Origin of the sequence: Shewanella ulleungensis (assembly GCF_014648315.1) — a bacterium.
Taxonomy (GTDB): Bacteria; Pseudomonadota; Gammaproteobacteria; order Enterobacterales; family Shewanellaceae; genus Shewanella; species Shewanella ulleungensis.
In genome coordinates this window covers 403,701-461,371 of the sequence record NZ_BMQW01000003.1, presented here as the reverse complement: position 1 = coordinate 461,371, position 57,671 = coordinate 403,701, and the positions used below count along the sequence as shown (strand labels likewise).

Sequence of the window (57,671 nt, the reverse complement as noted above, 5' to 3'; positions counted from 1 at the left end):
AAGTTTATATAGGGAAGTTCTTTATATGGAAATTCACGAACACTACAGTGACGAGGCGCGCATCCAACTCAGCTTCTTTTCATTTATGGCCATCGCACTTTGGATTTGTTTTGGCGCTGCCTTATCCTTTTCCATCGCATTTCACTTGGTCGTTTCAACACAAATCCATATTGAAGGCTCTGAAGGTGACGTTTTTTGGTTCGCTAGCTTAATGTATGCTTTTTTAGGTTTTGTGTTTTCGGTCATTGGCGCTGCACTCATTTACCCTATCTATAGTTTTTGGTGCGAACGTTCACGCGGCCAACGAGTAACAGGGAAATTTGCGCTAGTAAAACGTGAGTAACTTACCTTCACCTTCTGAGTTAGCGTGTCACTTCTTGCAAGCATGACAATACCATCTTGCCATTCTCGCTCTGAATACGTATGCAGATCTTTGCGGTAAAATCTAAAAGCGTCATATATTACTTGTTGATAACGATATAATAATAAACAACAAGGATACCGTATGACACCCTCATACTTACAGCCAGCGGCTTTGTGCGCTGGTGTTGATACTCGAGCTCAATTTAACAAACCAATCATTGGTTTAACCTACGCTTTAGCACTCTGTGGCTTGACCTTGTCGAGCATGGTGAATGCGAAAACTGTGCAGGTGAGCTCGCCAGACACCCACATCTATATCAGCTTAACAGACGACAGTGGCCACCCTGAATACCACATTCAATTTAACGGTAAAACCGTCATTAATCCGAGTAAACTAGGTTTAGTTTTTGCACAGCTAGGTGAACTTGGCAGTGAATTTACCATTAAGAATGTCACCCGTAACAGTGTTGACCAAACCTGGCAACAACCTTGGGGCGAACGTGAAAACGTACGCGATCATTACAATAGGATCGTCGCGACTTTATCTAACGGTAAGCTCGATTTTGATATTGAATTTAAAGCCTTTAACGACGGTATTGGCTTTCGTTATGTGGTACCAAAACAAGCAGGCTTGACGAGCACACCCAAACTGGATATTACAGACGAACTCACCGAGTTTGTTATCCCCAATCCACAGCAGACCACTGCATGGTGGATCCCCGGACGTGGTTGGAACCGGTATGAGTATTTATATCGCACCACTACACTCGATAAAATCGACCGCGCCCATACCCCGATGACATTTAGAACGGCTGATGGCGTGCACATGAGCATCCATGAAGCGGCACTAACTGATTATGCCGCCATGGTATTAAATCAAGGCCGAGACGGCACATTACGCGCAGATTTAACCCCGTGGTCAGATGGCATACGGGTAAAAACACAACCGGGATTTTCATCACCTTGGCGCACTATTCAAATCGCTAATGATGCTCCAGGGTTATTGAATTCAGATCTCATTCTTAATCTTAACGAACCTAACAAACTGGGTGATGTGTCTTGGGTACAACCGGGTAAATACGTGGGTATTTGGTGGGGTATGCACCTCAACGAAAACACCTGGGGTAGTGGGCCTAAACACGGCGCAACCACCAGCGAAACCAAACGCTACATGGACTTTGCTGCGCAATATGGCTTTGATGGCGTATTAGTTGAAGGTTGGAATGAAGGCTGGGACGGCAGCTGGTTTCACAATGGCGATGTATTTAGTTTTACCCAAGCTTATCCTGACTTTGATATGGAAGCGATAAGCCAATACGGCAAGAGTAAAAACGTTCGCTTAATTGGCCATCACGAAACCTCAGGCTCTGTGACGAACTACCGCAATCAAATGAGCGACGCTTATGACTTGTATAAAAAGCATGGCGTCACTCAAATAAAAACCGGTTATGTGGCAGACGGCGGCGACATAAAGCGCATTGATGAAAACGGCATAACCAGACACGAATGGCACGACGGCCAGTTTATGGTAAACGAATATCTACACAGCGTGACTGAAGCGGCAAAACGTGGCATTAGCATTAATACCCATGAACCAATTAAAGACACGGGCTTACGCCGCACTTACCCTAACTGGATTGCGCGCGAAGGCGCAAGAGGTCAAGAGTTTAATGCATGGGGCAGCCCGCCAAATACACCCGAACATACCGCTATATTACCGTACACTCGAATGCTGGCAGGACCAATGGACTTTACCCCAGGCATTTTCAATTTAGCACCTGAAGGTCTTGAGGCGATTAATCGGGTTAATACGACCTTAACCAAACAACTCGCACTGTATGTTGTGTTGTATAGCCCTATCCAAATGGCAGCAGACTTACCGCGTAATTATGTACAACGGCTCGATGCGTTTCAATTTATTCAAGATGTGCCTACCGACTGGAATGACAGCATCGCCCTCGCAGGTGACATTGGCGACTATGTGGCTTTTGCACGTAAACAACGTGACGCAGAAGATTGGTATTTGGGAGCGCTTACTGACGAAAAACCACGTAAAATTTCAATAAAACTGGATTTTTTAACACCAGGTAAACAATACCAGGCACAGATTTATCGCGATGGGGAAAAGGCTGACTGGCTCAGTAATCCTTATGACTATGTAATAGAAACCCAAACCGTCACAGCCACTGATTCACTTACGTTGTCACTCGCGCCTAGTGGCGGTACAGCAATTCGCTTTAAAGCCTTGTAATATGTTGCATAAGTGTGTGCTTTTCGTTGCTCAAATGCCATGAATACGTATGTAGTAAGTTGAACCCACAATATGCTCGAGGCTACTATAAAACCTGCTATTTCGTTCTCAAATTGCAGGATGAGAGGGCTAGGTCGTTTCTGGTGTGTCACGTGTTAAGTCCACCAGCTTTAAGTACCTCCGCTGTGTTTGTCGATGGTTTATTTGGACAATAGCCATAGTCAATGCTTAGGTCTTGGCGAATACTTGTCTTAGGGAGAGACGTATTCGCCGTTTTTTATATTTCTACATATCCATGACCTCAAGCTTGTGTCTGACACACTTGAAGGCTAAATAGCATCATTAAAATAAATAATAAAAAGTCAGCATCGCGACTGATAAAAGGGATAGAACATGTCTGCAGAAAATCATCATAAAGTGATTCAACAACCACAGCTTAGCTTTTGGCAAATCTTTAATATGTGCTTTGGTTTTTTGGGGATTCAATTTGGTTTTGCTCTGCAAAACGCCAACGTCAGTCGTATTTTTCAAACTTTAGGTGCAGCCATCGATGACATTCCTATTTTATGGATTGCCGCGCCGCTCACAGGGTTAATTGTACAACCTATTATTGGTTACATGAGTGACAACACCTGGAATGCCCTTGGACGTCGTCGTCCCTACTTCTTAGTTGGTGCAGTGCTAACCACATTGTCACTCTTTATAATGCCTCATTCTCCTACCTTGTGGATTGCAGCAGGGATGTTGTGGATTATGGATGCGTCGATCAACATCGCCATGGAACCATTTCGCGCCTTTGTTGGCGACAACTTACCTAAAAGCCAGCGTACCCAAGGGTACGCAATGCAAAGCTTCTTTATTGGCATTGGTGCTGTTGTCGCCTCTGCCATGCCTTATATGTTAACCAATGTATTTGACGTGGCAAATACCGCTGCTGCAGGTGAAATTGCTGATTCAGTTCGCTACTCATTCTATTTTGGTGGTACTGTGTTATTTGTTGCGGTAGGTTGGACCATTATCTCAAGTAAAGAATATTCGCCAGAAGAGTTAGCCTCGTTTGAGCAACACGCTAATCGTGTTGACGCAACAGAAAACACCAATAGCCGTACCAGTAAACAGTACCAAACCGGTGGCATCATTTGGATGGTCATTGGTGCCGTATTTACTTCAGCAATTTTAATACAAGCCCTCGATAAGCAGCTTTATATTCTTAGTATTGGTATTTTCGCATTTGGCCCGCTGCAACTATTTTGTGCCCGCAAACTGTCTCAAACAAGCAATACAAGCGTGCAACGCGAAAAGTTTGGCATGTTATTTAATGTGGTCGATGATTTATTTCATATGCCAAAAGCCATGCAACAATTAGCTGTAGTACAGTTTTTTGCTTGGTTTGCCCTCTTTGCCATGTGGATATACACCACCGCTGCGGTGACGTCACACCATTACGCCACCAGTGATGTATTAAGCCAAGCTTATAACGACGGAGCAGATTGGGTGGGGATGTTATTTGCTTCATATAACGGTTTTGCCGCCCTCGCCGCTATCATCATTCCGTTTTTAGCCAAAGCTGTCGGCATTAAGTTCACTCATACCATTAATATGTTTTTAGGCGGCATGGGGTTAATAAGCTTTATGTTTATTGAAGACCCGAACCAGTTATGGATCCCAATGATTGGTGTCGGCTTTGCCTGGGCCTCTATTTTGTCTGTGCCCTACGCCATGCTGTCTTCAGCTTTACCCGCTAAAAAAATGGGGGTGTATCTAGGGATTTTTAACTTTTTTATTGTTATTCCGCAGTTACTTGCAGCCAGTATTTTAGGGTTACTGTTAAAAGTATTTTTTGACGGCCAGCCAATTTATGCATTGGTATTAGGTGGTGTATTTATGATGGTGTCGGGTATTGCGGTGCTATTTGTAAAACAAGAACAATAAATCCATTAAAGAATAAATAAGAATAATACAGCAACAACAATATCAGTGCTCTGTCATCGTCACAGACAATATTTTGGGGAAGTTTATGTTAAAGCCACACTCACAGCACAGTGTCATTTCGAATGCCATCGCCGCAAGCTTATTAGGCCTAGTATTAACTGGCTGCTCACCTGCAGACACAGCAACAAACGTTAACACTTTAGCTGAAGTATCGCAGTTAAATAAGGTTGCACCTGGTTCTCCGGGCACAGAGCCAACGTGGGCATTCTCTGGCAAAACAGGCATCGGCACATCTTACGAGCCTTACATCAATGGTCAATACCAAGACCAGGCCGCAAATCCTGTAAGTAAAGTGTGGTTTTCTGTTGCCCAGGGCATACTCACCGAAACCATGTTTGGTCTTATTCATAATGCGCAATTAAAAGAGCTGCAATTTATTATCAGCGGCAATGGCTTTGTTGATACTGAAAAAGATAACACTATTAGCACTATAGAATATCTCGATACGGACGACCAAGGCCGTCCACAATCATTGGCTTATAAAATCATCAACAAAGATATTGAGGGGAAATACCAAATCGAAAAGCATATTTTTACCGATCCTGATAGAAATAGCTTGATGATGAACGTGACCTTTAGTGCTTTTGAAGCTGGAATTACTCCTCATTTGTACGTAAACCCACATATCGACAATAGTGGTGCTAATGATATTGCAGCGATTGAGGGTAAAGCACTTGTCGCACATACCAGTGATACAAACTCAACGGTTATGACCATTAAAAGCGATGTTGACTTTGTTCACGCGAGCGCAGGCTTTGTAGGCTCATCTGACGGGATTATCGATTTACAAGACAATGGTAAGCTTGACTCACTCTACCAAACGACTAGCAATACTAATCAAGGTGGCAATGTTGCCTTAACTGCACAGTACCCCACCCTGACAAAAGCAAATGACAGCCTAAGCTTTAACTTAGCCATCGGATTCGCTCAAGACAAAGCCAGCAGTTTAGCAACAGCACAGGCCACATTAGATGCCGGTTACGATGCGGTAAAGCAGGCTTATTTAGGCGATGAACAACATATTGGTTGGAAAGACTACCTCGCCTCACTCACACCATTGCCCAGCATGAGTGCTAACACTACAGATAACGGCAAACTGCTTTATGCCAGTGCATTAGTATTAAAAGCACAAGAAGATAAAACCCATGCGGGTGCGTTAATCGCATCATTGTCTAATCCTTGGGGCGACACGGTATCAGCTAAGGTTGGAAGTACAGGTTATAAAGCAGTATGGCCGCGTGACTTTTATCAATGTGCAATGGCATTTTTAGCCATGGGCGATACACAAACACCTAAAGTGGCGTTTGAGTATTTAAAGAAAGTTCAGGTTAGTCAGCAAACCCCAGGTTTTGCAGGTACACCTGGATGGTTTTTACAAAAAACTCATGTTGATGGCGAAATAGAATGGGTTGGCGTACAACTTGATCAAACCGCGATGCCAATCATGCTAGGCTGGAAATTGTGGCAAGCTGGTGTGTTAACAGACGCTGAGATTATCTCTTGGTATCAAGACATGCTTAAGCCTGCCGCTGACTTTTTAGTTACAGGTGGTAAGGTAAAGCTTGACTGGAATGAGACTAACATTAGCCCACCAAGTACCCAACAAGAGCGCTGGGAAGAACAAGCAGGGTTTTCACCGTCTACCACCGCGGCAATTATTGCAGGTTTAGTGGCTGCCAATGACATTGGCGTACTCGCACAAGACCGTGATGCCAAGACATACCTAGCGCTAGCCAAGCAACTGCAAAACCAACTAGCAACGACAATGGTCACCACCGCAGGTTTATTAGGTGAAACCAATAATCAAGGTCAAGTCGCCCCCTATTATGTGCGTATTAGCCCAAACGGCAATCCTAATACAGAAGAGAAACTACTCGATAACAATGGTAAGCCAGGCTTAGATCAACGGCTTATTTTAGACGGAGGCTTTTTAGAGTTAGTGCGTTATGGCGTAGTGGATGCGCAAGACCCTGTCATTAAAAACAGCGTAATGCTAATCGATAATCAGCAACTTGAAGATAACCTACGGGTTAAGTACGAGTTTACCGCTAAAGATGGCAGTAAAGTACCGGGGTATCGCCGCTATGGTAACGATGGTTACGGAGAAGATACGGTCACAGGTTTTAGCTATGCTGAAAATGGCAATACTGAAGATCAACGCGGCCGAGTATGGCCCTTTTTTACCGGCGAGCGTGGCCATTACGAGTTAGCACTTGCCACAGCTGAAGGCAATTTAACCCCAGACCGCAAAAAAGCATTAATTAACACCTACGTTCAAGGCATGGAAACTTTTGCCAACAAGGGATTAATGCTGCCAGAACAAGCGTGGGACGGTGTCGGTAACCCAACACGTTATGATTATAAAATGGGTGATGGTACCAACTCTGCAACGCCATTGGCGTGGACTCATGCTGAATATGTTAAATTGGTACGTTCAATGACCGATGAGCAAGTGTGGGACTTTTATCCTGTGGTGAAACAACTAGCTCAATAATGTTTTGAGACAATGAATAATAGCTAAACGCTTATTTTAAAATGATTAATATGCGCCTCCTTACTAAAAAGCTGTTGCTAAATGCAATGGCTTATTTTTGACAAAATCAAAATATAATATTGATAATTAAATACTATTTTGTAAAAATGATTAAGATTAATAAAAATTAACGTTAAGGACTAACGAATGGATTGGTATTTAAAGGTTTTAAAACAATATTTTGATTTTAAAGGGCGAGCGCGTCGTAAAGAATATTGGATGTTTGTATTAATTAACACCATTTTCAGTGTGTTACTGACGTTAGTTGATATGGGTACTGGCCTGTACAGTGACATCTACGGCACAGGTTTATTGAGCTCACTTTATTCGTTAGCAGTATTAATTCCAAGTATTGCGGTCAGTGTGCGCCGCTTACACGATACTGATCATTCGGGTTGGTGGTTATTTTATTGCTTATCCCGCTGATCGGCGCGCTGATTATTTTGGTTGTGCTGTGCTTTAACAGTAAAGATGACAACGAATACGGCCCAAATCAAAAAGCTGAGCCAAACTTTACTGATAACGACAATTTAACCGCTTAAGCTATCTTTAGCGTTAAAATAAAAAGAGCAGGGTCAATGACCTTGCTCTTTTTTTACATCATTTATTTACGGCCTAACAATACAACATGCTTTACGAGTGAAACGCTAAAGACTTAGGTTTTTGACGGCATTAATTTCATCATGCCATTCATCAGTAATACCGCTAAACCGCCCGCGATCACACCAAATAATGCATTTAGTAAACTGGGCGTTAACATTCCTAAAAAGCCACCAACAACACTCAACTGCTCAACTACCACTTGAGCATGCTCTATCCATTCAAATACCACATGAATGCCGTGAGTTAAAATACCACCACCTACCATAAACATAGCAATGGTGCCGACAACAGTTAGTATTTTCATTAAATAGGGCGCGGCAGAGACTAACATTAAGCCAATATTGTGCCCTACCCCTTCCAATTTACGTTTGGCAAGGTATAAGCCTAAATCGTCAATTTTAACGATACCCGCCACTAAGCCATACACACCAACCGTCATGATGATTGCAATCACCGACAAGGTTAAAAATTGGCCCATTAAATCCATATGAGCAGCAACACCTAAACTAATAGCGATAATTTCAGCGGACAACACAAAATCGGTACGGATGGCGCCTTTAATTTTGTCTTTTTCAAACGCAGCTAAATCATCAATGTCAGCTTTGCCTTTAGCAACAATGGTTTCATCGTCAGTTAGCGCGGCCTTTTTATGCGTCATCGAGTGATAGACTTTCTCGAAGCCTTCATAACATAAAAACAAGCCACCAAACATCAACAGCGGCGTAATGGCCCAGGGAATAAAAGCACTGATTAATAACGCCAACGGCACCAGAATCAATTTATTACGAAATGAGCCTTTGGCAACCGCGTATACCACAGGTAACTCACGCTCTGACGCGACGCCAGACACTTGTTGGGCATTTAAGGCTAAATCATCGCCCAGCACTCCTGCTGTTTTACGCGCCGCCACTTTACTCATTGCAGCTACGTCATCCAAAATCGTCGCAATGTCATCTAACAAGGTTAATAAACTGGCGCCTGCCATAATTGCTTGTATCCTTTATCAATCAAAAATTGTGTGTGTATTATGATGCTTTCTATTTATTGTGATTCTTTCTAGCTATTATCAATCGGTAACGACGGACGGCTTGGTGTTATTCGTCAACGTTAGCACCGCATGAACTACGAACGACTAAACTGGTTGGAATTAACCGCTGGCTGACTTCTTCGCCGCGAATTAATTTCAGCACACTTTCAACTAAAATTTCACCAGCATATTGGGTATCTTGTTTTATCGTAGTTAATGCTGGATTAGCAAAACTGGCAACAGGAATATCGTCATATCCCACCACAGCAACGTGCTCAGGCACTAACACTCCACGTTTTTTTAACGCCCGAATGGCACCAATAGCTATGAGATCGCTAGCAGTAAAAATGGCTTCAAATTGCACGCCACTATCAAGTAAGGTCATTGCGGCCTCATACCCTGAAGCCTCGGTATTAATCGCATGATGTTGTAATTGTTTATCGGTATTAATTCCCGCCGTGGTCAACGCATCAACATGGCCTAAATATCGGTCGCGAAATTCTGGGCTGTGCCCTGATGCATCACCTAAAAACGCAATATGTCGATGGCCGAGACTGAGTAAATGTTCAGTGGCAATAACGCCACCTTGGTGATTGTCACAACCAATAGATAACACGGCTTTATTATGCTGCTCGGCGCCCCAAATCACAAAATGGGTATTTTTTTCAATCAAGGTTTCAAGTTTATGGGCGTAGTCCATGTAGTCGCCATAGCCGAGTAAAATAATACCGTCTGCTTTGTTACTGTCTTCGTAATCGGCATGCCAATCTGTCGACAATTGTTGAAACGACACCAATAAATCATAACCTTGCCGTGCAGTAGCACGAGTAATTGAACCTAGCATGGATAAAAAGAATGGGTTAATCATTGAGTCGTCGTTTGTGGGGTCTTCACAAATCAACAAAGCTAATGTCAGGCTGTTTTGGGTGCGTAAATTACTGGCGTTTTTATCGACTTTATAATTAAGCTCTTTGGCAATAGCTTGAATACGTTGGCGAGTTTCTAGATTTACCAACGGACTATTTCGTAAAGCTCTAGACACAGTCGATTGCGACACGCCAGCCTTGTATGCGATATCAATTGAGGTCGCTTTTGAGGTCATTGTTATCTATCACCTTTTATTATTTTCATAGCCTTAACTTACTTATAAACCAAGCTCACTGAGTAAATCATCAGCATCATCTACCACAATGCCTTTTACATTTGGATCGCTTAGCATGTCTTTGGATTGGTTAGAATCGCTAGGATGTGTCTTTCGGTGCGCTTCGATTAGCGAATCAGGATCAAACTCTTCGTCCATTTCAAAATCTGCAGAACGAATAAACTCAGTTTGGTCCATGGCAAATTCAAGATAAAAAATATGGTTATTTTCAGTCTTAAAGGACACGCGTCTTGCCACTGCATTATCAAGATTTGTATCTACCGATATTGTTAACTCTTTATTAATAGTTAACATTTTAGGCTGACTTTGAGTGATAGAAGTCTGTAACTCTTTCGAGATTTTACCAATAAAATCACCCAAAATTTGGTTCATCAATTCGCCCATCACATTACTGACATCATCTGATGTGTGTGAAAAAGCCAATTCAGACTCTGGCATACCCATATTAATCATGTATCGGCGATATACCTCAATGGCGGCATTGGCTGAAAAATTGATAACAACAAGACCAGAAAACCCGCCATCGAAAATTGAAAAGCAACCTAAATCAGGCTTTAAACGTGTACGAGAAATGCTTTGTACCATGCCTGCATGGCTCACTCGGCTTGCGCTAGCGCTCGACAATACATGAGAAACTGAGTGGCAGAGTTTTAAAAGAATGTCGTCGTTATTAACTATGTTAGAAGAATTCATGGCTTTAGGTACCTTTTCATTATTTAGACTAATCTTGCGGGTAAAACGTAAAAAAATCAAAATTAAAACAATCGATTAGCATGTTTAATAATCAAACATATCATAAATGTGATTAACCGCATGATATACAAATACTTTTCGAAATCTATTTATGTACACCACACAATTGTAAATAAGCTTTGTTTGTTCACAAAAATACACATTAAAAGTTAATTTTTACTGCAACCCGATTATAATTCGAACACTCTATATGGATATGTACTTTAGGACTATAAATGATTGAATTATTAAGACGTTTAACCATTTTAAAACGACTTTTCATTATGCTCATTCTCGCAGCGATTGGCACTGTGGTCTTTGGCACTTTTTCCGTTAAAGAACAATACAATCATTTGGTAGAACAAAAGCAAAAGCAAATAACAGCTCAAGTGTCATTGCTCAGCAGTAGCCTAGAGGCGATGCAGCAGCGTCAGCCATTATCAGATCCGGATTTATTAGCGCTCATTCGCGAAATTAACTTAAATGACCATGTGGGCTTATGGGTAGTCGATGAACAACAGAAAGTGATAATTGACAGTATAAACGCTACGAATGTTGGCAGGTCAGTTAATGCGTTATCAAGCAGCGGCAATGGTAGTATTTTTAATCAATTGTTAAACGATGCTAAGCAAACCGTTACTCAAACACAATTGACCATTAGTGCCGCAGATAATACAGATCAAACGGTATTAACCGCTGCAACTTATTTCCCAAGCCATCGTTGGACCTTAATCACCCGTGCTAGTTTAAATGATGTGAATCAAAGCATGACTGGAATTATTATTGATTATTTAATTATCATGATGATTATTTCGGTGCCTATTTTTGCCTTCTTTTTATTATTGAATCACTCGATTACTCAACCATTAAAAGCGGCAATTAGCGCAATGGAAAAAATAGCAAAAGGCGAAGGCGATCTTACCCAGCGCCTATCGACCGAAGGCAACGATGAAGTAGCCCAAATGGCCCATGAATTTAATCAGTTTGTGATAAAAATTGCAGACATGGTCGCTCATTTACAACCGTTGGGTGCCAACTTACAAGTTGAGGCACTTCATTTATTGAGTACGGTTACCGAGTCGAATCAAAGCGCAAACCAAGTCAACAATGAAACCCAAAACGTCGCCACAGCCATTAATCAAATGCTATCCACCAGTCATGAAATGGCTCGAAATACACAAGATGCCGCACAAGGCGCCAATAATGTTAAACATCAGGCTTTGCAAAATCAGCAGCTAATGCGCCAAACGGTTGAGCATACAGATAGCTTAGTGAGTGAATTAAAACAGTCTGAAAAAGTGACTTTAAGTTTAAGCCAATCATCAGCAGAAATTGGCAGTATCTTAGATGTTATCGGCAGTATTGCCGACCAAACCAATTTATTAGCTCTTAATGCGGCAATTGAAGCTGCGCGAGCAGGTGAGCATGGACGTGGGTTTGCTGTGGTTGCAGATGAAGTTCGCGCACTGGCTAATCGCACTCAATCATCGACCAATGAAATCAATAAAATTATTAGTCAGATCCAGCACGGTATTCAATCAGTGATTGACAGCAATACCCATACTCAACAACAGTCATCACAATTACAAACTAAAGCGATTCAATCTAGCGACGCCATCGTGGAGATTTTAGCGCTTATCGACAATATCAGTAATATGACAGCGCAATTAGCCAGCGCAACTGAAGAGCAAGCTCTGGTCACTGAAGATATCAATCGTAATGTCACTACAATTTCAGAACTGACTGAGTTGTCCCTTAGCGCCAACGAAACTCATGCTCACGCGGCACAATCATTACAAACGGTGAGTAAAGACATGAGCCACACCTTGGGTCAGTTCAAAATCTAATCATGTAAATCGTTATGCCTGTCATTCACTTTGCAGGCATAACGATTTATCACCTACACCGCACTGCAGCAGACTTTGCGCGTAGCATCACTTTTAGCTCTCCATACTTTAGGGTATATTAAGCGCTTCAGATTGAATACCTTGGTATTTCAGCCTTATTTGACACTGAGCACATCAATACAACAACAGGTTAAATAACTGAAATATAGCGTTAAATGAGTATTTAGTTGTCATTCATTAATGAGTATTTTCTCTATGTATCAAAAAACGGTTACGATTGTCGCACCTCATGGCATACATACTCGCCCTGCTGCGTTATTAGTAAAAGAAGCAAAAACATTCGCATGCGACGTTATGGTAGAGTGCAATGGCAAGCAAGCCAGTGCGAAAAGTTTATTTAAATTACAGACATTAGGCTTATATCAAGGGGTGTCTGTAACTGTATTTGCAACTGGAGAACAAGCGCAAGCGGCAGTCGATAAAATTGCCACTTTGCTGATTACCCTCAGTTAAAGGATTGTTTATGTCATTCAATGGAATTGTGGTTTCTGCTGGTATTGCATTTGGTAAGGCATTAACCATGACCTCGCACATGCCGCCATTGGACTTTAAACTGCTCAGTAACGAACAAATAAGCCAACAACAGCAACAATTAACTCATGCCATTGAACTGCTAATCCACCATTTACAACACTGCCAACGTCATTTATGCCAAGAGTGTGAGAATTTTCAACTTATCGATGCCGATATCATGTTGCTCGAAGATGAAGAGTTACAACAAGAGCTATTGCAACATATTAAGCAGTTTAAAGTATGTGCCGCTGTGGCGATTGATAGAATATTCAACCAACAAGCAGCTGAACTAGCTGAATTTGATGATCCATATCTGGCGAATCGCAGTAACGATATTTTGTGTTTGGCTAAACGGTTAACAAGTGCAATACATGGTCATTTACAGTGGGATTTATCTGCTCTTACCGAAGATACCATTTTATTAGCCGACGATTTAACTCCTGCCGAGTTTGCCATTTTGCCACTTAAACACATTACTGGCATTGTGTTAGAAACAGGCGGACTCACTAGCCATACCGCCATCTTAGCTCGTGCTGCGGGTATTCCGGCTTTGCTAAATTACCAGTTTTCTCAACGTCCCGTAAAAATTAAAGATGGTGAACAACTGGTATTAGACGGCATGTCTGGCGAATTGCATATTGCGCCTACAATTACTGTATTTGAACAATTGCAACAAAAACAGCAACAAGAACGACAACGTCGTCAAGCATTAACAGCATATAAAGACAAACCCAGTATTACCCTTGATGGCCACGCGATTAGCTTGCTCGCAAACGTAGGTAATTTAAGTGAAATACCTCATGTTACAGATGTAGGCGCTCAGGGCATTGGTTTGTTTAGAACTGAGTTTTTGCTAATGAATGCAAAAGCTCTACCGGATGAACAACAGCAGTACAAACTGTATTGTGATGCCCTGCACAGCTTGCAAGGGCAAGTATTGTCAATTCGAACTTTCGATATAGGTGCCGATAAAGAAATTCCTTATTTACACCAAACTCAAGAAGATAATCCAGCATTGGGCATCCGTGGGATCCGTTATAGTCTGGCGCATCCTGACACCTTTATTACGCAAGTTAAAGCCGTACTGCGCGCCGCTAATCATGGGCAAATAAGATTAATGTTCCCAATGGTGAGTCAAATTGAAGAACTTGAAGGCGCGTTAGCATTAATTGAACAAGCTAAAGCACAATTAATTGAGCAAGAGAAAGGCTTTGGTGAACTCAGTTTAGGTATTGTAGTTGAAACCCCAGCAGCAGTATTAAACCTGCCTAGTATGTTACCACTGCTTGATTTTGTTAGTATTGGTACTAACGATTTAACTCAATACACCTTAGCCGCAGACCGTACTAATCCGCATTTAGCCAAACAGTATCCAGCATTATCACCGGCTGTGATCCAGTTAATCTCGATGGTCATTAAATTTTGTAAACCCGCCAACGTTAAGGTGTCATTATGCGGAGAACTTGGCAGCGATCCGCAGGTCTTACCATTATTGGTCGGCCTAGGCTTAGATGAAATCAGTATCAATCCAACCAATTTGTTAGAAGTAAAAGCCATATTGATAAAAGGCCGGTATCAAGATTTTGTTAAACATGCGCAAACTGTATCTGCATTAACGCGAATAGATGATATTCGCACAGCCATCAACACTATTAATTACAATTAAAACTGGTAAAGTAATCAGAGAAGTTTACAATTAAACACATAAAAATATTAATAAAAGGGGCTTTTTCATATGGGATTTTTAAGCCGTATTAGGCGACTTATTTCAGGCCAGCCGCAATTAACTGGCGGCATTGCTATTTTGGCCCCGGTGTCGGGCGAGATTGTGCCAATTGAAAGAGTACCAGATGTTGTTTTTGCTGAAAAAATTGTAGGCGACGGCATTGCCATCGATCCTAAGGGTGAGTTTATTGTTGCCCCTATTGACGGTACCATAGGCAAAATATTTGAAACCAACCATGCCTTTAGTATTGAGTCCCCACAAGGTCTTGAGCTATTTGTCCACTTTGGAGTAGGCACCGTTGAACTAAGAGGTAATGGTTTTAAACGATTAGCTGAAGAAGGCCAGCAAGTAAAAGCTGGCCAACCTATATTATCATTTGATTTAGCCTTTTTACGCGACAATGTTGAAAGTTTACTCACCCCAGTAGTACTAGCAAACATGGAAGATGTAACCAAATTAGACAAAGCCCAGGGCAGTGTTATTGCCGGTAAAGACGTGATTTTTACTGTTCAAATGTAACCTAATTTTATGATCACGTTTACGTTTTATTGCCTCCGTAATTGAACAAGATGCAAGCACCCTCAGCTTGCATTTTATGAAATATATTCAAATGCCTGCATTACCCTTGTCCAACCTGCGACTCGATGCCACAATGTTGTCATTAGTTTTTACACCAATGATTCATGTTCACTCATGATCTGGAGTATTGCTTAAAGATTGCATGCTTTTGCTTGCATGGTTTAATCGGCAAACTCTGCACATAAAATTTAACCGATAAAAGGGAGCCCACCTTTGACTTTATACGGCATTAAAAATTGCGATACAGTACGTAAAGCACGCAAATGGCTAGAAGTAGAAAATATTGATTACACCTTTCATGATTTTCGTGATGATGGGTTAACGACTGAAACAGTCAGTCAATGGGCTAATATTGTTGGCTGGGAAACATTATTTAATAAGCGCAGTACTAGTTTTCGTGGTTTAAGCGATGCAGATAAAATAGACATCACTCAAGACAAAGCCATCGCGCTTATGGTGCAACACCCTACTCTCATCAAACGCCCAGTATTGGTTAATCAAAGTAACATTTTGGTTGGTTTTAAGGCTGAGCAATACCAAGCGTGGTTCGCATAATGAATAATGATGTTGTTGAATTAACAAAAGAGTTAATTTCTCGTCCATCGGTTACACCGCTCGACGAAGGCTGTCAAACATTAATGGCTAATCGTTTAGCCGCCATTGGTTTTGACATTGAACCTATGGTTTTTGAAGATACTACCAATATGTGGGCTAGGCGTGGTAAAGGCAATCCGGTATTTTGCTTTGCAGGCCACACCGACGTGGTACCTACCGGTGACTTAAACCGATGGCATACCCCACCTTTTGAGCCCACAATTATTGACGATTACATCCATGGGCGCGGCGCAGCCGATATGAAAGGCTCATTAGCCGCCATGATTGTGGCCACTGAGCGTTTTGTCGCAAAACATCCAGACCATAATGGTTCGATTACCTATTTGATCACCAGTGACGAAGAAGGCCCATTTATTAATGGTACTACCCGCGTTATTGATACCTTAGAAGCACGAAACGAAAAGATCACTTGGGCACTCGTAGGTGAACCATCATCGACCCATAAGCTTGGTGATATTGTCAAAAATGGTCGTCGTGGCAGTTTAACCGGCAATTTAACCGTAAATGGTATTCAAGGTCATGTGGCCTACCCTCACCTTGCCGACAACCCTATTCACAAAGCTGCGCCAGCATTAGCTGAGTTGGCGCAAATGCATTGGGACAATGGCAATGAATTTTTCCCTCCGACCAGTTTTCAAATCGCTAATATTAATGGCGGCACTGGCGCATCTAATGTGATCCCAGGCGATCTTAAGGTAATGTTTAACTTCCGCTATTCAACTGAGGTTACCGCAGAAGAACTGATAAAGCGTGTGGTTAACATTCTTGATGCTCATGGCTTAGATTATGATATTGATTGGGTCTTTAATGGTTTACCATTTTTAACCGGTGATGGTCCACTGCTTGAAGCCACTCGTGATGCCATCCGTGAAGTTACAGGCTATGAAACCGACCCACAAACCACTGGCGGCACTTCAGATGGACGTTTTATTGCACCAACGGGTGCTCAGGTCATTGAGCTCGGCCCGGTTAATGCCACCATTCATAAAGTGAATGAGTGTGTAAAAGTGTCTGATTTAGAGGTGTTAGCTAATTGTTATGAGCGCATTTTGGAAAAGTTATTGTGCAACTAACACCATCGCTCAACATAGATGTGCCTCAACAACAACTCAAACTGTATGGCTTAGACGGTCAGCATATGGTGTCCGTTGGGGAATATTTACTTGAGCAGAACACCGCTGCAGCGTTTTGCAAAATGCAGATCGCTGCGAATCAAAGTGGCTTAGATTTGCAATTGTGTTCGGCTTACCGACCTTTTGAACGACAAGTTCATATTTGGAATGCGAAAGCTTCTGGCACCCGTCCTTTGCTCGATAAAGCATCGCAGCCAATTGATTATGCATCTTTGTCAGATCAACAACTTATCGACACTATTTTGATTTGGTCAGCTTTACCTGGCGCATCAAGGCATCACTGGGGAACAGATATAGATGTATTTGATGCCAAGCAAATCAGCAAACAGTCTCTGCAATTAGTTAGCACAGAATACCAAGAAACAGGCCCGTGCTTTGCTTTACATCAATGGCTTATAGAACATGCGGTTGATTATGGCTTTTATTTCCCTTATCAAGCACACCAAAGTGGCGTAAGCCCAGAGCCTTGGCATTTAAGTTATTTTCCTGTCGCCAAAGACTACGTAAGCCAGTTTCGGGCAGCTGAACTAGCAAAGGTGTTGTCTCACGCTGAAATATCATTACAATCGCCGCTAATTGAACGATTAACCGAATTGGTTAATCATTATGTATTTTATGTCGCGCCCTCTCCGGCTTAACGCCTGCTTGCCGCCTAAATAAATGAGTCTACTGCTATGCCGACCTTATTACCCCATATCATTATCGATGAACAACCACTGCATTATATTGACAAAGGCCACGGCCCTGTTGTGGTTTTTTGTCATGGCTTATTAGCCAATTGCAGCATGTGGCAAGCTCAAATTGATGCGTTATCGGCGCAGTACCGTTGTATTGCCATTGATTTTTGGGGACACGGCCAAAGCCAAACTTTGCCCGTGGGATGCGATAATTTACAAGATGTTGCCAAACACGTTTTACGCTTAATTGATGCTCTCGAAATTAACGATATTGCAGTCGTTGGCCATGGGAGCGGTGGAGCTATCGCTGCAGAAATGGTACTCATAGCTCCTGCGCGTATACACGCTTTAGTGATGCTAAACAGTTTTGTTGGCTTTGAGCCGCAAGTAAACTGTATAAAATACCAAAACTTTATAGCACAAGTGGCTAATGCTCAGGCGATCCCAGCAGAGTTAGCAGTAAGCTTAACTGAATTATTTTTCAGTAAAGATGCTTATGAACTTAGTCAGCACAATATAACACTAGCTCAAGCCATCAAAGCATTTGAAAAACAGTTAACTGACATACACACTCAACAAATCGCGCCATTACTTAAGTTTGCCAATATGGCGATTTATAAACGCGATACACTCGAGTCTGTTGAAGCACTCACCTTACCCACATTGGTGGCTGTCGGCCTCAATGGTTACCTTCGTACCGCATTAGAAAGCTACTTAATGCACGACAGTATTGATGGCAGCCAATTACTGCATATTGAGCATGCTGGCCATTTAGCTAATATTGAAAAAGCCGATTTATTTAATCAGCATCTTATTGATTTTTTGGCTAAAGTGAATTTTAATTAATCCACTTAATGGATAGACCAGATCTACAAACATTGCTGATATACTCGTAACTTAATGACATATTGTCTGTAAATCCTGACAGACAAAATACTGAATAATCCGAGCACCAATGAAACTTCTTAAACCATTATTTGATAATAATCGCCGTTGGGCAGAGCGGATCAATAAAGAAGATCCTACTTTTTTTGAACAACTTGCGAAGCAACAAAATCCTGAATATTTATGGATTGGTTGCTCAGATAGCCGAGTACCTTCAAACCAAATTATTGATCTACTCCCGGGCGAAGTATTTGTTCACCGAAATATTGCCAATATGGTTATTCACACCGATTTAAATTGTTTATCTGTATTACAATACGCGGTTGATGTACTCAAAGTTAAGCATATTATGGTTGTTGGCCATTATGGCTGTGGTGGTGTGCGCGCCGCTATGGGTAATGAGCGATTAGGCTTAATCGATAATTGGCTAGGCCATTTGCGCGATGTTCATCGTATACACCAAGCCGATCTTGAACCCATGACTCAGCAACAACGGTTTGACCGTTTGTGTGAACTCAACGTAATGGAGCAAGTGTCCAATGTTGTATCAACCAATATTGTTCAAGAAGCATGGGATCGCGGCCAAGATGTAGCCATTCATGGCTGGATTTACGGTATTAACAATGGTTTATTAACCGATTTAGATGTCACAATAGACCGTGTTCATGGTCGTAATATTCCATAAAACAGTCACACAAATCGCAACAATAAAGGCCTGCATGACCATCAGCTATTCGACGGTTATTTGCAGGCCTTTGTTTTTATAAATAATGCGCTCAAAAGTGTTAAGATGTTTATTACTCAAGGTATTATTATTGTCACACGACTGTTTTTTAAGCATGTAAACTATCAATTGACCATGGCTAAGAGAAAGATACAGATTAAAATATTTCCTTGTATATAATTAACTATATCGCTTAATCAAACACTTAAATCAGTGCGATTATCGTACAACATATTCAGTTATTGAGGATAATTCTAAGTCCTCAATAGGTATTGTCTACAACAGTAGGGCTAATTTAATGAACGTGACTCTCATCATCCCAGCACGATATGGCTCAAGCCGTTTCCCGGGTAAACCACTTGCACTTATTGCAGGTAAACCTATGATCCAACGAGTGTACGAGCGCGCAGCACAGGCCAAAGGAATCGACAATATTTACGTTGCAACCGATGACGACAGAATTAAAAGTACCGTCGAAGGATTTGGTGGTAAGGCAGTAATGACCGACCCTGATGCTGCATCGGGCACAGACCGTATCAATGATGCCATTGAACGTCTAGGTTTAGGTGAAGACGATTTAGTCATTAACCTGCAAGGTGACCAACCGTTAATCGACCCAAGCTCTATTGAGCAAATGGTAAGTTTATTTCAACAACATCCCGGCGAATTTGAAATGGCGACTTTAGGCTTTCAAATTACCGAAGAGAAGGAATTAGACGACCCAATGCACGTTAAAGTGGTGTTTGATAACGATTACAACGCCCTGTACTTTTCACGTGCTCGTATTCCGTTTGGTCGCGACATTAAAGACTATCCTGTTTATAAGCACATTGGCGTTTATGCCTATACCAAACGTTTCATTAATGCATTTGCTAAGTTGCCAGTTGGCAGACTAGAAGACATTGAAAAGCTAGAGCAATTACGCGCATTAGAAAATGGCCATAAAATTAAAGTCGTTATCAGTAAATACAACGCACCTGAAGTTGACGTGCCGGGCGATATTGAAAAATGTGAGCGCATTTTAGCGGCAAATTGAAGACTATCGACGCACACCATTACCAAAGGAGTAGCACATGAGTTTAGAAGGCTATGAAGTCTGGCTGATTATCATCCTAGTGCTTGGTGTTATTGCCAGTAATATTGCAGTGTTAAAGTATTCAGCAAAATTTAAAATGCCACAATTTGGTGAGCCCAAAGATAACAAGACGACAGCAGAACAGGATAAAACTGACATAGAGCAAGGGTCAGCTGACACAAAAGATGATAACAGTAAGCCTAATGGCTAATATTGACTCTCTAACCTGATGCTTATTAAACAAAAAAAGCTAGCTTCTTCACAGTGGCTAGCTTTTTTTATCTCAGTATTCTTGAAATTACAGTGCTAAGTGTCATTGTAATTACTTCTTAGTAATTGCTAAGAAGTAAGCAAATTAACACTAAACGTAACATTCAGCAGAAACGATATAGTCTATTCGTAATCAAAGGATTCTTTAGGTGCGACATTATTAGGCCAAGCATTAATCACGGCTTTAACCAGGGAGGCTAATGGAATCGCAAAGAAAACCCCCCATACGCCCCACAGTCCACCAAACACAAGCACCGCAGCGATAATCACCACAGGGTGTAAATCAACAGCATCTGAAAACAATAAAGGCACTAATACATTACCGTCTAACGCCTGAATAATACCGTAACCAAGCATTAAGTAACCAAACTCAGGGCTAAATCCCCACTGGAAAAAAGCCACAAGTGCAATCGGTAATGTCACTAACGTCGCACCAACATAAGGGATTAATACCGACAGGCCAGTGAGCACACCCAACAATGCAGAGTAACGTAGCCCCATAATGGCAAAGAAGATATAGCTCGCAATGCCAACAATCACAATTTCAATGACTTTACCGCGAATATAATTAAATATTTGCTGATCCATTTCAAACCACACATTTCGCGCTAAATCACGATTGGTTGGGAAAAAACGCTTACTGCCTTTCATTAATTGATCTTTATCTTTTAAGAAGAAAAATACCAACAATGGCACTAAGATCGCGTATACCATCAACACTAATAATGACGCAGAATAACCTAACAACTGCTTACCTAAGTCTAACAAGTGCTGAGTATCAAGCATCTTATTAACTTCTTCCATCATAGAGTCTATCTGAGATGCACTGACAAACTGAGGGTAATCAGCACTAAACTCTCTTACAATTAACATGCCTTTATCAATCATTGAGGGTAAATCGGTAACCAATGACACTCCCTGACGCCAAATGCTGGGAGCTAATCCCAACATTAGGATCAGCATTAAGCCTAAAAATACCACTAATACGATAGATGCTGCTGCAGTTCGACTAATACCTAAACGCGACATTTGTGCTACAGGCCATTCAAGTAAAAATGCTAACACTAATGCGACTAATAACGGCGCAAGTAAGCCGGCACCAAAGTACAACGCAAGACCGATACCAATAATAATAAACATTAAGGTGATGGCTTGTGGATCGCTAAAACGGGTTTTGTACCACTCAGTTAAAAATGCCAGCATTGAACAACCTTTATATAAAAAACACTAATTTAATTTGTTTTGGTAATAATTACCGACAAACAATGCAACTCATCGGCAACGATTTCAATACCAAAACCCATTTTTTTTATTAACAAGGGAACATCTCGACGTGAACCGTGGTCAGATAGAAGAACATGTAAGGTTTCACCCACTTGTAATTGCTTTAGTAAAAGTTTTACTTTAACTAAAGGATAAGGACAAGAATACGGCGTTAAATCAATAAAAATCATTATGAACTTGCTTTAATCATTCTAGGGCTATTATCCTAGCTTGAACAACAAACCACAAGCGATGTTGCAAAACCAACTTGTGCGTTAAGCCAAGAACTTACGACTCATTTAGCATTATAGGTTTCGCTTGCGTAAATTATCATTATCGACCTTTTCAAAAGCATTAACAGCCACTGCCATTAGCATTGTATTTGCTGGCAGTATTGCCCACAGTTTTGCCAACAATGATCTTCCCGATCTTGGCACTGCAGCTGTGAACACCTTCAGTTTAGAAAAAGAAACTGTGTACGGTGACGCATATATGCGGGTCATACGCTCATCGGCCCCGGTACTAGGCGATCCGGTACTCACACAATACTTATCTGAGTTAGGTAATAAATTGGTCGCCAATGCCACAGGCGTTAAAACCCCTTTTTACTTTTTCTTACTGCGTAATGATGAAATCAACGCCTTTGCTTTTTTTGGTGGTCATGTTGGCGTACATACAGGTTTGTTTTTAAATGCTGAAAACGAAAGCGAATTAGCATCAGTGCTCGCACACGAAATTACCCACGTTACTCAGCGACATTTAGCCCGTTCGCTCGAGGCACAACAAAAAAGTTCGACTGCGACTATTGCTGGTATGTTAGGTGCTATTTTATTAACGATTGCCGCACCACAAGTGGGAATGGCCGCATTAGCGACAACACAAGCGATGGCAACTCAATCTAAAATAAACTACACCCGCCTTCATGAAAAAGAAGCAGACCGAATAGGGATGCAAATATTGGTTGATGCAGGCTTTGATCCAAATGCCGCTTCTACTTTTTTTGGTCAACTTGCAGTACGTTACCGCTTTTCAACAACCCCGCCACAAATGTTGCTCACTCACCCGTTACCTGAGTCTCGTATAACTGAAGCGCGAAACCGTGCGGCACAATACCCTAAACGCTTTGTGCCTGACAGCTTAAATTACCAATTAGCCAAAGCTCGTATTCAAGTGCGTTTTTCAAATTTCAGTGACGACGGCGCTTTATCGTTATTTGAACAACAGCTTAAGAAAAACAACTACACATTTAAAGATGCTGCGCTATACGGTAAAGCATTAGCATTATTTCGTTTAGAGAAATTTGATCAAGCAGAAACCATCATCGATACGCTATTAAAAAAAGATGATAATAATTTGTTTTACCTAGACACTAAAACGGATCTATTAGCCCAGAAAAAAGATTATGCGGCAGCCATCGCATTGCTTGAAGCGCAGCGTAAAATTAAACCCACATCGCAAGTCGTCAATACTAACCTTGCCAATATATACGTTGAAGCAGATCAACCACTAAAGGCCATTCCACTGCTTGAAGAGTTAATTTTTTTCGACAAACAAAACATGTTGCCATACCAGATTATGGCAGACGCTTACCGTAAGCTTGATAATAAAGCGTTGGAGTATTACAGCAATGCAGAAATTATGGCATTAACCGCCAATTATCAAGGTGCAATAGACCAATTAAACTATGCATACCGTTATTCTGAAGGGCAAACCTTACAGCTTGCCCGAATTGAAGCCAGGATCCGCCAGTTTAGACAAGCCGACAGAGACCTTGAGCAGTTTAAGTAATACCATTTCGCGATAATAAGTGATGACTCTGCGAGAGTTTAAAAGGGCTTAAACAAGGCACATGACTGAATGAATAGGTTCTCTTTCGAAGTCATGCAACGCCGTGTAAGCCCTTTTAAAATTCGCCTGAAAGGAATGTAACAGCCGCTTTTGCTCTGCGTTCTCGTTATTTGAAAGGGAACAACCATGACGACATAGCGATGCCTTAATCAAAACCGTTGGACACATTCAGAATGGTCACTGATTAATGCAGATTGTTATAATATAACGGTGTAACTTTAGCGGTCTTTTTTTGATAGAATAATGGCAAACTGAAGGTTTGCCATTTTTTATGACGGATAATAAACATGACAAAAGCTAAAACCACTATTTTACATAACCCTCGCTGCTCAAAAAGCCGTGAGACGTTAGCGTTACTTGAAGCACAAGGTGTTGACATTACCGTAGTCGAGTACCTAAAACAGCCTCCGAATGAGACAGAAATCAGTAATATATTAACCCTTTTAGGATTAACAGCACGTCAAATGATGCGCACCAAAGAAGATGAATATAAAGCCCAAAATTTAGCCAACCCTGCACTCACTGAAGCACAATTGATTAGCGCAATGGTTGCTACACCAAAATTAATTGAACGTCCTATCGTATTGGCTAATAACCAAGCCGCCATTGGTCGTCCACCTGAAAATGTTTTATCTATTCTGTAACGAGCAACATAATGACCACACAAACCTTGTTCCAACTCAGCCGTATTGGTTACCTTGCATTACTCTTGCTGCTTAGCGGCTGGTTTATTCAACAGGGCTTAAATGGCACCTATTCGCTTGGTTTTAGTTTAATTTGGATTGTGCCTTTATTATTTCCCCTTAAAGGCATCATTACCGGTAATCCATACACCTATGCTTGGGCTAGCTTTATTTTGTGCGTGTATTTACTGCATGGATTAACTCTAGCTTATGTCACCAATGACGCGTTTGTCTTTGCCCTCATTGAATCAATATTGATTTGTGTCTTATTAGTGACCTTCCCTTTTTATGCCCGCAAACGTGGCCGCGAATTAGGCTTAGGATTAAAGAAAAAATCTGAACAACAGTAGAATTATGCCTGTTATATTTATTTTGCAAAAAGCGCCTTTGGGCGCTTTTTTGTTTATTGCATTTAATAAACAATGCGTGCTAGGTTAATACGTTAACAAGATGTTATATAAGTGTATTTTATAATTCTAAAAAATAAACATGGAGTCGTTTAATGAAAGCATCGCGTAATGTAGGCTTTTACAGTCTTATAGCCAGTGCCATATTAGTCAGTGCATGTGGAGGAGACTCTTCTGATGATAACTCAGGCGTACCATTCTCTTCAGCTTTTGAGATCTGCAGTGAAGATTCAAGCACAAGCTTAATATCCACCGATTCTGAACTGGTTTTTATTATTGAACAGGATTATGCCGCCAATAAACCTGGCAGTATTACCGCGTCAATAGCCGATCAAGACAGTGCCGGTCGTACGTTTCTATGGCAACAAGTCTCAGGCCCTAGCCTTGAGTTAGCCTCAGTGAATAGCCCAGTATTAGCCTTTACACCCAATAGTAACGATAACTACAGTTTTAAAGTGACGGTAACAGGCGGTTCGAGCAATTATGAAGAGGTGGTGTCAATAACTGCTGACTCTACTGATAATATTTTACGGATTAACAATGACCATCAAATGGTGGCAAATATAGATGCTAGTTTAAGAATTCAAAATATAAATGGCCAAGTACCCACAGAGATCAGCTGGTGCATGTACCCAAACATCGACAACGTAGGTTTTAATAGCGTCGATTTAACTGACCTTAATCGACCACTGTTTAACGCACCAGACGTAAACAGCGACAAACTTATTAGCCTAAAAGCCACAGCAACCTTTGACGGCCAAACAGTCAGTGATGATGTGCATTTACTTGTCACAAAAGAGCAAGCTATCCCATCGAAGGCTTACATAACTTACCCTCTCGCACGGGTACACCCCTACAAAGCAGATTCAGCTTATGCCGATAACCTTGTTAGCTGTACTTACTCTAACCAGCAAATTGCCCCGTGTAATATCCTCAACGAGCTACCATTTATTAGCCAAGACAGCCAGCCAGACCCGATTGACACCATAATGGACAGAGTCGTAGTGTCCCACGACTGGATGGGAGCAAATTTTGAAACTTACCTTCGTGCACAAACAAACACTGACTTTGTTGAGCTATTACAATCAGTAACTGCAGTCATTATTAGTTACGATATCAGGCCAGCTTATTATTCGGGTTATATCGGAGCCATCTATCTCGATCCTGAATACTTATGGCTAACATCGGCTCAACGAGACACCATTGATGAAACCCCAGACTATCGCAGTAATTTTGGTGAAGACTTGAATTACTTATCTCCATACCGTTATGTTAAAGATAATGCGTATGCTGGTGAATATATCGATAAAGGCAACCGCATGAACCGTACCATGGATAATATGTCTTATAATCTAGCAAGACTCTTGTACCACGAACTGGCCCATGCCAATGACTTTTATCCGCAAAGTATTCATGCCACGCTGCAAGGGCCGAGCCTAAAAGAAGAGTGGGATCGTCGCTTTGCTTCAAATGACATGCCATCAAGCCAACTTCAACTGCGTTATCCATTACTCAGTGATGAAATGTATGGCCTTGCTAAGGTTCAATACGCAGGGGAATCTGCAAACAGTACTCAAAAAGCGTTTAGTCCCAGTGATGTCGCTGAATTTTTTGCTAATGATTTAGCAAATGATGATTATGCTTACTCGTCAAAACCTGAAGATGTTGCCATGTTGTTTGAAGAAATAATGATGAGCCATCGTTACGGTATTTTGCGTGATATCGCTGTTACGGATAAACCCGAAGTACAAACCAGCTCAACCATTACCGTTGAATGGGGAGTGCGCGGCCGAGTTGGACAGGTTGAATTGCGCGATCGCGCCAGCTACGTTCTCGGACAAATGCTGCCCAATATTAACACCCAACTCGTGATGGACGGTCTACCGGAGCCCGTTGCGTTAGTGAAAGGCCAAACCTGGGCACAAAATTTAGTCTTAACTGCGGATCAGTCTAAATCGCTACAAAAAGTCTCTAATCAATCTGATGGCACTGTCATTGATAATCGACCATTGCAGTTTAGTGGCGACCAACATGCACATTAGTCATACCAATCAGGATAAATAAGTGAGCAGAGATTACGTAGGAAAAATCGCTTAGAATAAAACAGAAATTGCAGCAAGCTAGTTGTTCTAACGTCAAAATTTCTAACAACGTTATAAGCGATGTTAACCGGCAAGAATGATCACATTCTTGTGCTGATTGGTATCACTCCCTTAGATAAACAAAAACGCCAAATGAATTCATTTGGCGTTTTTTATTGTCATTTATAATGTATGACTGCATGCTCACGGCATGGATAAGCGATATTTATAGCCTAAGCATTTCTTTAATGAACGGAATCGTCAGTTTACGCTGATGTACCATCGAGGCTTTATCAAGCTTATCGAGCACATCAAATAAGGTACGTAAATCACGTGCCATACGGGTGAGCAAAAAACGCCCTACTTCATCAGATAACTGCAAACCGCGCATTGCGGCGCGCCGTTGTAATGCGGCAAGCTTTTCATCATCAGCCATGGGTTGAAGCTGATAAATTAAGCCCCATTGCATACGTGAGACGAGGTCTGGCAGAGAGAATCCGACCTCTGATGGCGATGCATTACCACTAACAATCAAACGACAATCTTGCTGCTCAGCAATACGATTATACAGATGAAAAATAGCTTCTTCCCATACAGGGTGACCGGCAATGGCTTCAACATCATCAATACAAATGAGCTCTAGTGATTCGAGCCCTTCAAAAAGTGCTGGAGAAATACTGGCGTGGATCCCTAATGGAATATATAACGTGCGTCGCTCTAAATCATTCGCGTGGGCACAAGCAGCATGCATTAAATGTGTGCGACCAGATTTTTCAGGACCATATATGTACAAAGAAGACGCAAGAGACCCTTCAGCGCTAGCTTGAAGCTTTTGGATCAGCTCATCGTTACCCGAGGCAGGATAATAACTTTGAAAGGTTTCATCGTCGGGTAAGTAAACGGGTAAAGATAATTGTCTTGGTGAGTTTTGTGTCACTCAGATAGGTCTCAAAATCATAAACGAACAAACGTTATTATACATGTAAGCGCTCTATAATCACAGAGCGCCACCTTTGCCGACTTATTGGCCCAGCCATTGATACATTAGCGTGGGTTGCGCAACGTCAGTTTTCTGTTGGTAAAATGACTCTACACTTCCCATTGTATCTAGCTTTGACAGGCGACTGTCGATATCCAGTAAACGCTGTAAGTCATCAACACTACTATATAATTCAACGTTGTAGGTTGCTGTGCTGCCTTTAAATGAATGTAAGCTTATTGATTTAATAGCACTTAATTGGCGTAAATAGGCTTCAATATTGACCATTTGAGTCATATTATTTAAACCAGAAAAACTCACTTCTGTAGCCGCATTACTGCCCGTTGATGCTATCGCATACTGGCTAATGTGATAATCGGCTAAAATATTCATCATGCGTTTGACCGCTTGCTGATTATCAGCCGCCTCACCTTGCTGAGCCACTAAAGGTTGTAATACACCGTTAGTTCGAGTTTTATTGAATAAATTAATTGTAAACATCACGCGACTGCCTTGATTTTCAATATTGGCAATCGCAAAGTAATCTGATTGATAGCGGGCAGAAGCAACAAACACAACATCGGTAAAACCGCCACGTACATCATTGACGGTGACCCCCATAACATCATCAAGATCCATTATCGGTAACATCACCGGAATGCCTTTATTGGCAGATGCTTGGGTCAAGTCATCACGAAGTTCTGAAATCGAAGCATCAGCTAAAATAGTGGGCTCTGTGTTTTCATCTACAGTTAACCATAATAGCGTTAATGGACGTTGACTTCCCCATACTGGCAAACCGGCCTGACGTAGTTTGGCAATCACTCTTTGATGGTCAAAACTGGCTTTAAGCATCAACTCGCCGTTTTGTTCAAAATAACCGTACTGAGTCAAAATAACTTCAGGTTCATTTATCTGCGCTTTAATCAGTGGGTTTAGTACCACACTTGGGCTGCCTGAGTTTTTTAAAAACACTGCCGCTAACGCTTCTTTCAACGCATTATTTTTAACATCGTTTGCACGTGAACTCACCGCAATATCAGCCTCTTCAAGCTTACTGACTTCAGCAGCTTGCACGAGCGCAATTGAGGTTAACGCAATTAAAGGTAACACAATGAGATTAATTAGTTTTTTCAGCATCTGATAACATAAACGCAGCAAATATAAGTGGCAAAATTATATCATAATAAAAAATGGATAACGAAAACTCTTTTTGGCGGTACGGTAACACTAAGGTCAATTTGACCAAGTATTGTAGCGATATCAAATAACTATAATCGCCACATAGGCCTAATACAGGTTATGAAAACAAAGGCTTTTATGTGACAATTCGCGCCGTTTAATCACACGCTCACTTCTTGTTAATAATGGAGAAATATATGAAACGCGTGTTAATCCCGCTTCAAGGTGCACAAATGTTATTTGTCGCCTTTGGTGCACTGGTGCTTATGCCATTATTAACTGGCCTAGATACTAGTGTCGCCCTATTTACTGCCGGTTTCGGTACCCTTTTGTTTCAGCTCGTCACTAAGCGTCAAGTCCCCATATTTCTTGCATCTTCATTTGCCTTTATTGCGCCAATTTTATACGGCGTACAAACTTGGGGGATCCCAGCCACTATGGGCGGATTAATGGCGGCAGGTGTGGTGTACATGTTACTGGGCTTATCTGTCAAATTACGCGGTACAGGCTTTATTCACAGACTATTACCACCTGTGGTGGTCGGCCCAGTGATAATGATTATTGGTTTAGGTTTAGCCCCTGTTGCGGTCAATATGGCACTCGGAAAAAGTGGTGATGGCAGCATAATCATTATTGAGCAAAATACCGCGTTGTTTATTTCTCTTGCCGCATTAATGACTACTGTTTTGGTTGCTGTTTTTGCCAAAGGATTAGTGCGATTAATGCCGATCCTTGCCGGTATCTTAGTCGGCTACGGTGCCAGTTTAGCCTTCGGTATTGTCGACTTTACCCCTGTAACACAAGCTGCATGGTTAGCCATGCCCAACTTTGTCGCCCCTGAATTCAACTGGCACGCTATTTTGTTTATGATCCCAGTGGCCATAGCACCCGCAGTTGAACACATTGGAGATATTTTAGCGATTTCAAATGTGACCGGTAAAGATTATCTTAAAAAGCCTGGTCTGCACCGCACACTAACGGGTGATGGTATTGCGACTATTGCGGCATCGGCTTTAGGTGGACCACCAAACACCACATACAGTGAAGTGACAGGTGCTGTAACATTAACCAAAAGCTTTGACCCACGTATTATGACCTGGACAGCAATCACCGCGATTACCCTCGCTTTTGTTGGCAAACTTGGAGCCTTAATGCAAACCATACCAGTACCGGTAATGGGCGGCATAATGTGTTTATTGTTTGGTTCTATTGCTGCGGTTGGTTTAAATACTCTAATACGCCATCAGGTCGATTTATCTGAACCACGCAATCTGAGTATTGTTGGTGTGACATTGGTATTTGGTATTGGCGGCATGGCCTTTGGCATAGGCTCATTTAGCCTAACAGGCATAAGCCTTTGCGGTATTGTGGCGATATTAATGAATTTAATTTTGCCTACGGTAAAGAAACCTCATTCAGATGAAACACATTAAGAGATATTACTTACTCTGTTAAATAGCAGGTAATAAAAAACCCCTATAGCAATTGCTATAGGGGCTTTTTTTATGACAAAAAACACATCACAGATTAACGATTACTCTGCTGCATCTTCTGTGCGGAATTTATCAGCAGTGGCTTTAATAATTGGCTGAAGCTCACCTTTTTGGAACATTTCTGTGATGATGTCACAACCACCAATCAGCTCGCCTTCCACCCATAATTGTGGGAATGTTGGCCAGTTAGCAAATTTTGGTAATTCAGCACGAATATCTGGGTGCTGTAAAATGTCTACGAATGCAAATTGTTCACCACAGTTGATCATCACTTGAGCAACCTGAGATGAAAATCCACAGCTTGGTAATTTAGGCGAACCTTTCATGTACACGATAATTGGGTTTTCGCTAATTTGCTGTTTAATCTTTTCTACAGTTTCCATTTGATTTCCTAAGTACGACGACTGAACACATAATTGCTATTGTACGACACCTGAGACAATAACAAAATCCCATAGATTGTAAGGTTTATTTAAAATCCATAAAATAGAAGCAAAGATTATAGATAAAAATATCTTGGGTAGGATTAATGCTTAAGTAATTTCCTATTAAATAATCAACCAGCAAACTATGTCACACGCCATTACAAATACGTATATTGCCAGGATAACAATTTTGTATTGATACGATTAAAAACAAACCTACAAGCAGTAAAAATGTAACAAAAGCTTAAGTTTAAGTACATTGGCTCGTTTGCTAAGCATTTAAAACCTCACGCTGACGTTAATTCGCCAAACAATGATTCACATCACAAAAATAATCAGTACAATAGTAATAGAGCAATGTTACCTGATTGGTAAACAAAAACGATAACCTGAATCCATGGAGAGATACTAATGGCTTTCGAACTACCAGCATTACCTTATGCAAAGAACGCACTTGAACCGCACATTTCACAAGAAACTATCGAGTTCCATTACGGTAAGCACCACAATACATATGTGGTAAAACTAAATGGTTTAGTTGAAGGAACTGAATTTGCTGGCAAGACGCTAGAAGAAGTTGTTAAAACTTCAACAGGTGGCATGTTCAACAACGCAGCTCAAGTTTGGAACCACACTTTTTACTGGAACTGTTTAGCGCCTAACGCTGGCGGCGAAGCAACTGGCGATATCGCTGCTGCTATCAATGCATCTTTCGGTTCTTTCGAAGAATTCAAAGCTAAGTTTACTGATTCTGCAGTAAACAACTTCGGTAGCGCTTGGACTTGGCTTGTGAAAAAAGCTGACGGTTCTTTAGCTATCGTTAACACCAGCAATGCTGCAACTCCGTTAACGGATGAATCAGTTACTATTCTATTAACTGTAGACGTGTGGGAACATGCATACTACGTTGATTACCGTAACGCACGTCCAGAGTATTTAGCTCACTTCTGGCAACTTGTTAACTGGGAATTTGTTAACAAAAACTTTGCTGCTTAATCTTAATTTACAGTAAAAACAAGGAGCCTTTAAGGCTCCTTTTTTATGTCTGCAATTCATCGGAATTAATACTTTCTGACTATTCCTATTTTTGCAACTATTGCAAATGCTACTGTTTGTCTTTGTTTTTATTTAATTTATTTTTAAATAAAATTTAGCTAAGTCGTTTCCCCTGTCCTACACTTTAGTCGTAAAGCCTAATATATCAGGATAGGTCTAGCAGTATATTCCACTAGTTCCTCTCCCATCACTTTGGCTTTTAAAAGTGAGACAACTGTATGTTTTGAGGGGGTTACCATGGGCATATTTGAGCATTATCAACAACGTTATGAGAAAAAGCTCGATGAGGAATACACCTTAGAGCAATTCCTTGATATTTGTAAGCAAGACAAAAGCGCATATGTGTCTGCGGCAGAACGATTATTAATGGCCATTGGTGAAGCGAAGATGGTCGACACGGCTAAAAACCCTATCTTGAGTCGGATTTTCTCCAACCGCTTAATTGCAAGCTACCCTGCTTTTAAAGATTTTTATGGTATGGAAGACGCCATCGAACAAATCGTGGCTTATTTAAAACATTCTGCTCAAGGATTAGAAGAATCAAAACAGATCCTTTATTTACTTGGACCTGTAGGTGGTGGTAAATCATCTCTCGCTGAAAAGTTAAAAGCATTAATGCAACAAGTCCCTATCTATATTCTCAGTGCCGATGGAATGCGCAGCCCCGTCAACGATCACCCTTTTTGTTTATTTGATCCTGAAGAAGACAGCAGTTTACTTATGAGCGAGTACAATATCCCGGCTCGCTATCTTAAAACTATCATGTCGCCTTGGGCAGTTAAACGATTGCATCATTACGGTGGAGACATATCAAAATTTAGAGTTGTTAAAGTTTATCCATCAGTGTTAGATCAAATAGGTATTGCTAAAACAGAACCTGGGGATGAGAACAATCAAGATATTTCAGCATTAGTGGGAAAGGTTGATATTCGTCAACTTGAACATTTTTCACAAGACGATGCCGACGCTTATGCATACTCAGGTGCGCTGTGCCGCGCCAACCAGGGCTTGATGGAATTTGTGGAGATGTTTAAAGCACCGATTAAAGTGTTACATCCATTATTAACCGCGACTCAAGAAGGTAATTATAATGGTACAGAGGGGTTATCTGCACTGCCCTACAATGGGATTATTTTGGCTCATTCAAACGAGTCGGAATGGTCAACCTTTAGAAATAACAAAAACAACGAGGCTTTTTTAGACAGAGTTTATATTGTTAAAGTGCCATATTGTTTGCGTGTTTCAGAAGAAATGGCAATCTATCAAAAACTGTTAGTCAATTCTGAATTATCGGCAGCGCCTTGCGCCCCTGGCACTTTAGAAACCTTAGCGCAATTTAGTGTATTGTCACGCCTCAAAACCCCAGATAATTCATCGATATATTCTAAAATGCGTGTCTACAATGGCGAAAGTTTAAAAGACACTGATCCAAAAGCAAAATCTTACCAAGAGTATCGAGACTACGCCGGAGTTGACGAAGGTATGCAAGGGTTATCGACTCGTTTTGCCTTTAAGATTTTGTCACGGGTATTCAACTTTGACAGCACTGAAATTGCCGCAAATCCAGTGCATTTATTCTATGTGCTTGAAAAACAAATTGAGCAAGAACAATTCCCAAATGAAACAGGCGAAAAGTACCTTGAGTTTCTTAAAGGATACCTCATCCCGAAATACGTGGAGTTTATAGGCAAAGAAATACAAACTGCCTACCTCGAGTCTTATTCAGAGTACGGTCAAAACATCTTTGACCGTTATGTCACCTACGCAGACTTCTGGATCCAAGATCAAGAATATCGCGACCCTGAAACAGGACAATTGTTTGACCGTGGTGCATTGAATGCTGAACTAGAAAAAATAGAAAAACCTGCAGGCATTAGCAACCCTAAAGACTTCCGTAATGAAATCGTTAATTTTGTTTTACGTGCTAGAGCCAACAATGAAGGTAACAATCCATTGTGGACCAGCTATGAGAAACTTCGAACGGTAATTGAAAAGAAAATGTTTTCTAATACCGAAGACTTGTTACCTGTTATCTCTTTTAATGCCAAAACCTCTAACGATGATCAACGCAAACACGATGACTTTGTTAATCGGATGATGGAAAAAGGCTACACAAAAAAACAAGTCCGTTTATTGTCTGAATGGTATTTACGCGTACGAAAATCATCGTAATCAATACCCAGCCCTGGCTGAGACAAACTCAGCCAGATCATTGACTTGGGGGGCGTATGGCAAACTTTATCGATAGACGACTCAATGCCAAAGGGAAAAGCACGGTTAATCGTCAGCGTTTTATTGAACGCTATAAAAAACAAATCAAAAAAGCGGTGAGCGATGCTGTAACACGGCGTAGTGTTACTGATATTGATAAAGGGGAAGAGATCAGTATTCCAACCCGCGATATCAGTGAACCGTTATTTAGACAAGGTCAAGGCGGCAAACGTAATCGTGTTCATCCTGGTAATGATCAGTTTAATCGCGGCGACCAGATAAAACGCCCTAATGGTGGTCAAGGTGGTGCGGGTCAAGGCGATGCCTCCGACAGCGGCGAAGGTAATGACGATTTCGTATTTAATATATCAAAAGATGAATATCTTGAATTGTTATTTGAAGACTTAGCATTACCCAACTTGCAAAACAATCGCCTGAATAAATTGGTTGAATACCAAACTTATCGTGCTGGTTTTACTAATGACGGTGTTCCCGCAAATATCAATATTGTTCGCTCACTACGTTCATCACTTGCGCGGCGTATTGCAATGTCGGGCAATAAAAAGCGCACTCTCAAATTGTTAGAAGTCGAGCTTGAACAATTACAAAATACACCAGGCTCAAAAGCTGAGAAAATTATCGCGCTAAAAGAACAAATTGAATTACTCAAAAAACAGATCGCCAAGGTTCCGTTTATCGACACTTTTGACTTACGTTTCAACAATTACTCAAAACAAGAGAAACCCTCTAGCCAAGCGGTGATGTTCTGTTTAATGGATGTTTCTGGCTCTATGGATCAAGCGACTAAAGACATCGCCAAACGGTTTTACATATTACTATATTTGTTTTTAACCCGCAGTTATAAAAATCTTGAAGTGGTCTATATCCGTCACCATACCCAAGCCAAAGAAGTTGACGAGCATGAGTTTTTTTACTCACAAGAGACAGGCGGTACCATAGTATCGAGTGCATTGAAGTTAATGAATGAAATACAACAAGCACGTTACCCCGAAAACGAATGGAATATTTACGCAGCTCAAGCATCAGACGGTGATAATTGGGCCGATGATTCGCCCCACTGCCATGACTTATTGGCCAATCATATTTTACCCAAGGTGCGTTATTTCAGTTATATCGAAATCACCCACCGAGCCCATCAAACCTTATGGAATCAGTACCAGGACCTGCAGCAACAATTTGATAATATTGCTGTGCAACACATTCGTGAAGCTGAAGACATTTACCCGGTATTTCGCGAACTCTTTAAAAAACAGGCTGTATAGGGGGCAATCATGGTTAAAGCAACTCGCAAGCCGTTAGATGATGGACCCGAGTGGACATTCGATTTACTAGACCAATACCAGCAAGCCATTGCTGAAGCTGCGGATTTTTTCAAATTGGATGCATACCCCAACCAAATTGAAATTATAACCGCCGAGCAAATGATGGACGCTTATGCAGGTATTGGGATGCCAATAGGGTATACCCATTGGTCGTTTGGTAAACGTTTTATTGAAACAGAGCAAGGTTATAAACGCGGGCAAATGGGCCTTGCCTACGAGATTGTGATTAACTCAGACCCTTGCATTGCCTATTTAATGGAAGAAAACACCATCACGATGCAGGCACTTGTGATGGCGCATGCGTGTTATGGCCATAACAGTTTTTTTAAGAATAACTATTTATTTAAAACCTGGACAGACGCCAGCTCAATTATAGATTACCTAGTGTTTGCCAAAAACTACATTCGAGAATGTGAAGTGAAATACGGGATTGAGCAGGTTGAGCTGACGCTCGACTCTTGTCATGCCTTAATGAATTATGGCGTAGATCGTTACAAGCGACCTGCTGAAGTGTCATTTAAAGAAGAACAAGCACGCCAACAAGAGCGCGAGGATTACCTGCAAACTCAAGTTAACGATTTATGGCGCACCATACCCATATCACCGCAAAAAATACCCGAAGATAGCCGTAAAGTTTTCCCTGAAGAGCCGCAAGAGAATATTCTGTATTTTATCGAAAAAAACGCCCCTTTATTGGCACCTTGGCAACGTGAACTGGTGCGTATAGTGCGTAAAATGGCGCAATATTTTTACCCTCAAAAACAAACTCAGGTAATGAATGAAGGCTGGGCAACATTTTGGCATTACACAATCCTGAATCGCCTTTATGATACCGGTAAACTGAGCGACCGTTTTATGTTGGAGTTTTTACAAAGTCACACTGCAGTCGTCGCGCAGCCTTCTTATAATAGCCCTTACTATAATGGCATTAATCCTTACGCATTAGGGTTTGCAATGTTTATTGATATTAGGCGAATTTGTGAAACCCCAACAGATGAAGACCGTAAATGGTTTCCCGATATAGCTGGCAGCGACTGGCTAACCACTGTACATTTTGCTATGCAAAACTTTAAAGATGAGAGCTTTATCAGCCAATACTTGTCTCCTAAGGTAATAAGAGACTTTAAATTATTTGGTATTTTAGATGATGAAAAACGCAGTCATTTAGCCGTATCGGCCATTCACGATGAACAAGGTTATCAAGACATCCGTAATACACTGTCGCAACAGTATAACTTGTCTAACATCGAACCTAATATTCAGGTACAGCAAGTACTGGTCAATGGCGACCGTTCAATCACGCTTCGGTATATTCCTTTTGATAATATCCCGTTGGCAGACAATCATCAGGAAGTATTAAAACATCTGCATCGATTATGGGGATTTAATGTGACACTCGAGCAAGTTGATGAACTGGGCATGATAAAAGTAATATCAACATGTCCTGAAATGGAGCAACAACCACATCATTCCTCATTTAACGTTATCGCTTAGGCATATCAACCTTTAGTTTATGGACATAAAAAAGCCAATCGTTAAACGATTGGCTTGCATGATTAAACAATCAAGCTAATTTAGCTTTTGTCATGACCGATTTCAGCGGGCATATCATCACGCAGTTTTTGCCATAATTTACCGCTCTCAATGCCATTATTACGCATTAATGTTGGAACTTCGGCATAATTTTTATCTTTTGCCAATTGTTCAAGCTTGATATAAAAACGCATGGTTAATTCTCGAGCTTCTTGACTCGAAAAGTAAAAACGACCCACACGATTATATAAACCTTTAAAACCATTCAAAATTAATACATACAGTGGATTTCCAGACGCAAAAGCCAAAGTGTGGTGCAGTTGATAATCAAACTCGGCATAAGCTTCAGCATCGTTTTCTAACGAATGAATACCTGCTAAAGCGGCAATGGCTTTATCTGGATTATGTCTAATCGATGCTCGAAAATAAATGTTACTGACATTGCCACGTGCGGACATAAGTTGGTCAACCAACAACGGAAATCCATCTGGATTTAAATCCGCAATGGTCTCAAGAATATTAAGTCCTGATGTTTCCCAAAAGTTATTCACTTGGGTTGGCTTACCATGTTGAATTTTCAACCAACCATCACGAGCTAACCGTTGAAGAACTTCACGTAATGTTGTGCGAGTCACCCCAATGAGTTCAGAAAGCTCACGTTCAGCAGGTAAAATTGATCCGGGTGGAAACTTGTTTTCCCAAATGGAACGAACAATGTACTTTTCGGCGAAACTTGCTGGGCCTTTGGCATTGATGATCATTAGCCTTCATATCCTATTGCTAAACAATGGCGAAACTATTGCACTGATCATACCAGAGCGGTGGAAAATAAAAACCATTGTTTATTCACAACGCATGTAATGATGCTTTTTTAAACACACCGAATTAATTCAAATCGGATTAATTGAATTCACTTCACATTACTCGACTATTATCATCAACATATCGCGATTTATGTCGATAAAATCAAACAAGTTTAGTATATACTCATGTAGCTAGTTTGTTAGTGCTGTGTAGTTTTTTTGCGCGCACTACGGCATTGCAATGAGATTCGTTTAAGCTACACTATCGACGAAATAATGAGCCATATCGAGTTTGCCACATAAAAATGTGCGTTAACACCTTGTTTGTAATACCAATACGTTACTATTTTCAACTAATTTACAGGCAATTTGTAATATTATAGTAGGTAGAGTTTTAATGAAAATTAATGAAATATTGATTTTCATCAAGTTTTAAATCTGAACTTGCCTCTATTCTCCCAACCTGTTGAAAATAAGAATGTGTTGTTTGCTATCAAGAAATGGTACCAATACTGTCACAATAACAATATCGGAGAGGCTGCTATGCAGGCAACCAAGGGTCAAGCGCTATTTGTTAACTTTTTAGGTAATTCGCCTAAGTGGTACAAATACGCCATTTTGGCATTTTTAATTATTAATCCCCTGCTGTTCTTTTATGTCAGTCCATTTGTCGCAGGATGGGTTCTGGTAGTTGAATTTATTTTTACACTCGCGATGGCATTAAAATGTTATCCGTTACAGCCAGGAGGCTTGCTTGCAATTGAAGCGGTGATGATAGGCATGACATCACCCACCCAGGTTCTGCATGAAATTGAAGCTAACCTAGAAGTGCTTTTACTATTAGTCTTTATGGTTGCTGGTATTTACTTTATGAAACAGCTATTGCTGTTTGTATTTACCAAAATGATCACTAAAGTTCGTTCAAAAATTATCGTGTCATTGATGTTCTGTACTGCATCCGCCTTTTTATCGGCCTTTTTAGACGCGTTAACCGTTATTGCAGTCATTATTGCAGTGGCTGTTGGTTTTTACTCTATTTACCATAAAGTCGCTTCAGGCAAGAGCTTTAGCGACAATGATGGCCATGACCATACATCTGAATCGTCAGGGCAACTAAACGATGATGAATTAGAAGCATTTAGGGCATTTTTACGTAACCTATTAATGCATTCTGGTATTGGTACTGCTTTAGGTGGTGTATGTACCATGGTGGGTGAACCACAAAACTTAATCATTGCAGCGCAAGCTCATTGGCAGTTTGGTGAGTTCTTTTTACGTATGTCACCTGTAACTATGCCGGTATTGTTTGCGGGTATTTTTACTTGTTTCCTTGTAGAAAAATTAAAATGGTTTGGTTATGGCGCACAGTTACCTGATGCAGTTCATCGCATTTTAACTGACTACGCCGCACACGAAGATTCGCACCGAACCAATCAAGATAAAATGAAATTGGTTATTCAGGCATTAATTGGTATTTGGTTAATTGTCGGCTTAGCACTGCATTTAGCGTCTGTAGGCCTAATCGGTTTATCTGTCATTATTTTAGCAACTGCCTTTAATGGTGTGACTGATGAACATGCATTGGGTAAAGCATTTGAAGAAGCGTTACCGTTTACCGCACTTTTAGCAGTGTTCTTCGCCGTTGTTGGTGTGATCATTGACCAAGGCTTGTTCGCGCCAGTGATTCAATGGGCATTAAGTTATGAAGGTAATATGCAATTAGTGATTTTCTATATCGCTAACGGTTTATTGTCTATGGTGAGTGATAACGTTTTTGTGGGTACGGTATACATTAACGAAGTTAAAGCGGCGTTATTGAATGGCCAAATTACTCGTGATCAGTTCGACCTGTTAGCTGTTGCAATAAACACAGGGACTAACCTTCCTTCAGTGGCAACACCCAATGGCCAAGCAGCATTTTTATTCTTGTTGACATCAGCAATTGCACCGCTTATTCGTCTGTCTTATGGTCGCATGGTTTGGATGGCATTACCTTACACCATCGTATTATCGATTGTGGGTGTACTGGCTATTGAAACAGGCTTCTTAACAGATATGACGCAACTACTGTACGATACGCAGTTAATTATTCACCACTCAGCAAAAGATTTGGGCGGTATGGTTAGCGGCCATTAGTGAGCTAGGATGTTGGACTTAATAGATAATTTATCTTAAAGTCGACACAACCCTTTTGAACACCCTCAATTGAGGGTGTTTTTTTATCTCAAAATTGCACTAGGAGCAGTACTTGTCAACGTTACAACTCTTTTGTCGTGGTCGTTTATCGTGGGGATTACTCGCGCTCTCTGGGATCGTATTAGAACTGGCCGCGCTCTTTTTTCAGTATGCGATGGATCTATCACCCTGCGTTATGTGCATATATGTGCGCGTAGCCGTACTCGGCCTGATATTGGCAGGATTGATTGGCATGCTTCAGCCAAAATGGTGGATTTTGCGCTTTGTAGGATTAGTCGCTTGGATGGTGTCTTCTATATGGGGATTTAGTTTGGCTTACGAGCTTAACAACATGCAGGTGAACCCATCACCTTTTGCAACATGCTCTTTTTATCCTGAATTTCCAAGCTTTATGCCATTGGATGTTTGGCTTCCATCGGTGTTCTCACCGACCGGAATGTGTAGCGATCTCCCCTGGACATGGTTATCGGTGAGCATGGCACAATGGATGATGGTGTGTTTTGCTATCTATGCTGTTATTTGGTTAGCGATGCTTGTGCCGAGCTTGAAACCGGCAAAGTAAGCTAGCGCTATGATTTAACAAAAAAGACCTCAATTGAGGTCTTTTTTGTTAATCTTGACATGGACAGTTGCCTGCTATTTTATTATTTATTCCACATCAAGTAATGGCCACAAAACAATACAATCTTCTAAATATTTTACTTTCATTTCGTTAACCGTCTTACGTTGAACAGAAATACCTGCAGCATGCATAGCCTCTTTGTCACCAGTTAATAATGGATGCCAGCTAGGCAGCGCTTTACCCAAATATAAACGACGATAGGCACAACTGTCCGGTAGCCAAGTTAATTCACTAATGTTAGCTGGCGTTATCGCGGTACATTCTGGCACGTATTTAAAACGTTCAATGTATCGACGACAACTGCAACTGTCGCCATCGAGTAAATGACAAGCAGCATTGGTATAATACAACTCATCGGTTTCATCATCGATAATTTTATTTAAACAGCATTTACCGCAGCCATCACAGAGCGACTCCCACTCAACAGGGGTCATTTTATCTAACGGTGTTGTTGTCCAAAACTGTGTCATCATGGTCTATCTAAAAAGTTATTCATCAAAATTTGCGAGTATTTTACACCGAAAAGAGTTCAAGTTACTGCTTAATTTTTTCCGACAGGTAGGTTAATGCCAGGGTGTCATGAAATGAAGGCGTAAATTGGTGTAATAATCGAAAATTATTGTAAACTAAATAAAATCGCCCTTTGCTACCATCAGGTGCGATTAACGACACATTCATATCACTACGAGACGGCAAGTTATCACCATTAAAACGCCTAACACCATATGCTTGCCATTGCGGAAAAGTATGGGTACTGCTCAAACCTAATAAATTAGGGTCTAACATCATGGTCGCCTTGACTTGCCTGCCCCAGGTAGCGTCAAACTGCCAACCTTGTTGATGTAACATATTTGCAGTGCTGGCAAACGCATCTTCAGTCGAGTCCCAAATATCAATTTTACCATCTTGGTCGCCGTCTACAGAATATTGCAATAGTTGTGAAGGCATCATTTGCATTTGCCCCATTGCGCCACTTGATGAACTGCGCAGCGCAGCGATTGGAATATTTTTCTGTTCAATGAGTTTCAAAGCAGCAATAAATTCATCTACATAAAAAGATTCGTTTTCACCTTTAAATGCAAGAGAGGCTAAAACAGATAATGTTGGGAATCGGCCAGATTGCTCACCAAAGCGTGAATTAACACCCCACAAGGCAATAAGAAAACGAGGTTGAATTTGATAACGCTGACTGAGCTTATTTAGTAGCACTTCATGTTGTTGCAACATCGCTCTTGCCGTACTAACGGTAATTTCTGGAATAGCGTGTGGAATGAAGGTCTCAAGCGTGTGTTGCGAATTAGAATTTAGATTCGCTTTTTTAAAGATTTTAATCTGTGAGATATGTCGTTCAGCCGTCACAGGAGCGACACCAGAATTAATGGATTGCTGTTGCAGAGAAAGTAAATAATCCTCAAATAGGTGATGACTATTACTAGCCACCACTACCGGAGAAAATAAGAAGTAAAATATTGTGCTTAAAATGATTTTTAGAATCATATGAGTCCTTTTTACTCCTCAAAAGATTCAGTTTATTGCTTAAAACCTATCTCTTGTTTGTGTTGGTCGAGTAAATTAATATTCGGTGGCGGAATTTGTAAATAAAAGCCTTGTTCTTCTAATGCCACTTTCACTTTGTCAATATCAGCAATTCCAAGATGATCACGCTTAGATAAAGGCACAACCATCACTAACGTTGGTGCGCCAAACATTTCCATTAATGGAGCTGGAACATCATCAAAAACATCACGTTTTTTGACAAAAAGGTAAGTATCGGCTTTTCTACTGCTTTTATATACTGCACAAATCATTTTAGTGTAAATTTCCAAAGGTTCAAACTTGATAGTCAACTAAGCACACTATAACATGGTGACTAAAGAAAATAATTGTAAATCAGTTTCTAACTGATGTTTTGGAGAATGATGCCGGGATGGCTAAACAAAATCTCGAATTAAAAGCCACGTCTTTTACATTGTCAGTACTGCACATAAATAATAGTAACCTCGACATTATTGCGGCTGAATTAGATAATAAACTAGCACAAGCCCCTCAATTTTTTTTGGGTGCGCCTTTGGTGTTAAATCTTGCCGCGATTAAGCATACCCAAATTGATTTTTACGCACTCAAACAATTATTAACTGACCGAAATTTAATTATCGTTGGCATAACTGATGCTAATGAAGAGCAAATAGAACAGGCTAAAAACATGGCTATTGCCGTGGTAAAATCGGGAAAACAAGCCGCAAAAGCGGAGTTACCTAAAAGAGCCACTAAAATTGTTAAGCAAAATGTGCGGTCTGGACAACAAATATACGCACAAAATGCTGATTTAGTCATTTTTGGTGCTGTTGGTAATGGCGCTGAAGTCATTGCTGATGGTAGCATTCATATATATGGTGCACTTCGTGGTAAAGCCATGGCAGGTGCTGCGGGTGATAATCAAAGTGTGATTATTGCTAACTCGCTTGAAGCAGAATTAGTGTCGATTGCTGGGCAGTATTGGTTAACAGAACATTTACAACAATACGCTCTCGATCAAAGAGGTTGTGTGCGCCTTGAAGGCGAATCTCTCACAGTTGAATCATTGCCTCAATAATTGGCAAATAAAAGGATATAAATCAAAATGGCGCAAATTATTGTTGTCACATCAGGTAAAGGTGGTGTGGGAAAAACAACATCCAGTGCAGCAATTGCCACAGGATTGGCTTTAAAAGGTAAAAAAACCGTTGTCATCGATTTTGATATCGGATTACGTAACCTTGATTTAATTATGGGTTGTGAGCGTCGTGTAGTGTATGACTTTGTTAACGTTATTAATGGCGAAGCAAACCTAAATCAAGCATTAATCAAAGATAAGCGTTGTGACAAACTCTTTGTATTACCTGCATCGCAAACACGTGACAAAGATGCATTAACCAAAGAAGGCGTAGGGCAAGTGTTAGACAACCTAGCCAAAGACTTTGATTATATTGTATGTGACTCACCGGCAGGTATCGAACAAGGCGCAATGATGGCATTATATTTTGCCGACATCGCTATTGTGACGACTAACCCTGAAGTCAGCTCAGTGCGAGACTCAGACCGTATATTAGGCATGTTACAAAGCCGTTCGCGCCGTGCAGAACTGTCACTTGAGCCTATTAAAGAATATTTATTACTGACCCGCTATTCGCCTGCTAGAGTCAAAACAGGCGAGATGCTCAGTGTAGAAGATGTAAAAGAAATTTTAGCCATCGAGCTACTTGGGGTAATCCCTGAGTCTCAGTCGGTACTTAAAGCGTCAAACTCTGGTGTACCAGTGATTATTGATCAAGAAAGTGATGCAGGCCTAGCCTACAGCGATACTGTCGCACGCTTATTAGGTGACGATGTACCGGTTCGATTTATCACAGAAGAAAAAAAGGGATTCCTTAAAAGGATTTTTGGTAGCTAACTATGTCGATACTTGATTATTTCAGAAGCAATAAAAAACCTAATACCGCATCGTTGGCAAAGGAAAGATTGCAAATTATTGTGGCACATCAGCGTGGAGAACGCGGTGCGCCCGATTACTTCCCAAAGATGAAGCAAGAAATCATCGAAGTGATCCGCAAATATGTTCAGATATCAGATGACCAAGTGTCTGTGCAACTTGATCAAAACGATGATAATTTATCAGTATTAGAGCTTAACGTCACCTTACCAGATTCAAAGTAATTCGCTAAGCTGAAAAAAGGATACTGGCATAATGCCAGTATCCTTTTTATTGACTATCGAAAACAATGACATTTATGATAATCAAAACACTTAAAACTATTTCAAACTTGTCATTTGTTTTGTGAACAAGGCGAATGGCTATTTGAAAACCTTTGATTGTCCCGAGTTAAGGTTAGTTAGCTAAAACGTATATCTGCCAACAAATCTCCGATTAACTGCCCTCTCCAACCACACAATAATAACGGTGTTGGTGTTTGCTTATTGTGGTAAAGCCATAATAAATATTCATGTATATGACGTTTTGAACCGACAAATTCTAGCGAGACTTGTTCACGCTCGCACAACTCAGTTAAACGGGTTTTAAGGTCTTTGAATGCCGACTTGTAACCTGATTTTAAAGCTACAATATCAACTTCCTCAGGCAGGTTAGTTAAATCGGCCGTGGCCATTACTGCTAATAAATCTTTGCCATGGACCCGTTTTTCTTGCTCAGTTAAATCGGTTAAACGGTTTAATTCAGCTATGGTTGTTGGTTGCTTTTTAGCAAGGGCAATTAGCGCATGGTCTTTAACCACAAAACCTAATGCTAAATTACGGTTAACCGCTTTGTTTAAACGCCATTTCGCCAAAACTTTTAAATAGGCGAGTTGTTGGCCATTAAGCTGGAATGCGTTTTTGACTTTAAGGTAAATACTGTCACCATCAGGCAAGGTCATCCTACCCTCTGTCATACGCTGACCTTCTTCAAACAACCAGGCCTCGCGTTGATTTTCAACAAGTTTCTGTTGTAATTGCGGATACAGCTTATACAAATAATACACGTCATTTGCTGCATATTGTAGCTGGGCATCAGTTAAAGGGCGTTTCATCCAATCAGTTCTAGATTCGCCCTTATCCACTTCAACTTGCAAACATGCTTCAACTAGTTTTGCATAGCCCAACCCATGACCGAAGCCGGCTAGGCTTGCAGCGATTTGACTATCAAATAACGGACTCGGCTGGCATTCGCCATAATGCGCAAATACTTCTAGATCTTCACTGCACGAATGAACCAATTTAACGATATTAGGATTAGTCAGAAGCTGCCAAAATGGACTGAGATCAGTAATCGCGACAGGATCAATCAAGGCCAACGTATTACCATCATAGGCTTGGATCAAGCCTAATTTTGCATAATAAGTGCGGGTGCGGACAAACTCAGTATCAAGTACCAATAAAGTACTGTGTTGGTATTGCTCAACTAATGACAAAAGGCTTGCATCATCACTGATATATTCAAACGTTAACAAAATAAGCTCCGCTAAAAAATACAAATGGGGGAAAGGCACCAATAAAAAAGCCGGCTCAATTGCCGGCTAGTATTTTATGCTTTCTTCACTTCGTCTCGAAGTTGTCGGCGTAAAATTTTACCCACATTCGTTTTTGGTAATTCGTCCCTAAATTCTACCAGCTTAGGCACTTTATATCCCGTTAAATGATGTCGGCAATGTTTAATTAGCTCTTCTTCAGTAAGCGACTTGTCTTTGGCGACAACAAAAATTTTAACTAATTCACCACTGGCTTCATGAGGTACACCGACTGCGGCAACTTCAATAACCTTAGGATGCATAGCAACAACTTCTTCCACTTCATTTGGAAACACGTTAAAACCAGAGACTAAAATCATGTCTTTTTTACGGTCAACAATGAAGAAAAAGCCTTTTTCGTCCATGTAACCGATATCACCTGTGGCAAGCCAGCCGTTTTTATCAATAACTTTAGATGTCTCTTCAGGACGTTGCCAGTACCCTTGCATTATCTGTGGGCCTTTTGCATATAATTCACCGGTCTCGCCTTGTGCCAACACCTTTGAGTCATCATCGCGAATTTGGATTAATGTTGATGGCGCAGGAAAACCAATAGAACCGTTATAACCTTCTAAATTATAAGGGCAACATGTCACCAATGGCGATGCTTCCGTTAATCCGTAACCTTCTAACAAGCGAGTTTTAGTAATTTTCTGCCATTTATCTGCAACTGCACGCTGTACAGCCATGCCGCCGCCAATAGAAAACTTGAGCCCAGAAAAGTCTAGATTATTAAATTCTTCATTATTAACTAACGCATTAAACAAGGTGTTAACCCCAGTTAGTGCTGTAAATGGGTATTTTTTTAACTCGCCCACAAACGCCGGAATATCACGTGGATTGGTAATTAATAAATTCTTACTGCCTTTATGTAAAAATAATAAGCAGTTAACCGTTAAAGCAAAAATATGATAAAGCGGCAATGCTGTGACCACAAACTCAACACCGTCTTCAAGTGCTGGCGAATAAGCTCCGTTAGCTTGTAATACGTTACTCACTACGTTTTTATGGCTTAACATTGCCCCTTTAGAGACTCCGGTGGTTCCACCTGTGTATTGTAAAAAAGCTAAATCATCGCCATTTATATCTGCTTTAATGTATTGCAGACGACGACCTTTTGTTAGCGCATCTCTAAATGACAATGCATGGGGTAAATGGTATTTGGGTACCATTCTTTTAATATATTTCACCACAAAGTTAACAAGTGTGCGTTTAGGCGCACTAAGCTGATCACCAAGACTAGTAATAATGACAGATTCTACTGGTGTTTGATCAACCACTTCTTCAAGGGTATTGGCAAAGTTTGACACTACTACAATGGCTTTGGCACCAGAGTCAATAAGTTGATGTTTTAACTCTCGCGGGGTATATAGTGGATTAACGTTAACCACCACCATGCCTGCGCGTAAAATGCCAAACAATGCTATTGGATATTGCAATAAATTTGGCATCATAATGGCAACACGGTCACCTTTATTTAAATGCAAATCATTTTGTAAATAGGCTGCAAATGCGCGGCTGCGTTCTTCAAGCTTACGATAAGTCATCGTCGCGCCCATGTTGATAAATGCAGCTTGATCGGCATATTTAGCCACTGAATCTTCAAACATGTGTACTAACGAACTATATTGAGATGGGTCTATTTCGGCCGGAACATGTTCAGGCAGGTGATTAATCCAAGGCTGGTCCACAGGTGTCTCCTAATCATTCCACTGTGCTAAGACGTGCATTCCCCGTCAGTGGTAAAATTTTATAGCACTGCGTATCATTAATATTGTTATCGCAGGCTTTTTTTGTTAGTTGTAATGATAAATTGTCGTGATAAAAATCATACAAGTGTTTTAATTTTTGACCATAATCACATAAATGCATTCAAAATAACAGCGATTTCATCTGTCTCTGACACTAATTTAGAACAAAAGCTCCAATCGTTTCTGCGACGAGGTTTGCATTACCCATATGTAGGTGATGATCGCCTGCTAATGTTACCATTTTAATGTTGCTAAACCAGGTATTTGCATGTTGTTCTGTTAAGGTGAGTTGTTTATAACCATCTTGGGCACAAATGAAGAGTGTTTGAGTGTCACTGGTGGACATTAATCCATCAACCTGTTCAAAAGTAAAACGATTTAATGAATCAAGTTTTAATCTTGGGTCGCTTCTCCAAGCACATTTACCATCGATTAATTGCATATTTCGTTGCGTGATCATTTCACACCAAGGTAATGCTAGCCCAGTCAATTGATGGCGAGCTTGAACGGCTACATCCATCGAAGAGTAAGTTGGTATTGGTCTTGATAATTGCAGATTAAAACGTTGCTGTTGCAATAAACCTTTACGAAGTCGAGTCTTAGCGTGCTCTGCCGACTCATACAAAGGTCCTAGTGCTTCAATCAAAATAAGCTTATCAATATTCTCCCCCATGCAGGCATTATATGCAGAGGCAATAATGCCACCTAATGAATGTCCTATAAGGGTTATAGGCTGCCCTTCGATTGACACATCTTGAATAATAGCCTGTAAATCATAGATATAATCAATCCAGTGTAATGGATAGCGTCCGGGGCGATGATCAGATAATCCGTGTCCAGGCAAGTCAATACAGATCAGTTGATGTGAATCAAATAATCCATGTTGCTCAAATGCATTGGCTAATGGAATAAAGCTATCGGCGTTATCTAACCATCCATGTAGAGCCAAAATAATCGGCTTATCGGCTTGTCCATATCGCTTTGCTGCGATGTTAATATGTGCCAAGGACAATTGAAATTCGGTTGAATTGAGTGTCAGCATGATGAGCTCACCTTTGTCACTGTAAAACAGTATTGAGTGGAGATGCATAATAAAACACAATGCGCATCATCTACATGTACAAACCATGACATGATAATCAATGATAGAAGAAAGAATTAGAACATGTAAGTCAAAAAATAACACACGGCTTTTTCGCCGTGTGTTATTAAAAAGCACTGTAAAACTTACAAGAGTAGTGTCGCTACTAACATATTAAATAAGCAGTCAATCCGAGTTATAAGATTTACATACTCATCAAACCCAATCTCGTTAAGTTCTACAGTCTCAGGTACTTACTTAACCGCAGTTTTGGTGAACTTAAGCGTCATACGATCGCTTTCACCGATATCAATATACTTTTGCTTATCTTGATCGCCCATAGCTAAACGCGGTGGCAGTGTCCACACGCCTTTTGGATAATCTTTGCTGTCTTTTGGATTAGCATTAATTTCAGAGCTTGCGGTTAGTTCGAAACCATATTTATGGGCCAACTCGACCATTTGGTTTTGATCCATATAGCCGCTTTCTGCAGCCATACCGATGTTTGCACGATGCTCAACAACACCGAGCGAACCACCGACTTTCAAAACATCATGAGCAGCTTTAAATACACCTTCTAACTCGCCTTTCATTGCCCAATTGTGCAAGTTACGGAATGTCAGTACGTGGTCAGCTGAGTTATCTTTACCTAAAGAAAATTTAGCCGGTGGATCTAAAGTCACAAATTGGACATTGCCAACGCTGGCTTTATTGTCGCTTACCCACTTTTCAAACTTTAAACCAGCAGATTGGTAATAAGCAGCTTGATTAGTATCTGTAGCCGGTTTTGTTTCAAAATTAGCCGCAACATATTGACCTTTTTCGGCTAAATATGGGGCTAATATTTCTGCATACCAACCACCACCTGGCCATAACTCAATGACCGTTTGTTCTGGTTTGATATCAAAAAACGCTAAGGTTTCTGCTGGGTGACGATAATTATCACGTAACTTATTTTCTGAAGAACGAAACTCACTTGCTACGGCTTTAGCTAATGCTGCATTAATTTGCGGCATGACCTCTTGTTTAGCAGGAACGGCATCAGCTGCAAGCACTGAAGTGGTGAACCCAAGACTCGAAAAACCAATTAAGGCGCCTAACATCATGTTACGTTTCATTTAATAACTCCCTTTTTGTAATCTACTTTCTGCCAACATAACCACAGCATAAAACCACTGAATAATAGCCATGTCATTACCCATAACCATGAAGGGATCCAGGTCATCTGCGCTAACATCACCGCATCGCCTTGACCACTTAACCCTAATAACACCATAGGGCTTGCCATGGCATTTAAAATTATCATAAGTCCTAATATACGCAGTAAGGTGTTTAACACACTACTGTTTTTTAATTTAAGTGGTAACAAAAAAACAATGGCCAATACGATCAAGATAGCGATAGTGAGTAAATCACGTGCCCAGAACACTAATGATGCCGCGACAGTTACCCCGAGTAAGCCAAGTGTAAAACGGATAATACTTTTTTTAGTCGCTAATAAAAATATCACATACCCCCATAACGCAGCACCGAAATAGCCTGCATAGGCAATCAAAATACTGCTGCCACCTTGGCTAAAACACAGACCTGCGCCATTAGGAAATAATTGAATATGACTGACCATGCCGCCGGTTAATAGCGTGGCGATACCATGTGATAATTCATGAAAGTAACTTTCAAGCCATTTGAACGGAATGGATATATACGGAAATCGAGTCAGTAAAAAAGCCACCAGCAGTTCAAACATAAAACGACTGCGGCTGGGCGTTGCAGATAACGCACTAGGCATATAAATCGATACCGACCATTTGTTGAATTTCTTCGCGTTTTGCCGAATGTTGTGTAGACAAATATTGCGCTATAGCGCCGCGTTGATTGTTTGTGTCACGGTCATACTCTACGCGCGCTTGTTGTTTTGCCGATAATGTAACATCGTCAACTATGGCTACCGATTGACTTTCAATCCGTTGCGAGTCAATGTCAGATGTAACAGGATTAACAATAATAGGGTCGCGGGCTGGCGTAATTGGGCGATTTCCGGCAACAGCTTGGCTCAGGCTAACAGGGCCTGATTGATTATTCGCCATAGAAAGTGCTGCATTAATCGTCATTAACGATACCATTTACCTTAAAGATGTAATGTCGCGTGACTCAAATAATATGTCAAATCATTGCGAATGGCTATTCTCGGCCCGGAAGTTTTTTCCACGTAACAGTATCACGCAAGTAAACCGGAGATAGTTCATCAACCGTTGTGTGTAATTCTTGCAGATAACCATGCTGAGCTAACTGCAACATGTATTTTGCATCTGGGTAAGTCACTGCAGTGCATGACGTAATGCCCGCAGCTAAGGCGAAAAGTTGTGGATAGGCTTGAAAACCAGTACCGCAGGCGTGAATAACTTGTTCATTGTCAAGTAACAACTCAACGGCTTCTGGCGAGCTAACATGCTCTTCACCCACTAAAGTGGCAATGCCCTCTTTAGCAATAAACTGACCCCAGTACACTTCATTCATGCGAGCATCAATACTACACAATACTTGAGTCGCTCCCGCTTCGGTGATAGCGGCTTGCGCCATTGCTGCTAATGTAGAAACACCTATGACAGGCAAATCTAAACCAAGCGCTAAGCCCTGAGTCATGCTGGTGCAGATTCTGATACCGGTAAAACTGCCCGGCCCTCGGCCATATGCTATTAAGTCAACATCCGCTAACGCAACTTGAGCTTGAGCTAGTACGTCATCGACCATAGGTAATAGGCGTTGACTATGTTCACGAGGCGCATCAGCGATAAGCGAAAAGACCTGCTCATTGAAAGTTAACGCTGCAGAACAAGTTTCGGTACAGGTATCAAGCGCGAGGATGGTTAACGGCTTAGGCATTATGGTGGGTTATCCAGTAAAAACGTCAAATAAGCTCAACATAATAACTGATACAGGCTGTTTTAAAAAGCTTAGGGAATTTGTTTTAAAAATTGTATTGCACTGTCTAAATCCCGAGTGCGATGCATTGGGGGGAGAGAATTTATAAAAGCTTGGCCATAAGCGCGATTAACAATGCGATTATCACACAGAATTAAGACCCCACGATCTTTCTCGTCACGGATAAGACGCCCCACGCCCTGCTTTAAACTAATCACCGCTTGGGGTAAAGATATATGACTAAACGGATCTAATCCCTGACGCTCAGCATTGGCGGCACGCGCTTTATACAAGGCATCATCAGGCGATACAAAAGGTAATTTATCAATGATGACACAGCTTAATAGCTTACCCCGAACATCCACACCTTCCCAAAAGCTACTTGTACCAAGCAATACCGCGTTACCAAGCTGCCTAAACTTATTGAGTAAGCTTTGTTTACTCGCCTGCCCTTGAACCAACAGTGGATAAGTTGTACGCCCTTGCAGCGCGGAAGCGACTTGCACAAGCATATGGTGGCTGGTGAACAAAATAAACGTTCTCCCTTGCGCGGCATTAATCGCTTGAATGCACACATCGACCAACTGTTTTACCGTATGTTGAGACTGGCCGACTTTACCTAAGTGCCTGGGTACACAAAACATCGCTTGATTCGGGTAATCAAATGGACTGTCTAAAATGACTTGTTTGGCCGAGGTTAAGCCTAACTCGGTGGCAAAATGCCCTAAACTGCGGTTTACTTGGAGAGTTGCAGAGGTGAAAATCCAACGGGTCTTATCATCAAATAATTGTTGGCATTGCTTTGCTACATTTATCGGACTTAATCTAAGCATGACAAATCGAGTACCCAACTCAACGCTATAAGCTGCTTGCATGTCTTTGCATTCAAAATAATCTTGCAGCTTTTGTGCAAGTTCGTGCAACTGCTCAAACGCTAAATCAAGTTGGTCATCGCGGCCGAGATGATGTGCCATCACTTTAGCAAGATCGGCAAGAGCTTGCTGAAGCGACCACGAAACAGTAGCTAATTGCTTATTCGCCAAAACATTCCGCCAATCTGACACTTGATTATCATACATAGCATTGTGCCATTCACTGAGTGCTACTAAGCCTCGTTGAGCTAACTGCTCTATTTGAATGCTGTCGCGAATCACTGTTTTGTGCAGCTTAATAATACCATTGAGTAAGGTGTCTATTTCACGGCTTGATATATGGCTACCAAAATAGTTAATGCAAATGTCAGGAACCAAATGAGCTTCATCGAAAATAACGACATCAGGATCGGGCAACAATTCGGCAAAACCAGTATCTTTAAGAAGCCTATCAGCAAAAAATAAGTGATGATTCACTACAACGACTTTGGCTTCCATAGCGCGTAGTCGTGCTTTACGGGTAAAGCACACATCGAAATGTTCACATTTTTTCCCTGTACAGCTTTCTTTGGTACTCACCACGCTAGGGATCACTTCAGAATGCTCTGCAACTGAAGTTAAATTGCCTATATCACCGTCTTTACTCAAATGAGCCCATTGATTAATTTTAAGTAAATCATCAATGTAGTTGTCACTATACTGACTGGCATTTTGCATTTGTGATTCGAGTCGTAACTGGCACAAATAATTATTACGACCTTTAAGTAATGCAATGGGTACATGTACGTCTAACATGGTAAGTAAGGCGGGTAAATCTTTTAAAAACAACTGTTCTTGTAAATTTTTACTGCCAGTGCTGATAACGACTTGTTTGCCACTAACCAATGCCGGAATTAAATAAGCAAACGTTTTCCCCACACCTGTCCCAGCCTCAAGGATAAGGTTATGTTTTTGGCTAATGGCTTCACTCACAGCCACCGCCATATCGGTTTGGCTTTGACGGTTATGATAGTTGTGAACATTTTTAGCTAACGCGCCATGTTCGCTAAATTGGTGAATAACGCTTTGAGTGAGTCTTGAGCTCAAAATACCCTCAATTAATGTTATGTCTAAAGGCAAAGATTGCCGGTATTATGCTGGTAACCACAACATCTTCCAATCATTTATCGCAATTATGGCCACTATATCGCGAGTTTATTTCATCATATCGCTACACTATTTTAACAATACCCGCTTGACCCAACGCAGGCACTGTAGAATAGTTAGTTTCCTTCTATACATTCAATAAAAACTGCATTTCCTCTAAGGCAATATGAATACAATCGAGCTTTTTTTTGCTTTTTCATTACAACTGTTAATTATCATAATTGCGTCTCAAATAATGGGGTATTTAGCTAAATTTATTGGTCAGCCTAAAGTGGTTGGGGAAATGATTGCAGGTGTAATGTTAGGCCCTTCACTTTTAGGACTTATATGGCCAGAATGGCAACAAAGTGTATTTATTGAACAAACCCAATCTTGGCTATACTTTGGCGCCCAATTAGGTGTTGGCCTTTACATGTTTTTGGTTGGATTAGAATTTAATACCGATTTATTTAAAAAACAGGCGAAATCAGCTCTGGCAGTGTCATTAGCCGGCATGTTAGCCCCTTTTGGGATTGCCATATTATTATGTATTTGGCTGGTAGATGTCCCCGGATTGTTCACCGAAAATATTAGCTTTACCCAAGCAGCATTATTTATGGGGGCAGCAATTGCAATTACCGCTTTTCCAATGCTGGCTCGAATTGTTTATGAACGTGGATTAGCAGGTACATCTTTAGGTACATTAGCGCTGGCAGCTGGCGCCATAGACGACGCTGCTGCATGGTTTATTCTGGCTATTGTGTTGGGCAGTTATGGAGGTGGTGTTTTGTTGGCATTAAAAGCCTTATGTGGTGGCGGTTTTTATGCCTATATCATGCTTACAAAAGCAACCAGTTGGCTTCAACCACTTGCGAATAATGTGCAAAAAAACGGTAAATTGGCCGTAGTCCCATTTGTCGGAATTTTAGGTTTATTCGCCTTGTCAGCTTACGCGATGGAATGGGTTGGGTTGCATGCTGTTTTCGGAGGTTTTTTACTGGGTGTCGCTATGCCTAGGGGTAAACTGACTGACATACTTACTGCCAGACTACATACCATTACGTTAGTGATTTTATTACCGATGTTTTTTACGTATTCAGGTTTAAAAACTGAGTTAACCTTATTAGCTTCGTGGCAATTACTCAGTATTACCGCAATAATTTTAGTGGCATCCATATTGGCTAAAGGCATTGCTTGTTGGGCAGCAGCACGGCTAAGTGGTGCCGACAACCCAACCGCGATGGCAATTGGGGCTTTAATGAATGCCAGAGGGTTAATGGAGCTCATTATTATCAATATTGCGCTGCAACACGGCATTATTGAGCAAGGATTATTTTCAATTATGGTGGTAATGGCAATTGTAACGACGTTTATGGCCACACCTTTATTTACGCTAGTGTATGAAAGAAAAAAGACTAAAATAAGCAACATCGTCGCGTAAGGTAATTAATGAAATCAACACGACTTTGAATTGTATTATTACTTCCAATCGCCCTTGGGCAAAGACTTATGACAAACTCTCAGACCTAAGCGTTTTATCAGGCTCCTGGCAAAATGTGCCGCAGCAACGCATTATTCAAGAATAATGGCACTAAGTTAGTCACAATACCTTTGAAGGTAGTGGTAAAACCTACCTAGACTAATGGCAGCACAATTGTGTTTTTGAAGACCACAAACATAACTTGCCAAAAATTTATTGTTCAGCAACATTTAACTCTTGCAGTGAATAACCAAAACCATAAAGGCGTTAACATTGAGTTTATTCGTCCTTCTAAACCTAACAATAAGGCTAATGAATGCAACGTAGACAGTTTCTAAAAGTGGGTATGCTAACGTCTGTTGTTGGTATTAGCGGAGCTAGTGCGCTTTGGTTAAGTCAAGGTGGTGATGTTAAATCGCTAACGCTTGAAGCATTAATGTCTAAACTTGCAACCCTTTCAGTATTGCCGACTGAGATACTTGCAAACTTAAGTGTCGGCCAGTGGAACAGCGCTGAAGTGTTTACTCATTGCGCCCAAAGTGTCGAATATTCAATGAGCGGATTTCCTCAGCACAAATCAGTTGTTTTCAAACGCACAATTGGGACAATTGCATTTTCAGCGTTTGCCTTAAAAGGCGCAATGACGCATAACCTTGCAGAGGCCATTCCTGCAGCACCTAAACTTGATCCGAATATAGATGTTCATCAAGCATTGTTTCGTTTGATAACTTCGCTGCACGAATTTGAACAATATCAAGGTAAACTCGCCCCGCATTTTGCCTATGGTGAACTCAATAAACAAGACTACGAATTAGCACACGTATTGCACTTCCATAACCATCTAGACAACTTTAAGCAATTGGGTAAGGGCTAATTCACGTCAATTGACATACTGATTAAATGGCACTTATTATCGTCACTTACTTAGCGGTACTGATTAATAATACTGTTTAATGGTACTGAATTGCGCTGCTTAAGCGTAGTGCCCAATTGCCTTTGTGTTTTTGAAGGCACGCAGCTTCAGTATCAAACTGGACATGTTGTTCAATATTGTTGAGCACAACACCTTCTTTAGCCAATGTAGCTTTAATAAACTTAAGTAATTCAAGTTTATGTCCATCATGGTTAAATTGACTAAGTTGGAGCTCGGTTTGAAACACGCAAACAATACGTAAACTTTTAGGAAATGCATTAAAGTCAACAGTATGTGTTAGCCATTCAAATCCCGCATAGGCTGCCAAAGCATGCTCACATACTTCTGTTAGTGATAGCCTAAGTTGGTTATCTATTTTCTTATCTGTTTTGCGCATAATGTTCCGTTAGTCACCTTATATATTGTGCATGAGTCATATAACAAGCACGAGTGCTTACCACTATTCACTATAAAAGGCTTTTTCATATAGCCAGCCCTGAGATTTCAACATTTCATTGCAATCTTAATAGCATCATAATACCGTAAACCTTATGATTTTTTTAAATACAGCTTAAGGAAAAGCAATAATGAAATGGTTAATCGTGGTCGTCATCAGTTGGTGTATTGGTTTTATTAGTTACCCACTGCTTTGGCCCAGCAACTCCCACAATACCACGAGCAGCGTCAGTATTTTAAGTCAAAACACGGCAATAAAGCACTCGCCTACGGCATCAACAGGTGATAAGTCGTCACAAGGGCAACAAATACTCGAGCAAAAACAGTTTGATCGCGACGCACTAAAAGCATCGTTAGACACTGATGAAACGCCGTATATGTCAATTTTTAAGATCATGCAGCTCGCGGAACAAGACCCTTTAGAAGCCTTACTCATTGCTCAAGAAACTCAGCACGAGGACTTGTACGGCTTTATCTTAGAGATTGCTGGTAAAAAGCAATTCACCAATGTGATTTCATGGCTTGAGCAACAAAAAAGTACCGAACAATACGAATCGTTACTCGACAGCTACTTGCGCGGCCTAGCCTCTGTTAATCCACAACAAGCATTAAGTGATGTTGAGCTGTTAGCAGTAGAACCAATGCGTTCTTCTATTGTCATGTCCATTGTCGATTCATGGGCAAGTAGTGATGCTATTAGCGCATTTGAATGGTTAAAACAGCAGCCTGAAACACAGTCCACCTTAAAAATGTATTTGAATACTATGTACTACTATATTGAGCAATCTCCCAATGAAGCGGCAAATTTAATCTCATCATTGCCATTGAATGAATCAACCAATTATTTGGTTACGTCAATGGTGTATCAGTTAGTTGAAAAAAATATTCAAGATGCTGTTGACTGGTTAGAAGGTATTTCGGTAGAGCAACGCGCCAGCGGGGTGTTTATTATTTCACGCAAAATGGCAGAAACGGATCCAGAGGCGGCATTAGTTTTTTTAAATAATCAAAAACAAGCCTACGATTTAAACCAAGACTATTTCAATAGTGCATTAGCTGAAATTGCCAGCGTTGAACCCAACATGATGCTCGCCAGAATAGACAATTACGATGCCAATGTGCAGCGAGATATTATTATTA

Annotated in this window: 53 protein-coding genes and 1 pseudogene (1 of these 54 only partly in view); 33 read left to right on the top strand and 21 right to left on the bottom strand. The window is 40.9% G+C overall.

The window, feature by feature from the left end:
* Positions 1 to 25: 25 nt before the first annotated feature.
* From IEY40_RS08805 to IEY40_RS08785, 5 genes and pseudogenes are all read left to right on the top strand, one after another.
* A complete protein-coding gene (locus IEY40_RS08805) occupies positions 26 to 343 on the top strand; it encodes a hypothetical protein (RefSeq protein ID WP_188955254.1) in 318 nt (105 codons plus the stop codon).
* 285 nt (positions 344 to 628) lie between these two features.
* Entirely contained in the window at positions 629 to 2,614 is a 1,986-nt protein-coding gene (locus tag IEY40_RS08800; RefSeq protein ID WP_428848169.1) for a glycoside hydrolase family 97 protein, read from the top strand.
* A gap of 393 nt (positions 2,615 to 3,007) precedes the next feature.
* Positions 3,008 to 4,546: an MFS transporter gene (locus tag IEY40_RS08795; protein ID WP_188955250.1), complete on the top strand. Its 1,539-nt coding sequence runs from the start codon at positions 3,008 to 3,010 to the stop codon at positions 4,544 to 4,546.
* A gap of 85 nt (positions 4,547 to 4,631) precedes the next feature.
* Positions 4,632 to 7,100: a glycoside hydrolase family 15 protein gene (locus IEY40_RS08790; RefSeq protein WP_188955247.1), complete on the top strand. Its 2,469-nt coding sequence runs from the start codon at positions 4,632 to 4,634 to the stop codon at positions 7,098 to 7,100.
* 186 nt (positions 7,101 to 7,286) lie between these two features.
* Positions 7,287 to 7,681 (top strand): annotated as a pseudogene (locus tag IEY40_RS08785) (DUF805 domain-containing protein).
* 113 nt (positions 7,682 to 7,794) lie between these two features.
* Here the strand turns inward: IEY40_RS08785 and IEY40_RS08780 are convergent.
* From IEY40_RS08780 to IEY40_RS08770, 3 genes are all read right to left on the bottom strand, one after another.
* Positions 7,795 to 8,727, bottom strand: coding sequence for a DUF808 domain-containing protein (locus tag IEY40_RS08780; RefSeq protein WP_188955245.1), 933 nt, complete (start codon positions 8,725 to 8,727; stop codon positions 7,795 to 7,797).
* A gap of 109 nt (positions 8,728 to 8,836) precedes the next feature.
* Positions 8,837 to 9,871, bottom strand: coding sequence for a LacI family DNA-binding transcriptional regulator (locus tag IEY40_RS08775; protein ID WP_188955243.1), 1,035 nt, complete (start codon positions 9,869 to 9,871; stop codon positions 8,837 to 8,839).
* Positions 9,872 to 9,913: 42 nt separating this feature from the next.
* Complete coding sequence (locus IEY40_RS08770; RefSeq protein WP_188955241.1) at positions 9,914 to 10,624, bottom strand: DUF3334 family protein; 711 nt, start codon at positions 10,622 to 10,624, stop codon at positions 9,914 to 9,916.
* A 275-nt stretch (positions 10,625 to 10,899) separates the two neighbouring features.
* On the opposite strand from IEY40_RS08770, the gene IEY40_RS08765 reads away from it, so the two are divergent.
* The 11 genes from IEY40_RS08765 to IEY40_RS08715 all read left to right on the top strand — a co-directional run bounded on the left by IEY40_RS08765 (position 10,900) and on the right by IEY40_RS08715 (position 20,708).
* A complete protein-coding gene (locus tag IEY40_RS08765; protein WP_188955239.1) occupies positions 10,900 to 12,510 on the top strand; it encodes a methyl-accepting chemotaxis protein in 1,611 nt (536 codons plus the stop codon).
* A gap of 255 nt (positions 12,511 to 12,765) precedes the next feature.
* Entirely contained in the window at positions 12,766 to 13,023 is a 258-nt protein-coding gene (locus IEY40_RS08760; protein WP_188955238.1) for an HPr family phosphocarrier protein, read from the top strand.
* Between the two features lie 10 nt (positions 13,024 to 13,033).
* Positions 13,034 to 14,749 carry a phosphoenolpyruvate--protein phosphotransferase gene (gene ptsP / locus IEY40_RS08755; protein WP_188955236.1) on the top strand — a complete coding sequence of 572 codons (1,716 nt, stop codon included), beginning with the start codon at positions 13,034 to 13,036 and terminating at the stop codon, positions 14,747 to 14,749.
* Positions 14,750 to 14,818: 69 nt separating this feature from the next.
* On the top strand, positions 14,819 to 15,328 hold the full coding sequence (crr, locus tag IEY40_RS08750; RefSeq protein WP_188955234.1) for a PTS glucose transporter subunit IIA: 510 nt from the start codon (positions 14,819 to 14,821) through the stop codon (positions 15,326 to 15,328).
* Between the two features lie 273 nt (positions 15,329 to 15,601).
* Positions 15,602 to 15,943 carry an ArsC family reductase gene (locus IEY40_RS08745; protein WP_188955232.1) on the top strand — a complete coding sequence of 114 codons (342 nt, stop codon included), beginning with the start codon at positions 15,602 to 15,604 and terminating at the stop codon, positions 15,941 to 15,943.
* Positions 15,943 to 17,076, top strand: coding sequence for a succinyl-diaminopimelate desuccinylase (dapE, locus tag IEY40_RS08740; protein ID WP_283108117.1), 1,134 nt, complete (start codon positions 15,943 to 15,945; stop codon positions 17,074 to 17,076). The genes IEY40_RS08745 and dapE overlap by 1 nt, the downstream gene beginning before the upstream one ends.
* A 65-nt stretch (positions 17,077 to 17,141) precedes the next feature.
* Positions 17,142 to 17,774, top strand: a complete 633-nt coding sequence (locus tag IEY40_RS08735; RefSeq protein ID WP_188955359.1) for a M15 family metallopeptidase — start codon at positions 17,142 to 17,144, stop codon at positions 17,772 to 17,774.
* A 36-nt stretch (positions 17,775 to 17,810) separates the two neighbouring features.
* Positions 17,811 to 18,659, top strand: coding sequence for an alpha/beta fold hydrolase (locus IEY40_RS08730; protein WP_188955228.1), 849 nt, complete (start codon positions 17,811 to 17,813; stop codon positions 18,657 to 18,659).
* A 109-nt stretch (positions 18,660 to 18,768) separates the two neighbouring features.
* A complete protein-coding gene (gene can, locus IEY40_RS08725) occupies positions 18,769 to 19,383 on the top strand; it encodes a carbonate dehydratase (protein ID WP_188955226.1) in 615 nt (204 codons plus the stop codon).
* Between the two features lie 337 nt (positions 19,384 to 19,720).
* A complete protein-coding gene (gene kdsB, locus IEY40_RS08720; RefSeq protein ID WP_188955224.1) occupies positions 19,721 to 20,458 on the top strand; it encodes a 3-deoxy-manno-octulosonate cytidylyltransferase in 738 nt (245 codons plus the stop codon).
* Between the two features lie 37 nt (positions 20,459 to 20,495).
* Positions 20,496 to 20,708 (top strand): DUF2897 family protein, encoded by a 213-nt coding sequence (locus IEY40_RS08715; RefSeq protein ID WP_188955222.1) that lies wholly within the window; start codon positions 20,496 to 20,498, stop codon positions 20,706 to 20,708.
* A 182-nt stretch (positions 20,709 to 20,890) separates the two neighbouring features.
* Here the strand turns inward: IEY40_RS08715 and IEY40_RS08710 are convergent, their stop codons facing one another.
* Positions 20,891 to 21,970, bottom strand: a complete 1,080-nt coding sequence (locus IEY40_RS08710; RefSeq protein WP_188955221.1) for an AI-2E family transporter — start codon at positions 21,968 to 21,970, stop codon at positions 20,891 to 20,893.
* Between the two features lie 29 nt (positions 21,971 to 21,999).
* Positions 22,000 to 22,221: a sulfurtransferase TusA family protein gene (locus IEY40_RS08705; protein ID WP_188955218.1), complete on the bottom strand. Its 222-nt coding sequence runs from the start codon at positions 22,219 to 22,221 to the stop codon at positions 22,000 to 22,002.
* A 127-nt stretch (positions 22,222 to 22,348) separates the two neighbouring features.
* Here IEY40_RS08705 and bepA point away from each other — a divergent pair, with 127 nt between their 5' ends.
* The 4 genes from bepA (at position 22,349) to IEY40_RS08685 (ending at position 27,010) form a co-directional block, all read left to right on the top strand.
* On the top strand, positions 22,349 to 23,818 hold the full coding sequence (gene bepA / locus IEY40_RS08700; protein WP_188955216.1) for a beta-barrel assembly-enhancing protease: 1,470 nt from the start codon (positions 22,349 to 22,351) through the stop codon (positions 23,816 to 23,818).
* Between the two features lie 347 nt (positions 23,819 to 24,165).
* The gene (arsC, locus tag IEY40_RS08695) at positions 24,166 to 24,522 is read left to right on the top strand and encodes an arsenate reductase (glutaredoxin) (RefSeq protein WP_188955214.1); all 357 of its coding nucleotides are present in this window, start codon (positions 24,166 to 24,168) and stop codon (positions 24,520 to 24,522) included.
* Between the two features lie 11 nt (positions 24,523 to 24,533).
* Entirely contained in the window at positions 24,534 to 24,911 is a 378-nt protein-coding gene (locus IEY40_RS08690; RefSeq protein ID WP_188955212.1) for a DUF2069 domain-containing protein, read from the top strand.
* A 152-nt stretch (positions 24,912 to 25,063) separates the two neighbouring features.
* Positions 25,064 to 27,010 carry a PKD domain-containing protein gene (locus tag IEY40_RS08685; protein WP_188955210.1) on the top strand — a complete coding sequence of 649 codons (1,947 nt, stop codon included), beginning with the start codon at positions 25,064 to 25,066 and terminating at the stop codon, positions 27,008 to 27,010.
* 265 nt (positions 27,011 to 27,275) lie between these two features.
* Here IEY40_RS08685 and hda read toward each other — a convergent pair whose 3' ends face one another.
* Positions 27,276 to 27,986, bottom strand: a complete 711-nt coding sequence (hda, locus tag IEY40_RS08680; RefSeq protein ID WP_160052290.1) for a DnaA inactivator Hda — start codon at positions 27,984 to 27,986, stop codon at positions 27,276 to 27,278.
* Positions 27,987 to 28,070: 84 nt separating this feature from the next.
* Entirely contained in the window at positions 28,071 to 29,168 is a 1,098-nt protein-coding gene (locus tag IEY40_RS08675) for a DUF2066 domain-containing protein (protein WP_188955208.1), read from the bottom strand.
* A gap of 239 nt (positions 29,169 to 29,407) precedes the next feature.
* On the opposite strand from IEY40_RS08675, the gene IEY40_RS08670 reads away from it, so the two are divergent.
* Positions 29,408 to 30,643, top strand: coding sequence for a uracil-xanthine permease family protein (locus tag IEY40_RS08670; protein ID WP_188955206.1), 1,236 nt, complete (start codon positions 29,408 to 29,410; stop codon positions 30,641 to 30,643).
* Positions 30,644 to 30,744: 101 nt separating this feature from the next.
* Here the strand turns inward: IEY40_RS08670 and grxD are convergent, their stop codons facing one another.
* The gene (gene grxD, locus IEY40_RS08665; protein ID WP_011637214.1) at positions 30,745 to 31,086 is read right to left on the bottom strand and encodes a Grx4 family monothiol glutaredoxin; all 342 of its coding nucleotides are present in this window, start codon (positions 31,084 to 31,086) and stop codon (positions 30,745 to 30,747) included.
* Positions 31,087 to 31,539: 453 nt separating this feature from the next.
* On the opposite strand from grxD, the gene sodB reads away from it, so the two are divergent.
* The 4 genes from sodB (at position 31,540) to IEY40_RS08645 (ending at position 37,232) form a co-directional block, all read left to right on the top strand.
* Positions 31,540 to 32,124, top strand: coding sequence for a superoxide dismutase [Fe] (gene sodB / locus IEY40_RS08660; protein ID WP_011637213.1), 585 nt, complete (start codon positions 31,540 to 31,542; stop codon positions 32,122 to 32,124).
* A gap of 297 nt (positions 32,125 to 32,421) precedes the next feature.
* Positions 32,422 to 34,356: a PrkA family serine protein kinase gene (locus tag IEY40_RS08655; RefSeq protein ID WP_188955204.1), complete on the top strand. Its 1,935-nt coding sequence runs from the start codon at positions 32,422 to 32,424 to the stop codon at positions 34,354 to 34,356.
* Between the two features lie 56 nt (positions 34,357 to 34,412).
* Entirely contained in the window at positions 34,413 to 35,678 is a 1,266-nt protein-coding gene (locus IEY40_RS08650; RefSeq protein WP_188955202.1) for a YeaH/YhbH family protein, read from the top strand.
* A 9-nt stretch (positions 35,679 to 35,687) separates the two neighbouring features.
* Positions 35,688 to 37,232, top strand: coding sequence for a SpoVR family protein (locus IEY40_RS08645; protein WP_188955200.1), 1,545 nt, complete (start codon positions 35,688 to 35,690; stop codon positions 37,230 to 37,232).
* A gap of 80 nt (positions 37,233 to 37,312) precedes the next feature.
* Here IEY40_RS08645 and fadR read toward each other — a convergent pair whose 3' ends face one another.
* Entirely contained in the window at positions 37,313 to 38,032 is a 720-nt protein-coding gene (gene fadR / locus IEY40_RS08640; RefSeq protein WP_188955198.1) for a fatty acid metabolism transcriptional regulator FadR, read from the bottom strand.
* A gap of 585 nt (positions 38,033 to 38,617) precedes the next feature.
* Here fadR and nhaB point away from each other — a divergent pair.
* Positions 38,618 to 40,210 carry a sodium/proton antiporter NhaB gene (nhaB, locus tag IEY40_RS08635; protein ID WP_188955195.1) on the top strand — a complete coding sequence of 531 codons (1,593 nt, stop codon included), beginning with the start codon at positions 38,618 to 38,620 and terminating at the stop codon, positions 40,208 to 40,210.
* Between the two features lie 112 nt (positions 40,211 to 40,322).
* Positions 40,323 to 40,832: a disulfide bond formation protein DsbB gene (gene dsbB, locus IEY40_RS08630; protein ID WP_188955193.1), complete on the top strand. Its 510-nt coding sequence runs from the start codon at positions 40,323 to 40,325 to the stop codon at positions 40,830 to 40,832.
* 86 nt (positions 40,833 to 40,918) lie between these two features.
* Here the strand turns inward: dsbB and IEY40_RS08625 are convergent, their stop codons facing one another.
* The 3 genes from IEY40_RS08625 to IEY40_RS08615 form a co-directional block, all read right to left on the bottom strand.
* Positions 40,919 to 41,365, bottom strand: a complete 447-nt coding sequence (locus IEY40_RS08625) for a YcgN family cysteine cluster protein (RefSeq protein WP_188955191.1) — start codon at positions 41,363 to 41,365, stop codon at positions 40,919 to 40,921.
* A gap of 61 nt (positions 41,366 to 41,426) precedes the next feature.
* Positions 41,427 to 42,389, bottom strand: a complete 963-nt coding sequence (locus IEY40_RS08620; RefSeq protein WP_188955189.1) for a lytic murein transglycosylase — start codon at positions 42,387 to 42,389, stop codon at positions 41,427 to 41,429.
* A gap of 32 nt (positions 42,390 to 42,421) precedes the next feature.
* Positions 42,422 to 42,700, bottom strand: coding sequence for a YcgL domain-containing protein (locus tag IEY40_RS08615; protein ID WP_188955357.1), 279 nt, complete (start codon positions 42,698 to 42,700; stop codon positions 42,422 to 42,424).
* Between the two features lie 119 nt (positions 42,701 to 42,819).
* Between IEY40_RS08615 and minC the strand changes: the two genes are divergently transcribed.
* From minC to minE, 3 genes are read left to right on the top strand one after another with little or no spacing between them, the layout of a single operon-like run.
* Entirely contained in the window at positions 42,820 to 43,485 is a 666-nt protein-coding gene (gene minC, locus IEY40_RS08610; protein WP_188955187.1) for a septum site-determining protein MinC, read from the top strand.
* A gap of 27 nt (positions 43,486 to 43,512) precedes the next feature.
* Positions 43,513 to 44,322, top strand: coding sequence for a septum site-determining protein MinD (minD, locus tag IEY40_RS08605; RefSeq protein WP_188955185.1), 810 nt, complete (start codon positions 43,513 to 43,515; stop codon positions 44,320 to 44,322).
* Positions 44,323 to 44,324: 2 nt separating this feature from the next.
* A complete protein-coding gene (gene minE / locus IEY40_RS08600) occupies positions 44,325 to 44,585 on the top strand; it encodes a cell division topological specificity factor MinE (RefSeq protein WP_160052275.1) in 261 nt (86 codons plus the stop codon).
* A 176-nt stretch (positions 44,586 to 44,761) separates the two neighbouring features.
* On the opposite strand, the gene rnd is transcribed toward minE, so the two are convergent.
* The 8 genes from rnd to yoaA all read right to left on the bottom strand — a co-directional run bounded on the left by rnd (position 44,762) and on the right by yoaA (position 53,643).
* Positions 44,762 to 45,874 carry a ribonuclease D gene (gene rnd / locus IEY40_RS08595; RefSeq protein ID WP_188955183.1) on the bottom strand — a complete coding sequence of 371 codons (1,113 nt, stop codon included), beginning with the start codon at positions 45,872 to 45,874 and terminating at the stop codon, positions 44,762 to 44,764.
* A gap of 74 nt (positions 45,875 to 45,948) precedes the next feature.
* Positions 45,949 to 47,622, bottom strand: coding sequence for a long-chain-fatty-acid--CoA ligase FadD (gene fadD, locus IEY40_RS08590; RefSeq protein ID WP_188955181.1), 1,674 nt, complete (start codon positions 47,620 to 47,622; stop codon positions 45,949 to 45,951).
* 214 nt (positions 47,623 to 47,836) lie between these two features.
* Entirely contained in the window at positions 47,837 to 48,724 is an 888-nt protein-coding gene (locus tag IEY40_RS08585; RefSeq protein ID WP_188955179.1) for an alpha/beta fold hydrolase, read from the bottom strand.
* 293 nt (positions 48,725 to 49,017) lie between these two features.
* The gene (locus tag IEY40_RS08580) at positions 49,018 to 49,881 is read right to left on the bottom strand and encodes a class I SAM-dependent methyltransferase (protein WP_188955177.1); all 864 of its coding nucleotides are present in this window, start codon (positions 49,879 to 49,881) and stop codon (positions 49,018 to 49,020) included.
* Positions 49,878 to 50,552, bottom strand: a complete 675-nt coding sequence (locus IEY40_RS08575; RefSeq protein ID WP_188955175.1) for a M50 family metallopeptidase — start codon at positions 50,550 to 50,552, stop codon at positions 49,878 to 49,880. Before IEY40_RS08575 ends, IEY40_RS08580 begins: the two co-directional genes overlap by 4 nt.
* Positions 50,545 to 50,874, bottom strand: a complete 330-nt coding sequence (locus tag IEY40_RS08570) for a hypothetical protein (protein ID WP_229777054.1) — start codon at positions 50,872 to 50,874, stop codon at positions 50,545 to 50,547. The genes IEY40_RS08575 and IEY40_RS08570 overlap by 8 nt, the downstream gene beginning before the upstream one ends.
* 70 nt (positions 50,875 to 50,944) lie before the next feature.
* Positions 50,945 to 51,646: a tRNA (adenosine(37)-N6)-threonylcarbamoyltransferase complex dimerization subunit type 1 TsaB gene (tsaB, locus tag IEY40_RS08565; protein WP_188955171.1), complete on the bottom strand. Its 702-nt coding sequence runs from the start codon at positions 51,644 to 51,646 to the stop codon at positions 50,945 to 50,947.
* A 71-nt stretch (positions 51,647 to 51,717) separates the two neighbouring features.
* Positions 51,718 to 53,643: a DNA repair helicase YoaA gene (gene yoaA, locus IEY40_RS08560; RefSeq protein ID WP_188955169.1), complete on the bottom strand. Its 1,926-nt coding sequence runs from the start codon at positions 53,641 to 53,643 to the stop codon at positions 51,718 to 51,720.
* A gap of 226 nt (positions 53,644 to 53,869) precedes the next feature.
* Here yoaA and IEY40_RS08555 point away from each other — a divergent pair, with 226 nt between their 5' ends.
* The gene (locus IEY40_RS08555; RefSeq protein WP_188955167.1) at positions 53,870 to 55,123 is read left to right on the top strand and encodes a cation:proton antiporter; all 1,254 of its coding nucleotides are present in this window, start codon (positions 53,870 to 53,872) and stop codon (positions 55,121 to 55,123) included.
* Between the two features lie 355 nt (positions 55,124 to 55,478).
* Entirely contained in the window at positions 55,479 to 56,036 is a 558-nt protein-coding gene (locus IEY40_RS08550; RefSeq protein ID WP_188955165.1) for a DUF1569 domain-containing protein, read from the top strand.
* Positions 56,037 to 56,112: 76 nt separating this feature from the next.
* Here IEY40_RS08550 and IEY40_RS08545 read toward each other — a convergent pair whose 3' ends face one another.
* The gene (locus IEY40_RS08545) at positions 56,113 to 56,472 is read right to left on the bottom strand and encodes a Fis family transcriptional regulator (RefSeq protein WP_188955163.1); all 360 of its coding nucleotides are present in this window, start codon (positions 56,470 to 56,472) and stop codon (positions 56,113 to 56,115) included.
* 190 nt (positions 56,473 to 56,662) lie between these two features.
* Here IEY40_RS08545 and IEY40_RS08540 point away from each other — a divergent pair, with 190 nt between their 5' ends.
* Positions 56,663 to 57,671: the 5' portion of a hypothetical protein gene (locus IEY40_RS08540; RefSeq protein WP_188955161.1), read on the top strand. Its footprint extends 335 nt past the window's final position; the window shows 1,009 of its 1,344 coding nt (coding positions 1–1,009); the start codon lies at positions 56,663 to 56,665; its stop codon lies off the right edge, out of view.

Bases quoted from the DNA above. Each gene is read 5' to 3' on its own strand.
- IEY40_RS08805 (WP_188955254.1), top strand. From the start codon at position 26: ATGGAAATTCACGAACACTACAGTGACGAGGCGCGCATCCAACTCAGC.
- IEY40_RS08800 (WP_428848169.1), top strand. From the start codon at position 629: ATGGTGAATGCGAAAACTGTGCAGGTGAGCTCGCCAGACACCCACATC.
- IEY40_RS08795 (WP_188955250.1), top strand. From the start codon at position 3,008: ATGTCTGCAGAAAATCATCATAAAGTGATTCAACAACCACAGCTTAGC.
- IEY40_RS08790 (WP_188955247.1), top strand. From the start codon at position 4,632: ATGTTAAAGCCACACTCACAGCACAGTGTCATTTCGAATGCCATCGCC.
- IEY40_RS08780 (WP_188955245.1), bottom strand. From the start codon at position 8,727: ATGGCAGGCGCCAGTTTATTAACCTTGTTAGATGACATTGCGACGATT.
- IEY40_RS08775 (WP_188955243.1), bottom strand. From the start codon at position 9,871: ATGACCTCAAAAGCGACCTCAATTGATATCGCATACAAGGCTGGCGTG.
- IEY40_RS08770 (WP_188955241.1), bottom strand. From the start codon at position 10,624: ATGAATTCTTCTAACATAGTTAATAACGACGACATTCTTTTAAAACTC.
- IEY40_RS08765 (WP_188955239.1), top strand. From the start codon at position 10,900: ATGATTGAATTATTAAGACGTTTAACCATTTTAAAACGACTTTTCATT.
- IEY40_RS08760 (WP_188955238.1), top strand. From the start codon at position 12,766: ATGTATCAAAAAACGGTTACGATTGTCGCACCTCATGGCATACATACT.
- ptsP (WP_188955236.1), top strand. From the start codon at position 13,034: ATGTCATTCAATGGAATTGTGGTTTCTGCTGGTATTGCATTTGGTAAG.
- crr (WP_188955234.1), top strand. From the start codon at position 14,819: ATGGGATTTTTAAGCCGTATTAGGCGACTTATTTCAGGCCAGCCGCAA.
- dapE (WP_283108117.1), top strand. From the start codon at position 15,943: ATGAATAATGATGTTGTTGAATTAACAAAAGAGTTAATTTCTCGTCCA.
- IEY40_RS08735 (WP_188955359.1), top strand. From the start codon at position 17,142: ATGGTGTCCGTTGGGGAATATTTACTTGAGCAGAACACCGCTGCAGCG.
- IEY40_RS08730 (WP_188955228.1), top strand. From the start codon at position 17,811: ATGCCGACCTTATTACCCCATATCATTATCGATGAACAACCACTGCAT.
- can (WP_188955226.1), top strand. From the start codon at position 18,769: ATGAAACTTCTTAAACCATTATTTGATAATAATCGCCGTTGGGCAGAG.
- kdsB (WP_188955224.1), top strand. From the start codon at position 19,721: ATGAACGTGACTCTCATCATCCCAGCACGATATGGCTCAAGCCGTTTC.
- IEY40_RS08715 (WP_188955222.1), top strand. From the start codon at position 20,496: ATGAGTTTAGAAGGCTATGAAGTCTGGCTGATTATCATCCTAGTGCTT.
- IEY40_RS08710 (WP_188955221.1), bottom strand. From the start codon at position 21,970: ATGCTGGCATTTTTAACTGAGTGGTACAAAACCCGTTTTAGCGATCCA.
- IEY40_RS08705 (WP_188955218.1), bottom strand. From the start codon at position 22,221: ATGATTTTTATTGATTTAACGCCGTATTCTTGTCCTTATCCTTTAGTT.
- arsC (WP_188955214.1), top strand. From the start codon at position 24,166: ATGACAAAAGCTAAAACCACTATTTTACATAACCCTCGCTGCTCAAAA.
- IEY40_RS08690 (WP_188955212.1), top strand. From the start codon at position 24,534: ATGACCACACAAACCTTGTTCCAACTCAGCCGTATTGGTTACCTTGCA.
- IEY40_RS08685 (WP_188955210.1), top strand. From the start codon at position 25,064: ATGAAAGCATCGCGTAATGTAGGCTTTTACAGTCTTATAGCCAGTGCC.
- IEY40_RS08675 (WP_188955208.1), bottom strand. From the start codon at position 29,168: ATGCTGAAAAAACTAATTAATCTCATTGTGTTACCTTTAATTGCGTTA.
- IEY40_RS08670 (WP_188955206.1), top strand. From the start codon at position 29,408: ATGAAACGCGTGTTAATCCCGCTTCAAGGTGCACAAATGTTATTTGTC.
- grxD (WP_011637214.1), bottom strand. From the start codon at position 31,086: ATGGAAACTGTAGAAAAGATTAAACAGCAAATTAGCGAAAACCCAATT.
- sodB (WP_011637213.1), top strand. From the start codon at position 31,540: ATGGCTTTCGAACTACCAGCATTACCTTATGCAAAGAACGCACTTGAA.
- IEY40_RS08655 (WP_188955204.1), top strand. From the start codon at position 32,422: ATGGGCATATTTGAGCATTATCAACAACGTTATGAGAAAAAGCTCGAT.
- IEY40_RS08650 (WP_188955202.1), top strand. From the start codon at position 34,413: ATGGCAAACTTTATCGATAGACGACTCAATGCCAAAGGGAAAAGCACG.
- IEY40_RS08645 (WP_188955200.1), top strand. From the start codon at position 35,688: ATGGTTAAAGCAACTCGCAAGCCGTTAGATGATGGACCCGAGTGGACA.
- fadR (WP_188955198.1), bottom strand. From the start codon at position 38,032: ATGATCATCAATGCCAAAGGCCCAGCAAGTTTCGCCGAAAAGTACATT.
- nhaB (WP_188955195.1), top strand. From the start codon at position 38,618: ATGCAGGCAACCAAGGGTCAAGCGCTATTTGTTAACTTTTTAGGTAAT.
- IEY40_RS08625 (WP_188955191.1), bottom strand. From the start codon at position 41,365: ATGATGACACAGTTTTGGACAACAACACCGTTAGATAAAATGACCCCT.
- IEY40_RS08620 (WP_188955189.1), bottom strand. From the start codon at position 42,389: ATGATTCTAAAAATCATTTTAAGCACAATATTTTACTTCTTATTTTCT.
- IEY40_RS08615 (WP_188955357.1), bottom strand. From the start codon at position 42,700: ATGATTTGTGCAGTATATAAAAGCAGTAGAAAAGCCGATACTTACCTT.
- minC (WP_188955187.1), top strand. From the start codon at position 42,820: ATGGCTAAACAAAATCTCGAATTAAAAGCCACGTCTTTTACATTGTCA.
- minD (WP_188955185.1), top strand. From the start codon at position 43,513: ATGGCGCAAATTATTGTTGTCACATCAGGTAAAGGTGGTGTGGGAAAA.
- minE (WP_160052275.1), top strand. From the start codon at position 44,325: ATGTCGATACTTGATTATTTCAGAAGCAATAAAAAACCTAATACCGCA.
- IEY40_RS08585 (WP_188955179.1), bottom strand. From the start codon at position 48,724: ATGCTGACACTCAATTCAACCGAATTTCAATTGTCCTTGGCACATATT.
- IEY40_RS08580 (WP_188955177.1), bottom strand. From the start codon at position 49,881: ATGAAACGTAACATGATGTTAGGCGCCTTAATTGGTTTTTCGAGTCTT.
- IEY40_RS08575 (WP_188955175.1), bottom strand. From the start codon at position 50,552: ATGCCTAGTGCGTTATCTGCAACGCCCAGCCGCAGTCGTTTTATGTTT.
- IEY40_RS08570 (WP_229777054.1), bottom strand. From the start codon at position 50,874: ATGACGATTAATGCAGCACTTTCTATGGCGAATAATCAATCAGGCCCT.
- tsaB (WP_188955171.1), bottom strand. From the start codon at position 51,646: ATGCCTAAGCCGTTAACCATCCTCGCGCTTGATACCTGTACCGAAACT.
- IEY40_RS08555 (WP_188955167.1), top strand. From the start codon at position 53,870: ATGAATACAATCGAGCTTTTTTTTGCTTTTTCATTACAACTGTTAATT.
- IEY40_RS08550 (WP_188955165.1), top strand. From the start codon at position 55,479: ATGCAACGTAGACAGTTTCTAAAAGTGGGTATGCTAACGTCTGTTGTT.
- IEY40_RS08545 (WP_188955163.1), bottom strand. From the start codon at position 56,472: ATGCGCAAAACAGATAAGAAAATAGATAACCAACTTAGGCTATCACTA.